We start from the raw sequence: 57671 nt of genomic DNA on the forward strand, positions 1-57671 counted from the left end.
CACTCTTCGTCCGATACGTCCGTTGGGTAGGGTCTGCGTTTTTTCATCCCGCCAGGGTACCAGGTCTGGCCGAAAGTTCATAACACCTTCTAGCGAAGCGACACGAAAACATTTTGAAGTCGGCGAAGACGCGCGCACGCGAGCGGTCCGGGCATTCCGGGCAAAACGGCTTCGACATGCTGGAAATGAAGCCCACACGTCCGCCGCCATTGGCAAAACGGTAATTGACGGAGGTTTCGTCCGCGGTCGTGGGGGCGCTCGGGTGTCAAGCGGTAGCGGCTCTGCAGCGTGCGCAGGATGTGTTCCGACGGCACCACCTTGTCGTTGCGCCATGCTTCGGCGCTGCCCACGTCCATGTACTCAATGAAGCGCAGATCGACCCGCAGGCAGCGGAAGCATTCCGCGATCGGCAGGATCTGGTCGTCGATCGCATCCAGGCTGACGGTCTCGCGCCCGAGGGCGGCCTCGCGCAGTGCGCGCGCCTTGGCGCCGAGCAGCGAGCCGCTGGTGGTCGTGAATAAGTTGCCATGCCTTGTCTGTGCCCGTTCGATCGTGTTCACCGTAACTCTGTCTAGGGCTTTGTGAAGGAGGCCCCGGTCGCGATGCCGGCGGGTGGATTCCCAAGGCGGCACCGGCGGGTGGAACGCCGATGCGTCGCGACCTCACAGTAAAAGAAACGACCCCAGCGCGCCATCCTGCATCGGACTCAGTCGGGCAGCCCGATGAATGCCGGCGTCATACCTAGGTGTGATAGTGCGAAGGCCATCACGCCGCCTAACATCACATTGGCGCAATGGGAGTATCCGCGGCGATGAGCTTTGTACGCATCGCTAAGACGACGTGTCGGGATGCGGCGGCCTGGACAATCTTCTCAATTCATTGGTTATGCGACGGTGACGTTCGCGTCGGGCCTTTCCTGCTTCGCCGATCGCCGACACACGTCATGTGTGTGTTGCTCGACTTTAGAGTGCATGGAATGCAAGGTGCCGAAGCGCAGTGTCAACTGGTCGAAGATCAGAGACACATTCCCGTCGTGCTCATGTCGGCGCACGGAGAAGAAAACACGTTTCGGCTAGCCATGCGGCACGGCGCAGGCAGTTTTCCGCGCAAGCCTTTCGCGCAAGACGCGCTGTTCGATCTGATTCTTGCTGCCGTCGAAAAAAGGAGAGGTGAAGTGAGCACCGAGGCATTTGTCGAGGGTCTTGGCGGGTCATCCCCGGACGCCGCCGCCACTGTGCATTTCGATCAGGTCTGGTTCGATCAGCTTTCGCTCGAGGCGCTGCTGCTGGACGGCAATATCGTGCGCTATCGCGCGAGCTCGCCAGGCGGCGCGCAGTCGTGGCTGATCGCAATGCCGACCGATGTGCCAACGGAAGCCGTATTCCGGCGCCTGCAGCAGGAGTTCGCACCGGCCGACAAACTCGATTCCGCATGGGCGGTGCGGCCGCTCGCACTTGTACGCCTCTCGCGCGGCCCGGTTCTCGTGTACGAAGACAATGGCGGCGCGCCAATGCTGCCAGCCTTGGAGGGCGCGCTCCCGGTTGGCCGTTTTTTGCGCGTCGCGGTGGGTGCCGCGCGCGCGCTGCGGCTCGCGCATGCGCGCGGCGTCCTGCATCGCGACATCAAACCCTCCAATCTGCTGAAAGAGATCGGTGGCACGATCCGGTTGTTGGGCTTCCGCGATGCGATCAAACTGGCAGGCGACCCGTCGGCCGAGTCGCCCGACACGTTGTACGGCACGCTGGCTTATATGTCGCCGGAACAGGCCCGGCGCGCCGAAGGTGCGGCTGACGTGCGCAGCGATCTCTATTCGCTGGGTGTGACGTTGTATGAGCTGCTCACCGGGCGTCTGCCTTTCGAGGCGGTGGATGCGGTGGAATGGGTTTATAACCACGTCGCCCGCCAGCCCGCCGATCCGCGCCAATACCATCCGGGTTTGCCCGCTGTACTGGGCTCGATCGTTCTGAAGCTGCTCGCCAAGAGCCCTGCCGAGCGTTATCAATGCGCCTCGAGTCTCGAAGCCGATCTACGGCGTTGTCTGGCCGACTGGAACGAATTGCAACATATCGTTCCGTTCGAACCGGCCGCGGAAGACAACGTCAAAAACCTCGCTGTCACGCACCGTCTGTTTGGCCGCGCCGATGAATACAAGGCGCTGCTCGGCGCGTTCGAACGTAATGCGCAGCAGGGCGTGGCGGAATTGATCTTCGTGTCCGGCTACTCGGGCGTGGGGAAGTCCGAACTTGTGCGCAGTGTGCACCGTGCAACCGCGCAAACGCCGACGCTGTTTGCCTCCGGTAAGCTCGAGCAATACGGCCAGAACCCGCCCTACGCGCCTTTGATGCAGGCAACACGTTCGCTGTTCCAGCGTATTCTGGGCGAGAGCGATAGCGAACTGGACGGCTGGCGCGACGTTCTACGCGATGCACTCGGCCTGCAAGGCAAGCTGCTCGTGAGTTTCATCCCGGAACTCGAGCTGGTGCTCGGCCCGCAGCCCGACGTGGCGGATCTGCCGCCGGTGGAAGCGCAGCTACGCTTCCGGGCGCTGATCACCCGGCTGCTCTCCGTTTTCGCGACACAAGCGCACCCGCTGATCCTCTTCTTCGACGACGTGCACTGGTTCGACGACGCCACGCTGAATTTCATCGCGAACTTCGTGGCAAACGTCGAAATCAGGCATGTGCTGCTGATCTGCGCGTATCGCGACAATGAAGTCGACCGTTCGCCCAAGTTCAAGGCGTTCCTGAAGTCGCTGCCGAGCGCGGGTGCGCGCGTCACCACGCTGGCCGTCTCGCCGCTCGACACCGCGAACGTCGCCGCCTTGCTGGCCGACGCGCTGCATGGCGATGCCGACCACGTTTATCCGCTGGCCGCCGTCGTCCACGAGAAGACGGGCGGCAACCCGTTCTTCGTAAAGCAACTGCTGCTGGCGCTGGCCGAGCATCAGTTGATCTCCTATGACGGCTTCGCGGGCCGCTGGACATGGGATCTCGCGCGGATCAGCGAGTACGAATCGTCCGACAACGTGGTCGATCTGATGGTGGCGCGTCTGGAGAGATTACCGCGTGAGGTGCAGGCCGTGCTTAAGCTGCTTGCCTTCATGGGGCGCCGGCTCGACAAATCCACGCTGGTGCGGATCGATCATGCCGGCGGCACGGAGTTGGAGCAGCGTCTGCGTCCGGCAATGGAAGCAGGTCTGATCGTGTCGGATCGGACGGGTTTTGCCTTCGGCCACGACCGGGTTCAGGAGGCCGCATACGAGTTGACGCCGGCTGCCGACCGTGGAGTCGAACATGCTCGCATTGCCCGTCTCCTGATCGCGGATTTCGATGTGCGGGCCGTTCAGAAGTCGGCGTTCGACATTGCTCACCATATCGAACGGGCGCAGGCAGCCGACGCATTGCGCGATCTGGACGGCAACGAGACGAACGTCTTCGCGCGGATCTGCCTGCAGGCCGCACGTCAAGCGAAAGAAGCGATTGCCATCGAGTCCGCACTGAATCATCTCGACGTCGCGCAAAAGTTGCTGGACGCGAGCGGCGAAGACTATGGCCAATCTCTTGGCTATGAGATAGGCGTTCTGCGGGTGAAGTGCCACCTTTTGAATGCAGATTTCGATGCAGCCGGCACACAGATCGCGCAGATGCTGCGCCAGAACCTGTCGATCGTTGCACGGGCCTCGGTCTACAAGCTTAAAGTCGACATGCAGCAGCATCTGTCCGACTACGAAGCCGCGGTCGAGACCGCGCTGGAAGGTGTCAAGCTGTTCGGCACGTATTTGCCACGTTATCCGGAAGCATCGGACGTCCAGGCCGCGTATGACCGACTCAACGAATCGTTGCGAACGCGAACGATTGCTTCGCTGGCCGATCTGCCGACCTTGCACGATGCGGCGATTGAGTCGGAAATGAATCTGCTGGCGAGTGTCTACGCGCCCGCTTCGTTCGTGAACGAACGGCTTGGCTTCCTGCATCTGTGCCATATGGCGCAGCTCACCATCGACCACGGTATCACCGCGGCTTCGGCGCACTGTCTGGCGTGGTTCGGCGTGTATGTGGCGGAGTTTTTCGGCCGCTATGAGGAGGGTTTCGAGTTTTCGAGTCTGGCGCGCGCGCTGGTTGAACGGCGGGGCTTCAACACGGTGGCCACGAGCACGCTGGTCGCACTCGATACGGTCGCCGTCTGGACTCAACCGCTGCCTTACGCCCTGCAGTGCGCGCGCGATGCTTTCGAGTCGGCGCGCCCGAGCGGCGATCTGACCATGAGCTGTTACTCATGCAATCACATTGTGTCGGATCTGCTGACGATCGGCGCGCCGCTGGAGCAGGTCGATCGCGAAATCGACCTGGGTCTGTCATTCGCGAGGCGGGTGCGTTTTAAGGACGTCGAAGACATCCTTGAGTTGCAGAAGCGCTTCGTTCATAGCTTGACGGGAGGCCCGGGTTTGCCGGGCAACTTCGGCATGGTGGTCGAGGGATGTATGACATTCGACGCCGAACTGCTCGACACCCAGATGACGACGCTGCGCTTCTGGATCTGGCTGCTCAAAGGCGTCTCCTGCTATTTTCACGGCGCGTATCAGGACGCGTTGTACTGTCTCGTCGAAGCTGGTGAGCTGAAGTGGGCGACTCCGGCGCACATTCATCTGCTGGACTATCACTTCTATACGGCGCTCACGCTCGCGAAGGTGTATTCCGGTGAGGAGGATGCTGCCAGCGCAGTAGCGCGCATCGAGCCGCATCTGACGAGACTAAGGACCTGGACGAAGCTCAATCCGGTTACGTTCAGAGACAAGCAGCTATTGGTCGAAGCCGAAGTGGCGCGGCTCAACGGAACGCCGCTCGTGGCTATGGCACTCTACGAACAGGGCGCGGCCGCCGCGTCGGGAAGCGGCTTCAATCAGAGTAACGCGTTGGCGCATGAACTGGCGGCAGTGTGCTGCGAGGCCAACAGCCTCTTCAGTGCGGCACGCCACCATCGCCGGCGTGCGGTTGAGAGCTATATGCGTTGGGGCGCGCTCGCCAAGGTCGAGCAGCTCGAGCGCACCGAACGTCCCGCGCCGTTATCGATCGAGCAGGCGGTGGCATCGCGACCTTCGATCGAAATCGCCGATGCCCAGCGGCAGTTCGACCTCGTGTCGGCCCTGAAGTCGTCGCAGGCGTTGTCCGAGGAGATCGTGCTCGACAAGCTGATCCGGACACTTGTCACGCTGGCGATTGTTCATGCCGGCGCGCAGCGCGGCATGTTGATCCTGTTGAAGGGGAATCTGCCCGTCGTCGAGGCAAGTGGGCACGGGTCGCCCGATGGCGTTCAGGTGACGATCGGCGGCGACAAGGTGACCCGCGAAGCTGTGCCGAGCTCGGTGTTCTACACGGCATTGCGCACGCGCAGGCCGGTCGTGGTCGACGATGCGCAACGCGATCCGCGCTTCTCATTCGACGCGTCGTATTCACACCGCGCGGTGCGCTCAGTGTTCTGCTTGCCGCTTGTCAAACAGGGCAATGCCGTTGGCGCACTCTATCTGGAGAACAATCTGACCGCGGGCGTGTTTACGGAAAGTCGCACGTCAGTGCTTGAACTACTGGCTTCGCAAGCCGCCATTTCGCTCGAAACGGCGCGTCTCTATGCCGAGCTGCTGGAAGAGAACAAGCGGCGCCAGGAAACCGAGGTGGCCTTGCGCATGAGTGAAGAGGCGCTCGCGCTGGGGCAACGGATCAGCCGCTCGGGAAGCTATATCTGGAATAGTATGACGGGCGAGCGCTATTGGTCGAAAGAGTTGTATAGCGTGTTCAGCTTGCCAATGGAAGAAGGGAGCCCGGGCACCCAGGCGATTCTCGAGCGGATTCATCCGGAAGATGTAACCAGCTACCAGGAGACCATCGAGCAGGCCGCGCACAATCGCACATCGTTCCGGCAAAAGTTCCGGATCGTGACGCAGGGCGGCACGGTCAAACATCTTGAAGTACTGGGCGAACCATCGGGCGTGAGCAGCTTTGTGGGCGTTGTGACGGACATTACGGATCGGCATACAACGGAGCTAGCATTGCAGAATGCCAAGCTCGACCTCGCGAAGGCGTCACGTGCGACCACGATGGGCGAACTTGCCGCATCGATTGCGCATGAGATCAATCAGCCATTGGCGTCGGTTGTCTCGAACGCGAGCGCGAGTGTGCGTTGGCTAAACCGCCCCGTGCCGGACATTCCCGAAGCGTTGAACGGCTTGCGCGATATCGTGAAAGACGGCAAGCGGGCGGGCGCAATCATCCGCGCCTTGCAGTCTCTCGCGAAGGAGACCAAGCCGAGCTTCACGCCCATCTCTATCGATAGCGTCGTGCGTGAAGTGTTCGAACTGGCCTCCGCTGAGGTCGAACAGAGAAGTCTGGTTGTCCGGCTCGATCTGGCCGCTAACCGCTCGGTAATGGCCGACCGGGTGCAATTGCAGCAGGTGCTGTTCAACCTCGTCATGAACGCCGGGGACGCCATGAGTCATCTCGACGTAAAGCAGCGTTTGTTGAGCGTCACCTCGGGCGTCAACGATCAGGGCGCGGTGTTCGTCTCTGTGCAGGATAACGGTAGCGGGATCAGCGAGGAGAATGCGTCGCGTATTTTCGATGCATTCTTCACGACCAAGGAAACCGGCATGGGCATGGGGCTCGCCATCTGCCGATCCATCATGGAAGCGCATGGCGGGACGCTCACGGCCGGGCCGGGCTACCCTCACGGGACGATTTTCGTCTTCACTCTGCCGGCTGCCGCCTAGTTTGGTCACTTAGCGTCGCTGCGCGTGTGTATAGCGTGCTCGACTCAGCCTCTCTTCACACCTTCGTATAGCCATTGCACGAACTGCGCCCACGTCTGCCGGGGGGCGCGGTTCGTTCACGTCTCCAGACGCAATGGCTCTGTCTGCTTCACACCTGGATATGAGTTTTTAAAACCAGGCGCAGCGTGCGTGAAACCGATGTAGGGATGGTTGCACCGACGCCGTTCGGATAACGTTCAGGCGTGTTTCGTCAGTGCTCGCCCAATCGGTTGCATGGGGTAAAAGCGGCGACGAGGCGAGGTGCGAATTTTCAATTGACCGGCAAAAGCCGGTACTACGGAGAATGACAGATGAAGAAGCTAGTTTCGTTGATGGCTGTCGGTTCGGCACTGATCGCCGGTTCGCTTTCGGGTGCTGCATCGGCGCAGACCGTCCCGCAGCTCGAGCCCACGACCCAGGCGTTTATCGACAAGCTGACCGCCGCCGGCGGCCCGCCGCTGTACGAGATGACCCCGCATGCCGCGCGCAAGGTACTCGACGATATTCAGGCTGACCCGAACGGCAAACTCGCGCCGGCGCAAGAAAAGGAAGTCACGCTGCCCGTCGGTCCGACGGGCAAGACAGAGGTCCGCGTGATCCGTCCTGCGGATGTCAAAGGCACGACACCGGTCATCATGTACTTCCACGGCGGCGGCTGGATTCTCGGCAACGCCGCCACGCACGACCGGCTGGTACGTGACCTCGCGAACCGCGCGCACGCCACCATCGTGTTCGTGGAATACGAACCGTCGCCGGAAGCACAGTTTCCTGTGGCAATCGAACAGGACTACGCCGCTACGAAATATGTCGCTGAACATCCGAAGGAGTTCGATGTCGATGCGAGCCGCCTGGCGATCGCCGGCGACAGCGTAGGCGGCAATATGGTGGCCGTCGTCGCGCAGATGGCAAAGGAGCGTCACGGCCCGGCGATCCGCTTCCAGGCGATGTTCTATCCGGTGACCGATTACACGGTCGACGATTCGACCTACGAAGATTTCCCGAATGGTCCATGGCTGACGAAGAAGGCGATGCAATGGTTCTGGCACGCCTATCTGCCGAACGCCACCGAGACCCAGGCCAACGACCCGCACGTCTCGCCGCTGCGTGCTTCGCTTGACGCGCTCAAGGACTTGCCGCCAGCGCTCGTCATCACCGACGAGAACGATGTGCTGCGGCATGAAGGCGAGGCCTATGCGCACAAGCTCGCGCAGGCAGGCGTCAACGTAACGGCGGTGCGTTTCCTCGGCACGCAGCATGACTTCATGATGCTGAACCCGCTGCGCGACACTCCGGCTGCCTTGGGCGCGACGGCGCTGGCAGGAAGCATGCTGAACCAGGCACTCGCGAAATAGGATATCAGCACCATGGCGCCCCGATCCGAACCGCTCGCAGTCAGCCATGCCATACGTTGGGGCGCCGTCGTTACGCTGACGGGGCTCTGCGGCGGGCTATCGGGACTCGGACTCGCGGCGTTGCTGCACGCCATTCAGCATCTCGCGTACGGCTACAGTCCGGCGACGCTATTCAATGGCGAAAGCTTTCTGGACGGCGTAGGCTCGGCAAGCGCAGCGCGCAGAGTGGGCGTGCTTGCCGGTTGCGGGGTGGTTGCCGGGGTGGGCTGGCTGGCGGTGTATCGGTGGTGCAAGCCGCTCATCAGCATTTCCCGCGCGGTCAAGAGCGCCGATCCACGCATGCCTGTTGTAGCCACTACCTGTCATGCATTGCTGCAGATCATCACAGTGGCGCTGGGATCGCCGCTCGGGCGCGAAGTCGCACCTCGCGAAATCGGCGCGATGATTGCGGCGCGGCTATCCTCCTATGCGCGGCTCACACTCGATGAATCGACAGTGATGGTGGCATGTGGCGCTGGCGCCGGATTGGCCGCGGTGTATAACGTGCCGCTTGCCGGGACGTTGTACGTGCTGGAAGGATTATTGGTGAGCTACAACTGGCGGGCTCTTGTGCCCGCCATTATCACGTCAATGATTGCCGCACTCATTGCACGCATGGGTCTCGGCAATCTCCCGCAATACGCGGTGCCGCAGTATGCGTCCACGCCCTCGCTGATGATCTGGTCGGCGATCGCGGGGCCGCTGTTCGGACTCGCCGCGGTTCAGTTCACGCGGCTGATGAGTTCGGCGCGCGCGCAGGCGCCTCGCGGTGCAGCGTTGCCGGCGCTCTGCCTGCTGAACTTCGTCTTTATCGGCTTACTTGCGACGCAACTCCCGATCTTGCTGGGCAATGGCAAGGGCCCCGCGCAGGTCGGCTTCGATGGCTCGATCAACCTGGAGCTCGCAGCGATTTTGCTGGTACTGCGTGTCCTGATCACATGGACCAGCCTTCGGGCGGGGGCCGCGGGCGGCCTGCTGACACCGGGCTTGTGCAATGGCGCGTTGTTCGCAATCCTGCTGGGCGGCGTCTGGTCGACGCTGTGGCCGGGCACGCCCTTGGGCGCGTTCGCGGTGATCGGCTCGGCTGCTTTTCTGGCTTCGTCGATGCGTGTGCCGTTGACGGCGCTTGCGCTGATCTTCGAGTTCGCGCGTCCGTCACAGGAGTTCCTGATTCCGATGCTGATTGCCGTGTCCGGTTCCGTTCTCACGGCCGAATATGTGCGCAGCGCTATGGCTGCATCCGCAAGCCGCCGCGTGATGCAAGGCGAAGTTGAGCAAACCGGCGCTTGAGTTCACGCGCGCGATATTCTCTTAGGCCTGCTTGGTGAAAGTCGCAAACGTCGAGATCGCGCCGTTCTCCGTCCTGCAGCACGGTGACGCGTACCGAAGCGGCTCGTGCGCCGCAGATCTCACACAAAGTCTGAGGTATGTCGATAGTCCCTTTGATGGGGCGGTTCGACAGAATCCTCTGGGGGAGGATCCGCAAACGAAAACGGCCGACGCTACCTCATGGGCGACGCCTGCCGTGAATGACCTTCGCAAAGCGGTGCGCTTAGGAGTTAGCTTCGCTTCCCGCTGCGGTGACGAGTCCAAGCTGGCTAAGGATGGAGCGGGCCTGCTCGACTTCTTCCGGCGTGCCGTGAACGATCAGCAGAAAGCCGTTGGCTTTGAGCGCCGTTTCGTATTTCACGGCGTCGTTCTTCGGCACGCCCAGTTCCGCGAGCGCCGCTCCGATCGCGGTCACGCCGCCGCCAAGCACGGCGCCCTCAAGCGCGGACACCACTGTCGCCACGATCGGACCGGCCAGGCCGACCACACCGAGGCCGGGCACGAGGAACAGCGCCGGCGACAATAACAGGCCCCAGATGCCTCCCCAGAAGGCGCCGGTAGCGCCCCACGATTTGATGCGGTCGCCCGCGGTGTAAAAGCCGACAGCGTGTTCCTCGGAGTGAAAGCCCTTGCCGACGATAGACAGCCTGGTCAAATCGAAGCCGTTCTGGCTCAGTTCCTTGACGGCTTCGTCAGCGGCGGCGTGGTTGGAAAATACTGAAACGACGGCGTTGTCCTGATTCATTGCTCGACTCCTGGTAGATCATCACGATGATGTCGTCACGTGGGATGCGGCGCTGCCACGAAAGACGTTGTCATAGCTGGCCGCGTCGCGGGATTCAATTCGCGTTCGCGTGAATCGCGTGAATCGCGTGAATCGAGTGTCGCAAATGCGCATCGGCTGCTCTTTCCGATTCGCACGGTGATCGTCGTACGAGCATTACTCCGTGCGCTGCGACGACAAGGCTAGCGCCGTACGGTCCCATCCGCCGCCAAGTGCTTTGAGCAACTGCACGCTCGCCTCCACGCGTCTCGCCTGAATCCGCGCCTCGGTGCGCTCGTTGGTCAACGCAATGGTTTGTTCCGTGACGACGTCGAGGTAACTGACGGCGCCAGCCTGATAGCGGTTCTGGGTGAGCTTGAGCGAGAGCTCGGCGGCGGCGGTGGCGCGCCGTTGGCTTTGCGCTTCGCTCGCGAGCGCGTCGAGCGCCGAGAGGTTGTCCTCGACCTGCTGGAACGCGACCAGCACCGTTTGCCGGTAGTCGGCCACCGAACCGTCGTATTGAGACGTGGCGCCCTTCAACGCCGCTTCGCGTTTGCCGCCGTCGAACAGCGTGCCCACCAGTTGCGGGCCGATCGACCAGAACAAGCCAGGTGCCGTCAACCACGGAGAGAAAAAGGTGCTTTCGAGCCCGACGCTGGCGCTCAACGTCAGGTCCGGATAGAACGCCGCCTTCGCCTGGCCGATCTGTGCATTGTCTGCGGCCACGCGCCGCTCCGCCGCCGCGATGTCCGGGCGGCGCTCAAGCAGTTGTGACGGCACGCCCACTGGAATCTGCGGGACCGGAATCATTTCGATCTTAGGCGACAGCGAAAAGGACGAAGCGGGCACGCCGATCAGTGTCGCGATGGCATGCGTCAACTGGGCGCGCTGCACATCAATGTCGGTGGCTTGCGAACGCGTGCTTTCGAGCTGGGTTTCGGCTTGCGCAGTCGCTGAGGCGTCGATGGCGCCGTCGACCAGTTGCTGGTTGAGAATCTTCAGCGCCGCGGCGTACGCGCTCACGCTGTCATCGAGCAGCTTTCTCTGGATATCGAGCGCACGCAGTGCGAAGTAGTCGCTCGCCAGATCGGTGCTCATCGAAAGGCGAACTGCCTCAAGATCGGCTTCGCTCGCCTGGGCTGCGTCGCGTGCATTCACCACACCGTTGCGTACGCGTCCGAACAGGTCCGGCTCCCACGAGGCGGCCACGCCCATGGAATAATCGGGCACCGTCTTGCCGGCGAGGGAATGACCTTCTACGTTTTGCGAGAGACGCGTACGCGATTGCGCGGCGCCGGCCGTCACGGTCGGCAGAAAGCCCGAGTGCTGGTAGTCGATCAGTGCGCGCGCCTGCTGTAACTGCGCGACCGCCTTCTTCACGCTCTGATTCGACACGGATAACCGGTCTTCGAGCTGATTCAGTTCGGGATCCTTGAAGACCGTCCACCAGTCGCCGCGCGGCTGCGTATCGAACGGCATTGCGACGGCCCAGCCCGTCGCGGCCTTTGCGGGGCTGCCGGGTGCAGCGTATCGATCCGGCACGACCGCCTCAGGCACCGTGTAGTGGGGCATGGTCGAGCACGCCGTCAGCGCGCATGCGAGGCCGGTCGTCAGCGTCTTGCGCAGGGATGTCAGGGGCAGGGCACGCATGGTCGGCTTCCTCGGGATGAACGGTATCAGCCGTGTGCAGCGGGCGCGGCGGAGGCCGGTTGTGCGGCCGCACCTGCAGGCGCCATCACCTGGACGGCCTCGCCTGCCGTGATCGCATCGCCTGGGTTGTCGATCACGCGATCGGTTGCGGTGAGACCCGTGGCGATCTCGACATAGGTGCCGAAATCGCGGCCGATCGTTACCGTCTTCAGCGCAACCTTGTTACTGTCGTCGACTACCGCGACGGTCACCCCGTTCGGGCGGAACAGCAATGTGCTCACCGGCAATTCGAGCGCGGGATGCGCGGTGTCGAGTGCGAGATGTACCTGCACGTAAGCGCCGGGGCGCAACGCACCGTCCTTGTTGTCCACGTCGACTTCCACCCGCATGGTACGGCTCGACGGATCGATCACGTCCGAGCTGCGCGCGACCCGCGCCGGGAAATGCCGGTCGGGATACTGCTGGGTCGTCAGATAAACCTGCGTGCCCACACTGACGAAATTCGCGTCGTTTTGCGGGATGTCGGTGAAGGTGCGCAACACATCCGTCTGCGAGATGTGGAACAACTCATTGGCGGGCGCGGCAAGCCCTGGCGTTCCACCTGCCGTGACCAGCGCTCCGACGTCCACGTTGCGCACAGTGATCACGCCGTCGAATGGCGCGGTAACTTTCTCGTACGACACCATCTCCGTAAGCCGCGCGACATTCGCCTGCGCCGAAGCCAGCATTGCGCGTTTGGCCTGCATGTCGGCCGTTTTGCTATCCGCATCCTGCTGCGAAACGGACTGCGTTTGCAGCATTTGCTGCCAGCGTTGCGAGGTGGTGTTGGCGTAGTTGTAGTTGGCTTGCGCGGTGGTGGCGTCGGCGCGCGCCTGATGCAATTGCGCATCGAGCTCCGGCGTTTCGATCGTGGCGAGCAGCTGGCCGGCTTTCACCTTCGCGCCGATATCGCTGGTCCAGCGTTGGATATAGCCACTGGTTCGCGCATACACAGACGCATCCGCATAGGGCATGACGGCGCCAGGCAGCAGCAGTTCTTGCGAAACCGGTGCGTGGCCCGGCGATACTACGCTGACCGTCAGCGCGCTTTGGACAGCGACCTGTTCGTTCAGAGCCGAACTGGCCCGCAAGCGCGGCACGATGCCGACGATCAGCAGCACAGCGGCGACGCCCGCGAGTATCAGCGGCAGACGGTAGCGGCGCAGCGCGCCAGAGAGTACGCCCTCGCGTTGCGGCGCCGCGCGCAGGACAGGCAAGCCTGCGTTCGTGACGGCGCCGTCGTGTTCCGGAGTGGCGTCAGGCCTATTCATGATGGAGTCCTATCGTGGGCGTTGTTTATTGAGCCAAGGGCGTGGTGGCTGCGGTGGCTTGTCGGGCGCGGCGCCTCGCGAGCAGGGTGTGAACCAGCGCGAAGACCACCGGCACGAACAGCAGCGTTGAAACGGTGCCGATGCCGAGACCACCGATCACGGCCCGGCCCAGCGGTGCGTTCTGTTCGCCACCGTCGCCGAGACCGAGCGCCATCGGCATCATGCCGATCAGCATGGCAAGCGCGGTCATCAGGACAGGACGGAAGCGGCTGAAGCCGGCCTCAAGTGCGGCGACGAGCGGATCGGTGCCTTGCTGCAGCAACTCTCGGGCGGTGTTGATCACGAGAATGCTGTTCGCCGTAGCGATGCCGATGCAGAGAATCGTGCCAGTCAAGGCCGGTACGCTGAGCGTGGTGTGCGTCGTGAACAGCATCCACGAGATACCGGCCAGCGAGCCGGGCAGGCCGCTCACGATGATGAGCGGATCGAGCCACGACTGGAAGTTCACCACCATCAGCAGATAAACGAGCGCGATTGCGCAGACGAGGCCGGTTTCGAGGCCGCCGAACGATTCATTCATCGATTGAACCTGGCCGCGGATCACGATCGACGAACCAGCCGGCAACTCTGCGCGCGCCGCATCGACGAGATGCGACACGTCCGTTGCAACGCCGCCCAGATCGCGCCCTTGCGTGGACGCGAAAATGTCGAGCACCGGCTGGACGTTGTAGTGAGAGACGACGGCTTGCTGCGTGCTGCGCGACATCGTGCCGAGCGTGCCGAGCAGATTCTGGGCGCCCGTGATGAGGCCGAAGGTCGTGATTGGAATGTTGGCGAGCGTTTGCAGCGAGTGAATGTCGTACTGCGGCACTTCGGCCATTAGCGGATAGCTCACGCCATTCTTCGGATCCAGCCAGAAGTTCGGTGTGGTTTGCGAACTGCCGGACAGCGCGATCAGCAGGTTCTGCGCGACGTCGCGTTGCGTGAGGCCGGCCTGAATGATCTTCGTGCGATCCACGTCCACGTCGATGGCGGGCTCGTCGCCCGGTTGCTGGATGCGGGCATCGACGAGACCGCGCACGCCGCGCAGTTTTGCCAGCAGGCGATCCGCCACGACGCGATTTTCCGCGAGCTTGTTGCCGACGATCTGGATATCGATCGGCGCGGGCAGGCCAAAGTTGAGAATCTGGCTGACGATATCGGCCGGCAGGAACGAAAATGTCACGCCGGGAAACGACGCGTTCAGCACGTTGCGCAGCTTCGCCACATAGTCCGCGGTCGAGCCGGCGCCAGGCTTGAGCGTCAGCATGATGTCGGCATCTTCCGGGCCTACCGGATCGGAAGAGTCGTAGGTCAGGTTGATACCGCTGACGGGCACGCCGATATTGTCGAGCACAGCCGCCTGATCCTGTCTGGGAATTACGCTGCTGATTTTCGCTTCGACTTCGTCGGTGATGCGTGCTGTCTGTTCGATTCGGGTTCCGGTGGGCGCGCGCAGATGCAGACGGATTTCGCCGGTGTCGACGGCGGGGAAGAAGTCGCGCCCCGCGAACGGAATCAGCGCGAGCGAACTGAAACACAGCACAAGGAAGATCGGAATGAAGCGGCCACGATGAGCAATCGCGCCTTGCAGAACGTTGCGATAGCCACCGCGGAATGCCTCGAAGCGGTGTTCGAAACGCGCCTGAAACCGGACCAGCGCGCCGAACCGTCCTTGCGCGGCCGTGCCGGTTTTCGAAGGCGCGCGCATCAGATACATCGCGAGCGTCGGAATCAATGTGCGCGAGAAGAAATACGACGCGCACATGGCGAACACCACGGCTTGCGCGAGCGGCACAAACAGATAGCGCGCCACACCCGAGAGCAGAAACATCGGGACGAACACGATGCAGATCGACAGCGTGGACACGAAGGTCGGCGCGGCAATCTCGCCCGAGCCGTTCAGAATCGCATCGTGTAAGGGCTCGGCGTTTTCCAGATGATGCGTGATGTTCTCGATCGCGACGGTGGCGTCGTCGACCAGAATTCCAACCGCGAGGGCGAGTCCACCTAGCGTCATGATGTTGATGGTCTCGCCAAGAGCTGACAGCGCGATTAGCGATGTCAGCACGGCGAGCGGTATTGAAACGGCGATGATCAGCGTGGCGCGCCAACTGCCCAGAAACAGCAGGATCATGACGGCAGTCAGGCAGGCCGCGATCAGCGCTTCACGCACCACGCCCGTGATCGCCGACTTCACGAATAGCGACTGATCCGAAAGCGGCGTGATGACCAGTGCCTTCGGCAAACCTGCGGCGATCTTCGGCAGCATGTCCTTGACCTGCTGGATGATCGTGAGCGTCGAGGCGCTGCCGGTTTTTTCCACTTGCAGCAACGCCGCGCGCTTGCCGTCGCTTCGCACGATATTGGTTTGCGGCGCATAGCCGTCGATCACGTGCGCCACGTCACGCACGTATACCACCGCGCCGTTAATCGTCTTGATCGGCAGATTGTTCAGCGCGGCGACCGTGTCGGTGCTGCCGTTCATTTGCACGTTGTATTCGCGGGTGCCGATCTTCGCGGTGCCACCAGGCAAGATGAGGTTCTGCGCATTCACGGCGTTGACCACGTCAGCCGGCGCGAGGCCTTTTGCCTGTAAGGCCTGCGGATTGAGCTCGACCATGATCTGGCGGATCTTGCCGCCGAACGGCAGCGGCACGGCCGCGCCTTGCACGGTGGCAAGCTGGGTTCGGATGAAGCTGTTACCGAGGTCGTACAGCGTCTGTTCGGGAAGCGTATTGCTCGACAGGCCGAGCTGAAGTACCGGTACCGTGGAGGCGTTGTAGGTGATGATATTCGGCGGCAGCGTGCCTGGCGGCAGCACGCGCAGAATCGACGCAGAGTTCGAGGCGGCTTCGGCAATGGCGCGGTTGATGTCGGCGCCGGGGTGAAAAAATACCTTCACCACCGACACGCCGTTGAGCGATTGCGATTCGATATGTTCGATATCGTCGACATCGGTGGTCAGCGCGCGTTCGTAGTTCGATGTGATCCGATGCGCCATGTCTTCAGCGGAAAAGCCGTTGTACGACCAGACAATGCTAACCACCGGGATGTTGATATTCGGAAAGATGTCCGTCGGAGTGCGGATGATCGCCAGCGGACCGAGGATGAATAGCAGCACGGCCAGCACGATGAACGTATACGGTCGTTGCAAGGCAAGTCTGACGATCCACATAACGGATTCCTGATGGACGGATTCCTGATGACGGAAGCCTGATGAGTTCGCGCAGATGTTGCACGGGGAACGGATGTTGTTATCGAGTGATCTGGAGCGGTCACTGGTTATGGCTGGAGATTAGCGTTTTTCGAACTGCGACTATTCGCTGCGAGGCACTGTCTTTGCGAATTCGCACGACAGCTGTACGCAAACGATGCGGCGGTGAAAGAAATCAGAGCGTCAACGGTGAGACCGAAGGCGAGCGGTCGGTATTGCCGTGCGAATACGACAATTACGGGCGATCAGAAAGATCGCGCTCGCCAGCTATCGCCAATACTGCTCTGACGTTCGGCACACCGGCAAACACCGGTCAATCACCTCCAAAGGAGCAAAAGCAATGGCATATTTCACTACCAGAGACGGCACGAAAATCTATTACAAGGATTGGGGTACAGGCCAGGCGATTACGTTCTCCCACGGCTGGCCGCTCGATGCGGACGCGTGGGACGCGCAGATGATGTTCCTCGCGCAACGCGGCTATCGCGTGATTGCGCATGACCGTCGCGGTCACGGCCGTTCGTCGCAGCCGTGGGACGGCAACGAAATGGACACCTATGCAGACGATCTCGCCGAACTGATCGAAGCGCTCGACCTGAAGAACATCGTGATGGTCGGTCACTCGACCGGTGGTGGTGAAGTCGTGCGCTATATCGGGCGCCACGGTACGAAGCGTGTCGCGAAGGCCGTGCTGATCGCGGCCGTGCCGCCGATCATGCTGAAGACGCAAGCGAATCCAGGCGGACTTCCAATGTCGGTTTTCGACGGTATCCGCGAGGGCGTGCAGAATAACCGCTCGCAGTTCTTCCAGGATCTGGCCGTTCCGTTCTATGGCTTCAACCGTCCTGATGCGAAGGTCTCGCAAGGCACGATCGACTCATTCTGGAACATTGGCATGATGGGTTCGATCAAGGGTCTGTACGACTGCGTCAAGGCCTTCTCGGAAACCGACTTCACCGAAGACTTGAAGAAGGTGACGGTGCCGTCACTCGTGCTGCAAGGTGACGCCGATCAGATCGTGCCGCTCGACGATTCCGGCAAGCTGTCGTCGGAGATCATGCCGAACGCGAAACTGAAGATCTATGAAGGTGCGCCTCACGGTATGTGTACGACGCACGCAGACCGCGTGAATGCGGACCTGCTGGAGTTCATCAAGTCGTGATGGAGCACGCCGACGACGCCGCTGAGGCGCTCGTCGGTGCTTTGGCGTGTCTTGAAACGGGCTCGCGAACCGGCGGCAATGCCGTGGCCCACGCGTGCGCAGGCGCGTTTCGCTAAGTGCATCCACTGATCCGGCGGGCTGTTTCTCTAATGCTTCAAGGGACCGCGCGGCGCTCATGCAAAACTCTTCGAGCATGCGGGCATCGAGTGACGCGTCCACCAGGTGCGACGCCAGTTCTACCCCAAATCGCAGGTCGCCTTGGTCGGAAAGCGCCCAGTTGAAAGCGGTACGCGCGTCGTCGACTATTTGTTGAAGATCCGGCGAGTTTGCGGCATCGTTATGCACGCGTTGCCTTTCGCCAGCATGTTGGTGTCGGTCACACCGGGTGGAGGCACATCAAGCGGGTCGACCCGAAACACGGTCTCGGCCATGATGCGTCGCGGTTCACGGCTTGCGACGATCACGTGCAGCGTATCGTTGTCGGCTACGAGCGCATCGACAATTTGCGCGACCGCGCCGACATCATGCTCCGCGTTATCAAGCGATGGCGATCTCCGACAGCGATCAATCGGAGTTGCGCAACTGATCGCGCGCTCGCTTCGCTGCGGCGATCCACGGTGAACGCGAGTGCTTGCGCGAGGTGGCCGAACACAGCGTCTTTGCGGCACTGCAGCGCTGAAGAACCGGTGACGGATTGGCCGTTGCGCTCGTAGGTGGTGTTCATGATGAACGCGCGCGAGAACTTTACCAGCACAAAGTCGAACGCGCCGTGCAGATCGGCACGGTAGTCTTCTTCGAAATTGCGAATGTGGACCGAGTACTGTTCGAAGTCATGCAGCGCCAACCGGCTTCCGATGGCCGGCACTCAGGGATACGCCGACCAGAAAGCCGCGATCCGACGCGGGCATGGCCCCTGCGCTGGCCTTCTCATGGAGCCGGCATTTGCGATGAAACGTGAAGTCGCCTGGCTGTAACTCAAGGTCTTTGTTCAACTGATTCGAAAGACATCCGGGCAAATCTCTCTGACGGATTGCCGGTGCGATGGAAGTTCCTGTCTGGTTGAACATGTTCCGTCACCTCTGTTCTGGCGGTTTTACACAGACAGACTTTATCAAGTCTGAAGTAACGCGTAAGTGTGTTCGGTCCGGTCTGCGACTGCCAGATTTGTAATCCGCAAATCAAGTTCCTGTTTGAGCGACACAAACAGGAATTCGACGAAGGTTTTTATCTTGGCGTCGACGAATTGACGCGACGGATAAACGACAAAAACGTTAGTGGTTTGAAGGGGAAATTCCGGAAAAAGCTGAACCAGTTTGCCTTCCTTGAGTTCGTCCACGACCGAATAAGTCGGCACGGCGCCCACCCCGGCATCCGCCAGCAGGGCAACGCGCAGCGCCTGCATGTTGTTTACGACGAACTGTCCGGCCGCCGCCGACCCGGTTGCGGCCTGCCCGGCGAGCTCGGATGACCACTCGGAAGACGGATCGAATGACGAACTGGTGTGCATGAGCGTGTGATTCGGCAGGTCGTTCACGCTGCGGACCGGATGCCGGGCGAGATAGTCGGGCGACGCGACCAGAATGCGTTCGCAACGACCGAGGAGCCGGCTTACATTGCGGGAGTCGGGTAACGACGACGCGGACACGATTGACACGTCGAATTCGTCTTCAATGAGATTCGCCATGCGGGGCAGCAGTTTCAGATCGACCGAGACGGCCGGAAAAGCTCGCCGGTATTCGACGATGGTCGACGTCAACTGTTTCAGCCCGATGTCAGGGACGGCGTGTACGCGCAACCGGCCGCGCGGGAGCCTGTGCGCGTCGCTGGCTTCGGCGTCGGCGTCGTCAATGTCGGCGAGGATCTTCTTGCAGCGCTGGTAGTAGCGCTCGCCGCACTCGGTGAGCGAGACGCTACGGGTCGTTCGCTGTAGTAACCGCGTGTGAAGATGTTCTTCGAGCGACACGACCGCGCGCGAGATATTGCCCGCGCTGCATTCCATGTGTTTGGCAACTGCACTGAAGTTGCCGGTTTCCGCGACCCGCGAAAACACGCGCATGCTGAAAATTCTGTCCATAGCCGCTGTGACCTCTCTATCCGCTTACATCCGAGAACACGTCTTGCCTGATGTGTGAACAATACGATCTGTGGCGAGGTCGCGCCATCCTACATTCGGGTGGCGCGTTCATCACAGCATTCACGCATCTAATCCGCTCGTATAGGGACATTCAGCAGTTGGGAGGGGATCGTCTGAAAAGGCGCCGCGTGGTGGCCCAGCCGGCGAGTGCGTGCAGGCCGTCGACGCAGGCCAGCGTCTGCGCGATGATTCTGGCCTGCGTGTCGAACGCCTGCCCGCCACGGCAATGGCCGGCGATTTGTGTTAGATCTTCAGCAGTTTGGCCGCGTTGCCGCCAAGAATCAGATTATTTTGCTCCGGGGGGAGTTCAAGACGCTCCAGAAACGTGACCGGCTGCTCATAGCCCATATCGAAGCAATAGTCGCTGCCGAGCACCAGCCGATCGACGCCGATGTTCTGGATCAGGAAGTCCAGTACCGGCCCCGAATGTGAAACCGTGTCGTAGTTGAAACGGCGCAGGTAGCTGCTGGGTTTCTGCGCCAGCCGTCGCGTTTCAGGACGCACGGTCCAGCCTGCGTCGATGCGGCCCATCAGGATCGGCAGCGCGCCACCGGCGTGCGGCAACGTGATGTTCAACGTGGGATGCCGGTCCATCACGCCGCCGAGGATCAGATGCGACCCGGCAATGGCGGTGTCGAAAGGATTGCCCAGCAGGTTGCTCAGGTAGTAGTCGCCCAGACGCGAACCGCCCACTGTCTGCTGTGGATGCAGGAACACCGGCAAATCCAGTTGTTCGATGCGCGCAAAGACCGGTTCGAACAGCGGGTCGTCGAGATCCCGGTTATTGATGTTGGTTCCCATATAAACGCCGCGCACGCCCGGCAACTCGGACGCACGTTCGAGTTCGTCGATGGCGTCGTGCGCGTTCAGCATCGGCAGCGTTGCCAGCACCACGAAGCGGCTTGGATGCTGCTGATGTACCGCCGATGCCGCGGCATTCCACGTTGTTGCGAGTTTCGCGTTGAAGGCGCGGTCGGCCCAATAGGCCATCGGGACGCTCAACGACAGCGCTTGCATGTCGACCCCGGACGCATCCATATCCGCGAGCCGTTCGTCGATACGGATGAACTTGAGCGGCAGCGGCCCGAGGCCGCCCGCCGGCGTCTGGAAGCTGAAACTGGTGGCGTCGCAGGTGAATTTGCCGCCGAACTTCGCGCCCTCGTTACCCACCAGTTCGCAGTAGCTTTCGGGGTAGTAGTGCGCGTGAATGTCGATTGAGCGGCCCTTGCCCTGGGTGGATGCGATACTGGCGGCGCCCACGGCTTGCGGCGTGGCGGCGCCGGGCGACACACCCGAGGCGAGGCCGCCGGCGAGTGCCGCCATCGTGCCGAGTAAGCGGCGGCGCTTCGGTGAAATGCAGCAACTGCAATCCATGAGTCAGTCTCCGTTATTGATTTTGAGTGTCGGGTATCAGCCGTGCTTCGCCATGCCGAGTTCGCTGTCGATGAGCTGGTTGCCATACAGCGCCCGTTCGCGTGCGCCGCGCGCCGAGGTGTCGGTCACCGAGAAGAACACCACGCCGGAAAAAGCGACGATCATCGAGAAGAGCGCCGGGTATTCGTACGGATAGATCGCATGCGCATGGCCGAGTACCCGCACCCAGACGGTTGGGCTAAGAATCGTCAGTGTCACGGCCGAGATCAGCCCGAGCGAGCCCCCGACTACCGCGCCGCGTGTGGTCAGACCACGCCAGTAGATCGACAGCAGCAGCACCGGGAAATTCGAGCTGGCCGCAATCGAGAAAGTCAGGCTCACGATGAACGCGATGTTCTGCCTCTCGAAGGCGATGCCCAGCAGAATCGCGAGTACGCCGAGTACGAGCGTGGTGATCCGCGAAACCTTCATCTCGTCGCGATCCGAAGCGGTGCCGCGGCGAATCACGTTCGCGTACAGATCATGCGAGACCGCGGAAGAGCCGGCAAGCGTCAGACCCGCAACCACCGCGAGAATCGTCGAGAACGCCACCGCGCAGATGAAGCCGAGAAACACGTTGCCGCCCACGGCATGCGCCAGATGGATCGCCACCATATTCACGCCGCCGATCACAGCGCCGGATGCTGTGTGATATTGCGGATCGGTCGCCACCAGTGCAATCGTGCCGAAGCCGATGATGATGATCAGCGCATAGCCGATGCCCACGATCCCGGTCGCATACAGAATACTTTTGCGGGCCGCTTTGGCATCCCCCACCGTGAAGAAGCGCATCAGTATGTGCGGCAGTCCGGCCGTGCCGAAGATCAATGCCAGACCGAGCGATACCGCGGAAACCGGATCGGACACGAGGCCGCCAGGACTCATGATCGCCGCATGTTTCGGATGCGCGAGGATTGCGTGCGAGAAGAGGGTGTTCGTGCTGAAGCCGAATCGCTGGAGCACCATGAACGCCATGAAGGCGGCGCCCGCCAGCAACAGTGCTGCCTTGATGATCTGGATCCATGTGGTGGCCAGCATGCCGCCGAAGAACACGTACACCACCATCAACACGCCGACCATCACGACTGCGATCGTGTAGTTGAAACCGAATAGCAGCTCGACGAGCTTGCCGGCGCCGACCATCTGCGAGACGAGATAGAGCAGCACGATGACGATTGAGCTCGAAGCGGCGAACGCGCGAATCGGGCGCTGTTGCAAGCGGTATGACACCACATCAGCCAGCGTATAGCGGCCGAGATTGCGCAGTGGCTCCGCAATCAGAAAGAGAATGATCGGCCAGCTCGCGAGGAAGCCGATCGAATAGATCAGGCCGTCATAGCCGCTCGTGAAGACCAGCGCCGAAATGCCTAGTAAAGACGCGGCCGACATATAGTCGCCAGCGATCGCCCAGCCGTTCTGGAAGGCTGTGATCTTGCCGCCCGCCGCGTAATGGTCGGACACGCTGTTGTTCTTTCTCGCGGCCCAGCGTGTGATAAACAAGGTCGACGTGACGAACAGGAGGAACATGCCGATCGCGATCGGATTGTGCGCGCTCGAGGGCGCGGCGGTTTCGGCGGCAGCGGCAGGCAGGGCGCTTAAAGCGCCGACAACACCGGAAGCGCCCGACAACATCGCGTTGAGCAGCGGGCCGCGCGAGAAAAAAATCCGTATCATTGCCGTGCTCCTTGCCGAATTTCGTTCACGGCGTGGTCATGGATGGTGTTGGCGCGCGCAACGTACACCGCGACCAGCGCGAACGTAAAGACGAACATGCCGAAGCCGACTGGAATACCCCACGTCGCGGGGTACCCTTCGGCGATTGGCCGGCCGAGGAGCGCCGGCGCGAAGGCGAGTGTGAGGATGAAGGCGAAATACACGGCCAGCATCAGGATCGTGAGGACCCACGAGAAGGTGCGGCGCTTGCGCACGAGCGCGTGAAAGCGCGGATCGTCGAGCAGCGGATTCGCCGCGGGCGGCGGCGGGTCGGTGACGGCGTGCTGCGCGCTCATCGAGTAGGTTGGGGCGCCATGTTCCACTTTGTCTCCTTTCGAAACGGCTTCTTTTCGGTGCTGCAACGGCTGATTGGGCGCGCTGCGATTGCAACGGACATTAAAAACGTGCGGGCACGGCAGTCTCGCGCATCACGGCATCGGGCGTGCGATAGCGCTCGGCCATTTCACGGTCGGTTTCGTTTTTCAACTGTGCCTGCATGTAGGCACCGAGGTGGCGTGCGTGCTGAACGATCGCCGCACCGACCTGGGTGCGCTCCCGGCTGTAGTCGGCGAGTGCATCCTGAACGCCGTTGTGGGCTGCCAGCGCTTTGACGAGCGCCATGGCGTCGCTTGCCGCCTTCGTCACGCCCATGCCGCAATGCGGACGCGCGACGAATGCCGCGTCGCCCAGCAAGGCGATCCGGCCGAACGCCATCTGCGGGACTTCGAGATCGAAGATGGGCTGAAACAGCGGCTGCGTCGCCTTCGTCACGACTTCGCCGAATTGCGGGGCGAGCAGCGTGAGCGCCGCGTCTTCCATGTCGGCGAGCACTTCGCGGCGGATCAGGGTCGGCGGAATTCCGCCTTCCCAGCGCTTGCCGGATTGGTCGGTCAACAGGCACGGCAATTGAACGTCTTCGCTGGTCGCGCGATACCAGACGAAGTTGTAGCGACGCTCACCCGGCGTTGTGCTGTTGCCCTGGCCGGCAACGGGATAGCCGAGAATCTGCTCGCGCGGCGGCAGGCAGAACGCAAACTTTTCGAACAGCGCCGCGTGCGTTTCGCGCGAGAGCGCGGCTTCGTCGACGAGGCCGCGCCAGGCGACATAACCGGCATATTGAAGCTTGACATCAGGCAGGAACTGCGCACGGATCGACGATTTGAAACCGTCCGCCGCGATCACGAGATCGGCGTGCAGCACCGTGCCGTCGCCGAGCGTCACCATCGCCTTATTGGGACCGTCCTGCACCAAAGCGACTGTGCCGCCGGCATGGTAATGAACGTTGGGCAGCGCGGCGCGCAGGACGTGGTACATCTTGCCCCACGCGGTGAGTGTCTGCGGCAAATCGCGCTCGGATAGCACCGCGCCGTTTTGAGCGAAGGTGACGCGCGATTGCACCTTGACACCGAGGGAGTCGTCGTAGTCAATACCGGCCGCCGCAAGTGCGTCGAATAGTTCGGGATGCGTGACGATGCCGGCACCACGCCCGGCCAGTTCATCCGGAACACGTTCGAACACGTCGACGTCCCAGCCGTTGCGGACCAGCAGATTGGCTGCGAACAGGCCGCCCAGCGAGCCGCCCACGATGATCGCCCTGCGGCGTGCGGAAATTGGGCTCATAGTCATTTTCCTGCGCTGATAGCGTTGTGTGCGACGGCCGGAGTTGCTTCGGCCAGACCGCTGACTTCTTCAGCGGGGAAATTCAGTTCGATGGTGACGCCGGACGGGTCTTCAATGAATACCTGATGCAGGCCGAGGCTCGGCACCGTGCGATCACGCCAGGCGATACCTTCCGCCTTCAGCGTCTGCCACATTTCTTCGACCCCCGTGGCGAGAAACGCGATGTGGTCGACCGTGCCGGTTCCGCTTGTGGGCAGAGCCTTGTCGCCGAGATACGCGGTGAGCCCAGCGGGATTGTGCGGATCGATGGCGATGATATGGACCGTGCCGAAGTCGGCTTCATCGCCGCCTTTGTAGAGCCAAACGCCCGGAAAATCGAAGGGCGGCCGGTAGCCCGGCTTCAAACCAAGGATCCGCTCGTAAAAGCGGCAGGATTGCTCGAGATCGGCGGTGCGAATCGAGTAGTGGGCAAGTTTTGAAACGGGCATCTTCGACTCCTGCTATATTATTTATCGATCGATTAGTGATCGGTAGATAAATTGTAGGTGAGTGAGCAGGTAGGAGAAAGTGGCGTATCGCAGGTGTTTACCCTGAACTGCGCGGGACGTGGAGAGTGATGCGATGTCGATGAAACAAGCGGCCGGTGGGGTTGACCGCCTTGCCAGGAGCCTTTGTGCGGGGCTGGGTCAGGCTTTGGACGCGGATTTAGAGGCGACTTTGGCACCGGCTTTCGCGCGGGCGGATTCTTTGGACGCATGCTCGAGCGCCGCGGGCACACCATTGAGGAATGCGTCGACCTGGCGCGCGATGTGATCGTCGATATCGTCCGTCACCGGCAGGCCGTAGATCCACTTCCGCACGCCGAGATAGAAGATGCTGGCGTGCAGACTCCAGATCAGTTCAAGGTCGATCTCACGCTGCCTCGCGCCTGCTGGCGCCGGCAGGTCGTAAGCCGAGCGGATTTCCGCCATGACGGGCAAAAACACGCGTTCGCGCAGCCGGGCCAGATATTTGGAGTTGATGCCTTCGCGCGTCAAACCGGCGAAGATGAAAATCCGGATCCACTCACGCCTCAAGATCACCACGGAGTACGACGAGTAAAACTTGACCATGCGCTCCTGGATCGGCACGGAGCGATCCTTGATCAGGTTTTCCCAACTGCTGTCCCATTCGTAGACTTCTTCGTATACGCGATCGATCAATGCTTCCTTGCTGGGAAAGTAGCGGTAAAGGAGCGGCTGCGTCACGCCGAGCTGGCGCGCGAGTTCGCGCGTGCTGCCGGAGAATCCATGCGTGGCGAAATGGTCGACGGCTTTGAGCACGATCTGGCGCTCGCGTACTTCGGGGGCAAGACGGCGCGTGACGGACTTTTCGCTGTCATGCGCCTTGATCTTCAACGCGGCGTCGACCGTTGGAACTTTTCTTGGCATGGCTGGTTCGCTACCCTGTATGTTGGGACGCATCATACAAACATTTACCCTTGTCTGGCTAGGCGCGGCCAAACCGCCCGCAGCGCGCCATCGAAGTATTCGGGTCGTTCGGGCAGTGTGCGCTTAATGTAAAAATGTTGAACAACAGGATCAGTTTTTTCCGCGCGCGTTGAATCCCTCTTGCTCCAGGCTTCGGGGACGCAACGCTGAGCAGTTATTCTGCGGTTCTTCCACGTCTGTTTGGTTGTTTAGTCGCTGCGTTCTGGATAACTCGCATGATTCGTATTGGCCCGCTTCAGGTAAACATCGACCGTCGGGAGGTCTCACTCGATGGCGAGCGTGTGCGCCTGGGCAGCCGGGCATTCGACATGCTCGCCGTGCTGATTGCCGCGAACGGCGGGCTGGTGTCGAAGAAGGACATGCTCAGGCAGGTCTGGCCGAATGCGGTCGTCGGGGACAATAATCTGCAAGTGCATATGTCCGCATTGCGCAAGATGCTGGGCGAAAACCGCGGACTGATACAGACAGTGTCCGGACGAGGTTACCGACTGGTGCCGAGCGCGGCGGCGGATGCCGCAGGCGAGTCCGGCTACGGCAACGAACTCGAAGACCTCACGCAACGCCGAAGCGTTCGCAACAATCTGCCGGCCCATTTTTCCGCGCTGATCGGACGCGACAAGGCGATCGACGACATCTCTATGGCGCTCGACTCGGCGCGGCAGGTGACACTCCTCGGCGCAGGCGGAATCGGCAAGACCCGCCTTGCGGTGGAAGTCGCGCGTGGGTTGCTGCCGCGCTATCCTGATGGCGTTTATCTGGTGTCGCTCGCCTCCACCTGCGACGCGAGCAGTGTCCTTGCGGCGTTCGCGGCTAGCATTGGCGTCAATCCGGCCATGGGTCCGCTCACGCTCGCGCGTGCCCGCCAGGAAGTCAGCGAGCGGCGCGTGCTGTTCGTGCTCGACAATTGCGAGCAGGTGCTCGGACCCGCGGCGGAGCTCGCCGAAACGCTCCTCGGCGTCGGCTCCGCGGTCGGCGTGCTAGCGACCAGCCGTGAGCCGCTACGCGTCGCCAACGAGCATCGCTACTGGGTCGCTTCGCTGCAGGTGCCCGGGCAGCACGATCAAAGCCACGATGTCCTGCAATGCAGCGCTGTCGAGTTGTTCCTGTCGCGCGCCCGTGCGATCGACGCGCGCTTTTCGTTCGATGAAAGAAGCATCCAGCTGGCCGGCATGGTGTGCCGACGCCTCGACGGCATTCCGCTCGCGATCGAACTCGCGGCGGCGCGCGCGGCGATCCTTGGTATCAAAACGCTGGCGGGTCATCTGGACGATCGCTTCAACATGCTGACGGGGGGCAACCGCACGGCGTTGCCGCGGCATCAAACCTTGAAGGCCACGCTCGACTGGAGCCACGCGATGCTCGACGACACCGAGCGCACCACGCTACGCCGGCTCGGCATTTTCGTCAGCAGCTTCACAATGGACGCGGCGATTGCCGTTGCCGGCGATGGCGCGTTGCGTGAGCTCGACGTGATCTCGGCCATATCGGGGCTGGTGGAAAAATCGCTGGTGGCGACTCGCGTGGAGCGCGGCAGCACCACCTATCGGCTGCTGGAAACCACGCGTGCCTACGCGATGCAAAAGCTCGAGGACGAAGGCGAGCGGCGCTTCGTCACGCTCAATCACGCGCGCTACTTCCTGAGCTTACTGGAGGGCGATGCGCTGTGCGGCGCCGAGCCCTTCAAAGCGTTATCCGACGGCTGGCATTACCGGATGCGCGAGCTACTCGACGACTTGCGCGCGGCGCTGAGTTGGGCCCTATCGTCGAAGGGTGATGAAGCGCTCGGCGAAACGCTGGCCGTGAAGGTCGTGTTTCTTCTTTATGAGCTGTCGCTCGTCGACGAGTGCTGCGCGTGGGCGCGGCGCGCGCTCGATATCATGGCGAGTACCCACCGGGACTCAGGCTCGACCCGCCATCTGCGCGTGCGCACGCAATTGCAGGTCGCACTCGCCTCGGCGCTCGTCTATGTCAACGGGCCCAATCGGGAAACGCTCGGCCTCTGGTCGGAGATTCTGGTGTCGGCGATCGCGCTGGGAGATCACGCGTTCGAAGCCTGCGCGTTGTGGGGCATGTGGAACGCGAGTCAATCGTCCGGGGCGGCGCGCAATGCGCTCGCGTTCGCACGCCGCTTCGCGTTGCTTGCCTCCGAGCGGGGCGATGCGAGCGGCGCTATCGTGGCCTGCCAGCTGCTGGGGATCGCGTCGCATTACACCGGCGATCAGGCGCGGGCGCGTGCGTCGCTCGAACAACTGCTGCAACACAGCGAAGATTTGCAGCATGGGCTGCCGCTCGGGCAGTCGGTCGATCAGCGCATCGTCGGTAACGCAACCCTTGCACGCGTGCTCTGGCTCCAGGGCTTGCGCGACCAGGCGCTCAAGCTCGCGGAAGACAGCCTGATCGCCGCGTGCGATCAGCAGCAGGCCATTGTCACGTGTTATGTGCTGGTGCAGGCGATGGTGCCGCTTATGCTGCTGTCGGGCAAACGGGCGCGCGCGGCCCAGGCGATCGCGTTACTGCAGGACGTGTCCGCCCGCGCCGGTTTGAGCGTGTCGCAAGCGTGCGCCCGTTGTTTCGACGAATATCTGCACTCGCTCGAAGACGTCGGGCCGCTGCGGCTGAGCGCTTTTCGTACGGCGCTGGACGATCTGGAGTCGCTTGAATTCGCCGCGCCTCGCGCCATGGTCGTCGGACAGTATGGCCTCGCTCTCGGTCTCGCGGGCAGGCGGGAAGAGGGCATCGCCACCGTCGTGCGCGCGCTGGCGCAGTGCGACGAAACCGGCGATCACTGGTATGCGGCGGAACTCCGGCGCATCCATGGCGAACTGCTGTGCAGGCAGGCGCAGTCAGGTACGCCGCAGTCGGAAATGGTCGCGCGAGATGCAGAGGCCTGTTTCGTGGCGGCGTTGGAGGAATCGTTGGGACAAGGCTGCCGGTCACTACAGTTGCGTGCCGCGACAAGTCTCGGTCGGCTCTTGTACGCCCAGGGCCGAAGCGCGGAGGCTGCACGGCTCCTGCATTCCGCCTGCACGAGAGTCACTGAGGGTCTTGACTGGGACGACTACCAGGCCGCCACCCGTCTGCTGCAGATCACGGCTCAAGCGTGCGGGCAGAACGTCACGGCAGCGGCGATCATTCGATCCGCCGCCGAACCCGCGTCCGGCCATGTCGCGCAAGCGCTGTCAGGCAAAGGCAGCGAACGCGGCTAGGTGGGCTTACCCGTGCAACATTCACTGTCGCGCGACTTTGTCGATCAGAACGGGGCGGTCCAGCTGGTCGACCCACCAGTGCAACGCTTCGCCGGTCTCATCGCCGCGCCATGCGGGATAGAAATGCGTGACGTCGCGCATACCGAGTACTTCCTGTGGCACCAGTTCACCTTTGCTCAACGGTCCGCTGACCAGACATTCGGGAATCGTGCCGGCAGCGAGTCCCCGGACTGGCGGCGAACTTCGCTTCGAGCGTGGGGACTGTCATGACTTTCGCAACGGCGGCGCGCCAACCGTGCGTTCAACGACCCGCCCCGTACGTCATTAAGTTGTTTTCAGGTGTATTTCAGGACATTTTGCCTTGCACTGGGCTAGCTTTAGATGATTGGCAGAGAAGAGCAGCGCCACGCCGCTCTCCCGCGACAGTTTCTTTCGGGCTGCGCGGGTGCAGCCCCGATTTTTCCGCGCCCGGTCAATCTTCATCTACAGTGAAAAGGAGTCAAGCATGGCCAGCAATACCATTGCCGATTACCTCGCAGGAACGCTCGCCGCAGCGGGTGTCGAACGGATCTGGGGTGTGACGGGCGACAGCCTGAACGGGCTCGCGTACAGCCTGAACCAGATCGGCTCGATCCGCTGGATGCACACCCGTCACGAAGAAGCGGCCGCCTTCGCGGCCGGCGCGGACGCGGCGACGAGCGGGAGACTCGCCGTATGCGCCGGTAGTTGCGGTCCGGGCAACCTGCATCTGATCAACGGTCTCTTCGATTGCCATCGCAATCATCAGCCGGTGCTGGCTATCGCCGCGCACATTCCGTCGACCGAAATCGGACTGGGGTACTTTCAGGAAACGCATCCGCAGGAGCTCTTCAAGGAGTGTAGCCACTACGTCGAGGTGGTGTCTTCCGCTGAGCAGTTTCCGCGCGTGCTGGCGCGCGCGATGCGCACGGCAATCGAGGAGCGGGGCGTTGCCGTGATCGTGTTGCCTGGCGACGTGGCCTTGAGCGAAGGGCCTAAGGAAGCGCCTTCCTGGACGGAAAGCGCGCCACCGAGAATCCTGCCCGCCGAAGCGGATCTCGATCGTCTGGCGGCGCAGCTGAACGCGTCCGATGCGGTCACGATCATGTGCGGCAGCGGCACGCAAGGCGCGCACGATGAGGTGGTCGCGCTCGCCGACATGCTTGGCGCGCCGGTAGTCCACGCGTTGCGGGGCAAGCAGTTCGTCGAGTACGACAATCCGTACGACGTGGGTATGACGGGACTGATCGGTTTCAGTTCGGGCTATCACGCGATGATGTCGTGCGACACGCTGCTGCTGCTCGGCTGCGATTTTCCCTATCGGCCGTTCTATCCGGCAGACGCGAAGATCATCCAGATCGACTGGAAAGGCTCGCAACTCGGCCACCGTGCGCCACTCTCGCTCGGGCTCGTCGGTACGGTGAAGGAAACCATCACGGCAACGCTGCCCAAGCTGCAGCGCAAAGCGGACCGTGGTTTCATCGACAACGCCCGCAAGCACTATGTGTCGGCTCGCAAAGGTCTGGACGATCTCGCCACGCCGTCCGGTCCGGGGCGCCCGATCCACCCACAGTATCTGGCGAAGATGATCGACGAAGCCGCGAGCGACGACGCGATCTTTACCGCCGATGTCGGCACCCCAACCGTCTGGGCTGCACGTTATCTGACCATGAACGGCAAGCGCCAACTGCACGGCTCGTTCAATCACGGCTCAATGGCCAACGCGATGCCGCAGGCGCTCGGCGCACAAGGCGCGCATCCGGGACGGCAGGTCGTGTCGCTGTCGGGCGACGGCGGCCTGTCGATGCTGCTCGGCGATCTGCTCACCGCGCGGCAACTCGACTTGCCGATCAAAGTCGTGGTTTTCAACAACAGCCTGCTTGGCTTCGTCTCGATGGAGTTGAAAGCGGGCGGTTACCTCGATACCAACGTCGACCTCGCTAAAACCGACTTCGCGGCAATCGCGAAGGGGGCGGGCATTTTCAGCATTCGTGTCGAAGAGTCGGAGGACGTCGCGGCCGCGCTGAAACAGGCGTTCGACCATCCGGGCCCGGCGCTCGTGGACGTCGTCACGTCGAAGCACGAACTCTCCATGCCGCCGACAATCGAACTCGCCCAGGCGAAGGGCTTTAGCCTCTACATGATGCGTGCGATCCTCAACGGACGCGGCGACGAGATCGTCGAACTGGCGCGCACGAATTTGCGCTAGCCGCACGAGGAAGGTGGTCAAGTATAACGGCGCCCGGGATCCCGGGCGCCGCTTCAACTGGCATTTGTTCACTTCTCGCGCATCTGCCACGTTTTGCGCAGTTCGCCACGCGCCATATGAACCGTATGCATTTCATCCAGCCTATGTGAAAAAACGTGCGATTTCGCAAATGCGCCGGTCGCGCCTGTCACAGACTACGCCCTATCAACACAGCGGCGTTCGCATGGCTCGATGCCCTGCGGCCCGAGCCACAATTGAAACTTGAGCGATTGACGAGAGCCTTATGGACCTGCAGCCGGATGCCAGCAGCACGGACCTGCCTCGATGGCGGGAGGAGCTGAAGACCTACTGGAAGGACGACGGTCCGCGCTTCCTGCATATCGCCAAGGTTGCTATTGCGATGACGATGGCGATGGGCATCTGCATGCGCCTCGAACTGCGCACGCCCGGCACCGCGATGGTGTCGTGCGTCATCGTGATGATGCATCAGCAAAGCGGCATGGTGATCGCGCGTGGTTTCTATCGCGGCCTGGGCATGGTGTGCGGCAGCTTCGCGGGCCTCCTGCTCATTGCGTTCTTTCCGCAGCAGCCGCTGCTGTTCCTCACCGTGCTGGCCGCATGGATCGGTGTGTGTGTATTCGGTGCTTCGTACTACCGCAATTTCCAGTCGTACGGCTTTGTGCTGACCGGATACGGCACCGCGATCACGGCGGTTCCGGCCTGGTCCAATCCCTATGGTGTGTTCGACAACGTCGTGTTCACCGTCAGCGAAGTGGTGATCGGCGTGGCCTGCGCCAGCGTGATCAGCGCGGTGGTGTTTCCGCGTTCGGTTGTGCCCGAACTGTACGCATCGAGCCGCAGGAATTTCACGGACCTCCTGAGCGCGATGCACACCCTGCTCGACCGCGCGTCGACGGCTGCCGGATTCGACAAGTTTCTCGCGCTGATCCGCGAGCGCGCCGGGGTGGAAAGTCTGCGCAGCGGCGCAGTATTCGAGGATCCCTCGGTCCGTCTGCATAACCATATTTATCTCGACCTCGACCGCAGCTTTCTCGACACCGTCGCGTGGATTCATGCGCTGCATCAGTTGCGGGTGCGGGTCGTCGCCGAAGCCGATCCGCGCGCGCTCGCGGCTGTCGAGGAGCTAATCGGCGGCCTGCTTGCGATCGTGCCGAACGAGGCGCAGCCGGAGCTGATCACGCTGGAACAGGTCGAGACCTTGTTGGGCCGACTCGACGCTTTCGAGCAGGCCTTGCCCGCCTGTCTGGGCCGGCTGCTGCAGTCGCTCGTGGACTTGTCGCCGCATCAGCGCCAGTTCGTGGCGACCACGGGCTCGGCGTTGTTCTTTTCGATCGACGATCTGCGCGTGATGTGCAGAAGTTATGTCGACGTGCGCAGGGTCGGACCGCTACCGTGGTCGCAGTCGGTGATTCAGGCGATCGGCCGCATCGGCAGAACCCGCGCCACGGCGAACCGCACGGCGGCGATGATTGCCGGCGCGCGTGCGGCCGTGGCTGTACTCGTGGTCGGCGCGGCCTGGATTGCGTCAGGGTGGGTCGGCGGCGCGACCGCTATCGTCGCGGTGGCGATCACGAGTGCGCTGTTCGCGCTCGCGCCCAATCCCACGGTCGCGAGCTGGCAGATATTCGCGGTTGCCTGGGCGGCTGGCTTACCGGCTTCGCGTTCAACTTCTTTGTGCTGCCGCGGGTCGATACCTTCGCGTTGCTGGCCACGTCGCTGTCGATTGTCGTGATGGTGGGCAGCTATCTGAATGCGTTTGCGAAGACGGCCATACTCGGCCTCGGCTTCAGCCTCTACTTCTGTTTCATCGTCGCCATAACCAACCCGACCGTCTACAACCCGAGCGCTTACCTCGATACCGGCTTTGCGTTGCTGTGCGGAATCGCGGTGGCTGCGGTAGCGTTTTCGGTTCTTATGCCGCGCGCAGGCGACTGGATCTCCGCGCAGTACATGAAGCAGATTCGCGGTTTGATTGCACACGGCGCTCGGGAGGGCGATCTCGACGATCTGCTTTACACGTTCGAACTGAGCCTGCGCGATTTCATCCTGATGATCGCGTCGGCACCGGTCGATGCGCGCGTGGACCGCGATCATCTGATCGGCTGGGCGTTCGCGGCGCTGGAGATCGGCCGCTCGATGATCCAGGTGCGCCTCGACACCGAACGGCTCGGCAACGCCTTGCCGACCGGCTGGGCCGCGGAACAGGATGCCTGGCTAGCCGCGCTTGCCGAAGTCTTCGAAGCTGTCACGCCGCAGGCCGCCGAAGGCGCGTTGATGGCGACACGACGGGCGCTGGACAGGCTGCCGCTCGGACCGAACATCGCCGTCGACGCAGAGACGCTGACGCGTTATCGGATGCGTGCCCTGCTGCATTTCACCGAGTTGACGCTGCGCGACGACACTTTTGCCTTGTGGCAAACCAGACAGGTGCAGGCATGAAACCGCCCCGCATGGCTTTGCGTTTGCGCTTAAGCCCAGCCTGCCGGCCGATAGCGGCCGCGCTCGCCGGTACGTTGCTGCTGAGCGCCTGTATCACGAGCGGGGGCATCCACACGCAGGAGTCGATGGTCGATCTCGCGACGCTCGATCCCGGGGCCGCGCTGCGCGCGACGCAAGCCGACGCAAAGTGGCCGACGGACGACTGGTGGCGGCAATGGAGCGACCCGCAGCTCGACAAGCTGGTGCAGGACGCCACTGACGGCAACCCAGGCTTGCGCGCGGTCGAGGCGCGGATCGAGGCGGCACGTTTTCAGGCGCAGATTGCCGGCGCGGACGAGTTCCCGCAACTCAATGCGAGCGGCAGTTTCGAGCGCAGGCGTTACGCGCGCTACAACACCCCGGCGCCTCCGGGAGGCACGACGGTATGGAGCAACAGTATCCAGGCGGACCTGTCCTATGATCTCGATCTGTGGGGCAAATCGCGCGCGATTCGCGAAGGCGCGCTGGATAATTTGCATGCGACGGCCGCGGACGCGCGCTTTGCGGAAGTCGAATTGCAGACCGCCATGGTGCGCACCTACGTCCAGCTGGCGCTCCAATATTCTCTGCTCGACGTCTATAACGCGGTGCAGCACGAACAGCAGCGCACCCTCGACATCGCAACACGCCGCTGGCATGCGGGCGTCGGTAGCGGTCTCGAGGTTAGCCAGGCGCAGACCCAGCTCGCGATAAGCACGACGCGGGTGCAGCAGGCGCAGCAACAGCTTGCGCTTTCGCGCATCGCAATCGCCGGGCTGGCGGGCAAGGGCCCCGGCTACGGCGATTCGCTGCGTCGCCCGAGCCTCGCGCTTAGCGTGCCGGTGGCCTTGCCGGCCTCGCTGCCGGCTGAACTGATCGGCCATCGTGCGGATGTGGTTGCGAACCGCTGGCGCGTGCTTGAAGCCGATGAGGGCATCGCTGCGGCACACGCGGATTTCTATCCGGACATCAACCTGCTGGCCACCGCGTCGCTAGGGTCGGCTGCCACCTTCGGCGGCTTCTTCAACTTCATCAATAGCGACGGCGTGGGCCACGGCGTCGGCGCGGCGATTTCACTGCCGATCCTGGACGGCGGTCGGCGGCGCGGCAACTACGGTGTGGCTGTGACATCCCGCGATGCCGCAGTGGATCAGTACAACCAGAGCGTCGTGAATGCGATGCGGGCCGTCGCGGAACAGGTCGTTTCGCTGCGTGCGCTCGACCAGCAGCAGGCATCGGTTGAAAACACACTCAATTCGGCGCGCAAATCGTTCCAGCTCGCCGACACCGGTTATCGCAGCGGCATTACCGAATTTCTCAACGTGCTGGCGGCGCAGAACGAAGAGTTGCACCAGGAGGAAAGCCTTGCGTCGATCCAGGCGAGACGGCTTGATGCATGGGCGCTCCTGATGAAGGAGCTGGGCGGCGGTTTCGCGGCGACGCAGTCTGACCGTGTTCTGGAAGGAGTGGCTAATGCCGGGCCAAATTGACCTGTTTTCGCTGCTCGTACCCGGCCTGCTGCCGATCCTCGCAGGCTGTGTGCTGCTGTTCGTTCTCCTCGATCTGGTATTGGCGAGGCTCGGCTTCTATCGCTATACGTGGCATCCGAGCCTGTTCCGGGTCGCCTTGTTTGCGGCACTGTTCAGCGGCGCGTCGCTGCTGCTGTGGCAATGATGAACGCTGAACGATACCCGCTCCCATGAACCCCCTGACAGCTCACGCCCGATTACCAAGATGAAAACCCAATCCATCCTGCGCGCAGTTTTTACGCTCACGCTTCTGGTGGTGGCGATCGCGCTGGTCCGCATGCTGTGGCTCGACTACATGTTCTCGCCCTGGACGCGTGACGGCCGGGTCCGCGCGGAGGTCGTCCAGGTCTCCACCGACGTGTCCGGGCTGGTCAGCGAAGTGCATGTGAAGGACAACCAGCAGGTGCACAAAGGCGACATCCTGTTCGTCCTCGATCCGGCTCGCTTTCATTTTGCGGTCGCGCAAGCCGACGCGGATCTTCAGCGAGCCCAGGCACAGATGGCGCAGGCGAAAGCGCGTATGGCGGCCAGCGAATCCGGTTTCGCGATGAAGCGGGCCCAGGCGGCGCGGCGTGCCACCCTGGCCGGCGATGTGATCTCGGATGAGACCCGGCTGGATTCGGCTTCGCTCGCCAAACAATCCGCGGCGGACTATGCCGCCGACGTCGCCGCCTATAGCGCGGCGGAAGCCGCGGTCAAGGCCGCCGTGGTGGAGCAGCAGACGGCGGAGTTGAACCTGGCGCGCAGCGTGGTGCACGCGCCGTCTGACGGTTTCATCACCAATCTGAATCTGTATCCCGGCGATTTCGTGACCGCCGGCACGGCGCGTATGGCGCTGATCGACTCGCGCTCGTTCTGGGTCTACGGCTATTTCGAAGAGACGAAGCTGCCGCAGGTGCAAGTCGGCGATCATGCGGTGGTACGGCTGATGTCTGGCGGCAAGGAAATTCAGGGACACGTCGACAGCGTGGCGAGCGGCATTGCCGATCGCGACAATCCGACCAGCGGTGGCGATCTGCTGGCGGACGTCAATCCGATTTTCACCTGGGTGCGGCTCGCCCAACGCGTGCCGGTGCGGATCCACCTCGATCAGATTCCCGCAGGCGTCAAGCTCGCGATGGGCATGACCTGTACGGTCACGCTGCGGCCGCACGCCGGCCATTGAGCGTGCCTCGGAAGGGTCGCGGAGCAGGGCCTCGGCGCGCTCATGGCGCGGCATCTTTCAGCCCGTGGATGCATGCCGCCGTGCGAATTTAAAAACGCCGAGCGAGCAACGGGCTCAAAGTGGCGTTGAGCGCGACATAGGCAGGCAGCATCCTGGATGCCCTCACCGTGTTGTGATTTATCGCTTTTAACCAACGCATCTCGTGGAGAAATCATCATGAAGTCAAAGTGGGCACTCGCATTTCTGGCCGCATCGACATTCGGCGCGGTATGCCAGCAGGCAAATGCACAGGTTGCGGGCGCGCAGCCCATTGGCATCAGCGTGGAGCAGGCGCAACTCGTCGTGGAAGGCTGGAGCGTCAAGAAGAGCCTGCTGGGTAAGACCATTTACAACGACAGCGGCGAGAAAGTCGGGGTGCTGCACGACATCATCATTGCGCCGGATAACGCAGTTTCGTTCGCAATCGTGGCGGCTCACCAGTTCCTCGGCGTGTCCGAGCACGACGTAGCGATTCCGATGGCGCAACTCGACTATGTGAACGACAAACTTGTCTGGGCCGGCGCTACGCGCGACGTGGTCAAGGCGATTCCGGCGTTTCACTATTCGAAGGTGCGCACGGTTCCTGTCGCCCGCAAGGATTACGGTCACCACTGATCGACACGCCTGTGTGACGGCCACGGGCGGCTGTCGCACAGGCGGCGGGGTGCCTTCCGGCTCCCGGGGCCGGGCTCCGGACAACCTCCTTACATTCCCGCCAACCCGCGTGGGATGGGCTTCCCGGGACGAAAATGCAGGCTCGGCGCCGCATCGGTTTTGGAAGGATTAAGGAAAAATAAGTACGCCATTGACGCGGTATCGCGCATGATTGCATTCAGATTGAAAGCTATCGCTCGCCGGTAGGTCTGAATGTCACGTGCCTTGACAGCCGCGCTGGCTGTCATCCTGACGGACGGGCTGCCGGTTTTCGTCAACGAATGCCCGATTCGAACGCCATGTCCACGCTCAAGCATTCTGCTGTGTCCAGTTGCCATGCAGTGGCCCGTTGATCCGGCCGCCATGAAGACCGGCCGCGGTGCCCTTCTCACAGTGCCTTTCGACGGCCATGTTGCGTCGTTGCTGGCTGCTGTCATAGCCCTCGTCGTATTCGCGATCGACGCGCTGACGCCCCTGGATATCGCCATCGCCGTGTTCTACGTGGTGGTAGTGCTGCTGGTCGCATCGACCGGCAGCCGCTCGTCCACGATCAAAGCCGCGTGGGGCTGCGTCGTGCTGACGCTGCTCGGCTTCGTGCTGTCTCACGACAACGCCTACTCGAGCGGCGCAATTGCACGATGCGCGGTGAGCCTTCTAGCGGTCGCTACCACCTCGATACTCGCGTTGAGAAATCAGGCAGCCACGACGACCTTGCAGGAGCAGGTCGAACTGCTCAACCTCGCGCACGATGCGATCGTCGTGCATGACATGGACGACCGCATCACCTTCTGGAATCACGGTGCCGAGGCTTTGTACGGCTGGACTGCCCAGCAGGCGATCGGGCAGCCGCTTCAGGACATGACGCGGACGTCCTTCCCCGTTCCGTACGAGCAGGTTCGCGCCGAACTGCTGCGCTCTGACCGCTGGCATGGCGAACTGCAGCGCGTGCAGCCTGACGGCAGCGTCCTCCTGATTTCGAGCCGCGCGGCCTTGTGGCGCGACGCGACGGGCAATCCACGAGCCGTGCTTTCCACCAACAACGACATCACCGGGCGCCGGCACGCGGAGCAGGCGCTCGAGCGCAGTGAGGCTTTCCTGCGCGACGCCCAACGGCTGAGCCGCACCGGAAGCATCGCCGTCAGCTTGCCGGACGGGGAGATGTGGTGGTCCGACGAGGCTTACCGCATTTTCGACTATCCGCGGGAGACCGTGCCGTCGGCCGAGGCGATTCTCGCGCGCACGCACGCCGACGATCTGGCGCTTGTGCGTGGCGGCTTCGAACAGGCCGCGGGTGGCGCGCCGCTGGTCGATATCGAACACCGGCTCGTCATGCCCGAAGGTGGCGTCAAGTACGTGCGCTACGTCGCCCATCTCACGAAGACGCCGTCGGGCAGCATGGAGTATGTCGGCGCGTTTATGGATATCACCGAGACCAGGCACGCTCTGGAAGCGCTTGCGCGCTCCAACGACGAACTCGCTCACGTGACGCGGATCACGATGCTCGGTGAACTCGCCACTTCGATCGCGCACGAGGTCACCCAGCCTATCGCCGCGATTCTGGCGTGTGGTGGCGCGGCGTTGCGCTGGCTGAACCGTCCTACGCCCGACTTGAATGAAGCGCAGCAATCGATCGTCCAGATGATCCGCGACGCGAAACGCGCGGACGAGGTGATCCAGCGAATCCGCGCGATGGCAAAAAAGCGCGACCGTCTTCCGGCGACGGTAGATCTGAATGCGGTCGTCGGCGAGTCGATCGAACTGGTGCGGCGCGAACTCGAGCGTCACCGTATCGAATTGCAGGTCGACCTTGCGGAGCCTGCGCTCACCGCGTGCTGCGATCGAGTGCAGCTCCAGCAGGTACTGATCAATCTGATGATGAACAGCGTACAGGCCATGGCCGATGTCGCCGGTTCGCGCAAGCTCACGATCGCCACTCGACGGGTCGGCGACGGGCAGGTGCAGGTGATCGTGCAGGATTCAGGCACGGGTATCAGCGAAGACAACGTAGGGTGCCTGTTCAACACGTTTTTCTCGACCAAGGCAGATGGCATCGGGATGGGATTGTCGATCTGCCGTTCGATCGTCGAAGCGCACGGCGGCCGCATCTGGGCCGAATCGCCGGAAGGTGGCGGCGCGGTGCTGCAATTCATTCTGCCCGTTGGCGAAGGAAGATGTCATGAGCAGTAATTCGAACAGCAATGAGTGTGTGGACAGCGGCGGCAATGCCGGCAACACCATGGTGTATGTCGTGGACGACGACGAGTCGATGCGCAATGCCGTCAGCAACTTGTTGCGCTCGGTCGGCCTGAGCGTCGAAACCTTCGGCTCCGCGCAGGAGTTCCTCGCTTTCGACATGCCGGACGTGCCGAGCTGTCTGATCCTCGATGTCCGCCTCAAAGGACAAAGCGGGCTTGCAGTGCAGGAGCAGATGTCGGCGAGCGAGTTAGGTCTGCCGATTGTTTTCATGACCGCGCACGGCGATATCGCGATGACAGTCAAAGCGATGAAGGCCGGCGCCAAGGACTTTCTGGCCAAGCCGTTTCGCGATCAGGACATGCTGGACGCTGTCGCGAATGCGTTGGCGAGCGACGAGGCGCGCCGCGAGGCCAGCCGTTCGGTCGCGGACCTGCGCCGTTGCTACGACTCGTTAACGGCGCGCGAGCGCGAAGTCATGGCCTTTGTCGCTGCCGGTCTGATGAACAAGCAGATTGCGGCTGAAATGAACCTGAGCGAAATCACCGTCAAGATTCATCGTGGTCAGGCGATGCGCAAGATGGGCGCTCGCTCGCTTGCCGATTTCGTCTTGAAGGCGGAAGCATTGGGCATCAAGCCGCCGCGAGGCATGACGATGCAGGCGCGTAATTCGCGCACCTGAACGCACGGTAGTGCAGGTCTGCGACTGCGCGCGGTTTGCGCGTTGCGCTCGCAGACCAGACGGCTATCGGACTCATACGCAGGTATAGGCCACTCATCGCTTCTGTCCAAAGAAGCGCAGTTGCACCCACCCATTCCGACACGCTCCGGCACTCGCTCAGGCCAGGCGGGGCGCAGCGCTGCCCGGAAGCTTCGCAGCAGCACTAAACCTGGATATGAAACGATCCAACCATTGGTCATTTCAGGCAACCGTATGTAGGGCTAGCTGGACGAAGGCCCGTGCGATACCTTGGAGTCATGGCCGCACGGCTCTCAACGGCACTGTTTCAACAATTAACCGGATGACCAGATCATGATCAGTTCGTCGATGTTGTATCCCGAACCCGCGGTGGAAGTCGTCCGGAAAGGCCGGGTGAGCCGGATCGCTATGGAGCATCAATGGCGCAGTCCCGTTGACGAAGATGCCGATGCGCGGCAGCGCGGCGACATCCTTGTGTCGCGCTGGACCCGTAACGACACGCAGTCGCTCGAGGTCGTCAGTCCGGTAAGCACCACGCACCATTGCATTGCCATGAATCTCAAGTGCACGTCGCTGACGTTTTCCCATGCCGGCAAGACGCTCGTGCGCGGAAGAGTGACGGCGGGCGCCGTGCAGATCACCGCGCCGGATGTGCGTTGCAGAGCGGTGTTCGAGTCGCCGGGCGACGTGCTGCATCTGTTCGTTTCGCCGCAAGTGCTGGGCGAATGTTTCGAGGACACGTTCGACCGTCCGCATCCAGGCGAGATCCGGATCGACGATCCCAGGCTCGTACGTGACCCCGCGCTCGAACGCCTTGGTCAAGCGCTCGCCGTCTCGCAGTCGAACGATGCCGCGCTCGGCAAGGTATTCACCGACAGCGTCAGTCTCGCGATCGTGTCGCGCGTGATCGCCCGGCATTTCACGGTAACGGAACGGCAGACCCGCGAGGCGAGCGCATTGCCGTCGTGGCGCCTCAGCCGCGCAATCGAATACATCGATGCGCACCTGGCCGAGTCGATCGGACTCGCGGATATCGCCACCAGCACGGGCCTGACCCGGATGCATTTCGCGTCGCAGTTTCGTCGTGCAACCGGGATGCGTCCGCATGAATATCTGTTGCGTCGCCGGATCGACCATGCGCAGCGCCTTTTACTCGAGTCGAAGCACAACGTGCTCGACGTTGCATTGAGCTGTGGCTTCCGTTCGCAGGCTCACTTTACGACGGTGTTCAAACGTCTGGTCGGAGAGACACCGTATTGTTGGAGGATGAAAGCAAATGTCGATCGTCAAGCAGATTCACGCATTTCTGGAAGTGAGCGGAAAATTTCTCCAGCAGGCCAGGGTTGATCTGGTGAATGACGGGTGGGACACGCTGGAAGAAGTGGGTACCAAGCGGGGTGTCCGGGAAGTTGACGGCATTGCACCACTTGTTCACCCCTTCATTGGGAATGAAAGTGCGGGAGGGGGGCACTAATCCATTGCGTCATTGATATGGCACCTGACGAATTCGCCGCGATGGATCGTCGTACTTCCATTTAATCGGCTTCGGATTCTTGTTGTGCTCGCGGATATAGCGCATCAGCTTGCGGTCCAAATCTTTCACAGTGGTGAAGATGCCTGGCGCGATCACCGTCTATGCAGAATACCACCGCCTGCGCGGGCGGCCTCAGATACAGATCGATCATGTCTGCCGCCTTGGTCTCGAAGTCAGGATCATTCGAAACCATCTGCGTATCGAGTCGATGGGGGCGCACACTGTGCTTGTGCCAGATGCGCTGCATCGTCGAGGCGCCCACATCGCGCGGAGCCGCCGCAAGCTTATAGCTGCTCCGATTGGCGTGCATACAGGCCTGCAAGCCGCTCGGCAAAAAACCGACTCGACCAACAGGTAATGAAGCGGGAATCACATCGCAGTCGCTGCATGACCGCCTCAGGTGCTTCTCCTTCGTCGAGCATCAAGATCAGCCGGGTACGCCGCGCGTCCGCTGTGCGCACCGTTTGGCTACGAGTCGCCGACAGCAATTGTTTGCGCTCAAGCGTGGTCAAGTTCGTCTTTCCATGCGCTCCATTGAATACCAGGCCAGGTGCTTTTTCAATGACGCAATGGACTAGCGTTATTGGCATTCAAAACGCCAGCGTGATGCCGGCGTATGGACAGGACGGCGCCTGAGCGCGACCGCCCCGGTTATTAAAGGGCAAAACTGACACAGGAGTGCAATCATGCTGACGAAAGCGCGTGTTACCGATCCGTGGCTGCAGACCCTTGGATTATTGTCTGTGCTGTCGGGTGATATGAGCACGGGTTCCGACGGAGTAGCCGCTGCTGCAGCTCGCTGTGGGCGCAAAGTGTCCCACCTGCCGGTGATGGGGGAGCGCTTCGATGTGCTGGTGCATGTGATCGACCGCCCGACGCAGTCGACCGCAACAGTCGTCTGGCGGGACTCGACGCTCTGCTCATATGGCGATCAGGTTTGGCACTTCAGCCGCGCGCGGGCGGCCGGCGTTTGCGCGATGAGTGGGCGAGCGATTCAGCCCGGGGACGCGATTTATAAGCCGAGACCTTGCTGGCCGGCGCCGCTTAATGCGGGGGCGATGATCTTGAGGAGTGTGCTTCATGAGGCGCTTCGGGTTTGAGGTCCTGGGGTCCTGCGGTTTTGCTGTGATGTGTGGAAAAGATAAAGGCGCGAATATTTTCGCGCCTTTTTGTGTGGCACAGAATGCCCTCACTCATTGCGCCTTTGAGGACGCGTCCGGTGGGGCCCGCGTAACGCCGATGTATTACTTGATGCTCGTCTGGCGCAGCGCAATCGAGTATCAGGCATACCGATTCCAGGCTCTCCGGCAAACGCCTCATCGAGTTTGAAATCGTGTTCATCAGCCAGTACCACAGCCATGCGATTAGCCAGAAGCCGGGTTAGCGTGTCTGGCGCAACGGTGTACTCGATCATCTGTTGCAGATCCGCGTCGTAGGTCGGAACCATGCAATACGGCAGATGTCTGGCGATTCATGCCCCAATGGACATAGCGAGAACGCAGAGACGGCGGGCCGCGAGAGAAGTGCGGTCCCGCCAAGAAACAGCAAACTTCCCTCACCAGGTGAAGAAGAAAAGCTCACTCACCAGCGTGCACCCCGCCCACCACCTTCCCGCGAAAAATATAATACTGGTACAGGTTATAACCAATCATCACCGGGAAAATCAGCCCAATCCCGATCAACATGAACACCAGCGTCGAGGTATCAGACGCGGCCTCAACAATACCAAGCTTGCCCGGCACAAAATCCGGAAAGAGGCTAATTGCAAGTCCAGCAAACGACATCACAAACAACGCCACCGAGGCGCGAAACGGCCCTGCCGAACTGCCCAGATACAGCGACGCCATGATGTACGCAAAAGCGAGGGCCGACGCCAACCCCAGCGCGATCAGCACGTGAAACACGCCTGGCTGGGTCCAGCGATCATGTCCCACCTCGCTGATAAACCATGTTGCGGCGGTCAGCACGAGAGCCGCAGCCACAGTGATCAATGCGCTCAGCAATGAGAGGCGCCGTGACCATTGCTCGAGCGAGCCCTCGGTCTTCTTCACGAGATAGGTCGAGCCGAGCAGCGAATAGCCGGCTACCACGCCGATCGCGGACACAGCGATGAACACGCTGCTTAGCTCGCCCGGAATCAACCCCGTGATCACCTTGCCGAGTATCACGCCTTGAGCGATCGCGGCGGCAAGGCTTCCGATGCCGAACACCTTGTCCCACACCGGGCCATGCGGCACGCTATGACGGAATTCGATCGCGGCGCCACGCATGATCAATCCTGCAATCAGAAGCATCACCGGCAAATAGAGATCCTGAAGCAGCAAGGCATACGCTGCGGGAAACGCGCCGAACAGGGCGCCGCCGAGCACGACGAGCCAGGTTTCGTTCGCGTCCCAGACGTGGCCGATGGTCTGCACCATCACGTCGTGATCCTCGCGACGTTTGCGCAGCAGGCTGAGTATGCCGATGCCGAGATCGAAGCCATCAGTGACGACGTAGAACACCAGCATCAGTCCAATCAGACCGAACCAGGTGATGGCGAGCATCGTGTGAGTGGAGCTGTCCATGGGATTTCCTCGCAACGGGAATGATTTAGTACTCGGTGACGGTAGCGGCTGCCTCCGCTTTGACGGCCGCGGGCGGATTCAGCTTGAGGTCGGGACCGGTGCGCAACCAGTTACGCGCGAGCACGAAGAACGTAGCGAGCAGCACGGCATAGAAAGCAAAGAACATAGCCATGCTCAAACTGACCGATGAAGCCGCCACGGTCGACACCGCGTCCTTCGTGCGCAGCAAGCCGTAGACAACCCAGGGTTGGCGTCCTACTTCCCGCACGATCCAGCCGGCTTCCACTGCGACATAGGGCAGTGGAATCCACAGCACCCAGGCGAGCAGCAGTTTGCGCTGCTCGAGAAGTCGTTCGAGATTGCCACGCGTTTTGCGCAACACGTAGGCGGTCCAGAACGCCAGCGCCATCAACGCAAAGCCGATTCCGGCCATCACGCGGAACGCGTAGTAGAGCAGGGGAAGCATCGGCGGCTGGTCGGCCGGCGCGAAGTCGTGGAGACCTTTGACCTCGCCGTCCAGCGTGTGAGTGGCGAGAATGCTCAGCATGCCTGGCACTTCGAGCGACCAGTCGTTGCGCTGTTCCTTTTGGTTCGGCCACGCCAGCAGCGACCATGAAGCGGCGGTGCCCGCCTTGTTGGTGGTCCAGTGTCCTTCGATTGCGGCGCCTTTGGCCGGCTGCGTCGCGAACACGCTGCCGCCGCTCGAATCGCCAAGCCAGATCTGGATCGGCGCTACGAACACGAGCACCAGCAAAGCGATCTTGAACGAACGTTCAAAGAACTCAGGGTTGCGCCGTTTGAACAGATTCCACGCGGAAATGCCGGCGATCACAAACATGCCTGTTTCGATCGCCCCGACCCACATGTGCGTCACACCCCAGACCATATCCGGATTGAAGATCGCGGCGGCATATTCGGTCACGATGATCTTGCCGTTCTCGACCGTCACGCCAGCCGGTGTCTGCATCCACGAATTGGCGACCATGATCCAAAATGCTGAGATGCTGGAGCCGAGCGCGACCATCGAGGTGGCGAACAGATGCACGCCGCGCGGCACGCGCCCCCAGCCGAGCAGCATTACGCCGATGAAACCTGCCTCGAGCATGAAGGCCATCGCGCCTTCAAAGCCGAGAATATTGCCGAAGAACTGTCCGCTGTAACGCGAGAAGTCTGCCCAGTTAGTGCCGAACTGAAATTCCATCGGGATACCGCTGACCACGCCCACCGCGAAGTTCAGCACCAGTAGCTTGCTCCAGAAGCGCGCGTGCCGGTAATAACCAACGTTGCCGGTGCGCAGCCACAAGACTTCGATCAGGACCAGGAATGCCGAGAGACTGATTGTCAGAATCGGCCACAGGATGTGAAAAATAGCCGTCATCGCGAACTGCGCGCGTGACAGGTCGAGTACATCACTGAGATGCATGATGAGCTCCCGTGGCGCCGATGATGGCGGCCTGATGAGTGGAATCGGGGCCGACCGCCGCGGCGCGCGCGATCTTCACTGGCACGGATTTGTAGGAAGGGGTACGGCTTTTCGGATCAAACGCGTAGAGCGCCACGAGTGGATTCGCTTCCGGGTAATAGGCGCCGCAGCACCCGTCGGGCAGCGAATATTCGACCACCTTGAAACTGCGGATCACGCGCTCGATCCCGTCGGTGGACACCGCGAACACATCGACCCGTTCGCCCGGATGCAAATCGCGCTTCTTCAATTCACGCGGGTTCATGAAGATGACGTCGCGCTGGCCAAACACGCCACGATAACGGTCCGAATGCGAGTACAGGGTCGTGTTGTACTGGTCGTGGCTGCGCATGGTGGTGAGCCACAGCGCATCGTGATCGCTTTGAACCGGGTCTTCGTCGAGTCCTTTGAAGACGAGGAAATTTGCGCGGCCGGTCGGAGTGGCCCAGACGCGTTCGCGAGCGCTCGAGGCGAGATGGAAGCCACCCGGCACACGAATGCGCTCGTTGTACGCCTGAAAGATCGGATAGACGATTTCGATCTTGTCGCGAATGCGGTCATAGCTCGCAACGAGATGCTCCCAGTCGACGTGTGAGTGGGGTCCCAGCGTCGCGCGCGCAATGCCGGCAACGATCGCCGGTTCGCTCTTGAGATGCGGCGATGCAGGTTCGTTGCGGCCGCTGGAGGCATGCACCATCGACATCGAATCTTCGACCGTAATCGACTGTGGACCGTCGGCCTGAATGTCGATCTCGGTTCGCCCGAGGCACGGCAGAATCAACGCCTCCTTGCCGTGTACCAGGTGACTGCGATTCAGTTTGGTGGCGATGTGAACGGTCAGGTCGAGCTTGCGAATCGCTGCCTGCACCCGAATCCAGTCTGGTACGGCGGCCGCGAAATTACCGCCGAGCGCCATGAAGACTTTAGCTTCGCCTCGCATCATCGATTCGATCGTGGCGATCACGTCATGGCCGTGTGCCGCGGGCGCCTGGAAGCCGAAGGCTCGTTCGATCCCGTCGATCAAGGCCGCCGAGGGCTTCTCCGTGATGCCAACGGTGCGGTTGCCCTGCACGTTCGAATGTCCGCGCACAGGGCACACGCCGGCGCCCGGGCGGCCGATATTGCCGCGCAGCAGCGCCAGATTGGCGACTTGCTGAACATTCTCGGTGCCACGATGATGCTGCGTGAGTCCCATGCCGTACACGAGGATCACGTTCCTGGCCTTCATGTAGATGTCGGCGGCGTTGTGAATATCGGCGCTCGACAGGCCGCTTTGCTGCAGGATCGCGTCCCAGCTGGTCGCGCGCAGGTCGGCGAGCAGATCGTCGATGCCGTGCGTATGGCTCTCGATGAAATCGATATCGAGCACACGCGGCGCGTCGTCGGCGAGCGCTGCATCGTCGGCTTCGATGACAGCTTTCATCATGCCCTTGAGCACGGCGACATCCCCGCCCACTCGAACCTGATAGAGAAACGAGCTGATCTGCGTGAAGCCGAGCGTGGCCATTTCCATCGGATTTTGCGGCGAGGCGAAGCGTTCCAGCGCTCGTTCGCGAAACGGATTGAACGACACGATCTTCGCGCCGCGCCGCGAGGCGCTATGCAGATCGCTCATCATGCGCGGGCTGTTGGTGCCGGGATTCTGGCCGAAGATGAAAATCGCGTCGGCTTCTTCGAAGTCATCAAGCAGCACGGTGCCTTTGCCGACGCCGATCGACTCGGGCAGGCCGACGCTGGTCGCCTCGTGACACATGTTCGAGCAGTCGGGAAAGTTGTTCGTGCCGAACTCGCGCACGAATATCTGGTAGAGAAACGCGGCTTCGTTCGACGCCCGTCCCGAGGTATAGAAGTCCGCCTGATCGGGGCTGTCGAGACCGTTCAGGTGCTTCGCGATCAGCGCGAAGGCGTCTTCCCATTCAATCGCCCGATAGCGGTCGGAGGCTTCGTCGTAGGCCATCGGGTGGGTCAGACGGCCGGCCATTTCGAGGTCGTAGTCGTCCCAGGCCGTCAACTCCGAGACGCTGTGCGCGTCGAAGAAGTCTGGCGTACAGCGAAAGGCGGTGGCTTCCCACGCCACGGCCTTGGCCCCGTTCTCACAGAATTCGAATGACGACGTGTGCTTCGCATCCGGCCACGCGCAACCCGGACAGTCGAAACCTTCCGGCTGGTTCATGCGAAGAAGCGTTTTGGCGCCGGAGACGGCTACGCCCTGCAGCGCGAGCGCCTCGCCGGTCGCCTTCAGCGCACCCCAGCCGCCGGCGGGGTCGCTGTAGATGCGTATGGACTTTCGTTTGGGCATAGCTCTTTCCCTAGTGTTTCGTTGAGGAACATGAGGTGGAAGCATCGGGCGTCGTAGAGAAAGGCTCTTGTTCAAATGCCCTTCCATTTCAGATTCGCACGCCGGATTCGACGCGCTTCATTGACATGGCGACGGTACATCGACGGTCCACGGGAGATACATCGCCTCACGCCGTGCATTTTCGAAACGTCGCAGGCGATTTCAGAAGTTCGGTGGTTCATGCCGGCAAATAATGGCTTCGCCCGGCGAGATCACGTGAAGTTGGCGCGGCGCCGCCGGGTTCCTCGCGATCCATAGCACGCCAACACCTGAGGCTCACTGGAGTACCACCATGCGATACCTGGACGATTCACACCGCGACTTCAATGGCAGCGATCTCGGGTTTGTGCCGGGCACCGAGCGGGCCGACGCAACCGACTGGCGTATCCACGCCCCAGCGCCCGCCGAACCTGCCGACACGCCTGCGTTGGGACGGTGGACGCGCCGCGTCGTCATCGCGACCGCGATCTGGTCAGTCTTCGAGTTGCCGTTTGAAATGTGGGTCAGCCCCTCCACGCGCGAGGCGGTGGCCTGTGTTACGGCGAAGCTGCTATGGGTCGCTCTGGTGGGCTTTGTTCTCGCAGGTAGTCGCGTGGCGCGCATCGCCTACGCTTTTCTGTGCACGATCGGTCTGATGGCGGTGGCGTTCGGACTCCCCGCGGAATATCGGGTGTTTCCGCTGGGGTTCGTGCTGTCTTCAACGGAATGCGTGTTGAAAGCGACAGCGTTCGTATGCCTCATGTCAGCAGGTATCTACCCGGACGAGGACTGATTGGCAAGCCGCTGCGGCAGCGCTGCTGTTTCTCCTTCGACGAGCGGCTCAGGCCGCTCGTGCCCTGTCTAATGCCATCAGCGCGCGCGTCATCGCATAGGCGCGGTGAACCGCGGCTTCGAACGCGCGTTCTTCGCCAAGACGTCTTCCGTCAACTTCGACCACCCAGCGTATCCCGTCGTGCGCACAGACGAGACGCCGATCGTGCATCAAATCCGCATACCAGCGCCAGACCTTCGGGTCCGCGATGGCTACCGTCGGCGCGGCCCGTTTCAGCATTGCCTGTCCCTGCGATTCGTTGATCATGGAATACCTCCGGTGACTGACGTGTGGGCGGTTGAAGTTGAGAGACGGTTCACGTCCAGTTCTTCCAGTCTTGAATCTTCCTGTAGTAGCCGAACGTGCCCCTATCCCGATGCGGCATGCCCAGCCTGACGAAGCCGATCTGTGCCTGTCCCGGCCCCTTGTGCGCAGAGGTTCCGACGCATTGAAGCGGCCACGAAGATTGCGTTGCCTGCTGAGATTGACGGTGAGATCCAGGCTGCGACTGAGGCGACGCAACAGCCGCATTGCCTGCCTCAATCGCAAACCGTTCGAGTGGCAACTGGGTGTCGCGGTCCACTCGGTTGAGCGCCTGCACGAAGCCAAGAGTGGGCGGCGGCCGCGACGCACCCCACACGGCGATTGCGACGCAGACAGCGGCGGCCACAGAGCCGCAGGCGGGTGGAAGCCAGATTACTTTTTTGGCCCGCATGATGTGTTCTCCTGGCGCCGACCGCAATGGGCTGCGCAAGTTAATCGGTAGGTGACGGGTTTCCATGCCCAGTATCGTGTCGAGTCCTGGCACGATCTTTCACGGCAGCACGGTGGCTTGTCGATTCGCACGCAGGAAGCAGCCTCGGCGCAAACCCGCAGTTCAAGGGGGAAAGTCATGCCTGGCGGGCGATTCAGCCCGACGCATGAGAGCGTTATACATTGGTGTGATGCCGCGATGGCGGCTGAACGCAGCGAAGGCCGCCCTGGCGTGGGTTCGGCCCGCCATGGTCGCTATCGGGGGCGCCTTGAGGGTGGCCATCGTATCCCTATGGATAATAGTTTCGGATGACTTTCCCAACTAATATGCCTTCAACGACGCGAAGCCCGCACCCTCCGCGTCGATGCAATAGATTAAGTCTCACGATGTGGCCGTCCCGCTAATTAACCAGGCGCGAGTGCAGCATGATAAAGATCGGTCGAGTAACAGTGTCGCTGGAACAGCGTGAGGTGTATGTGGAGGACCGGCTGCTTCAGGTCGGATCCCGCGCCTTCGATATCCTCGAACTGCTGATCCGGGCAGAGGGACAAACGGTCACGAAAGACGAGATCCTTCGGCATGTGTGGCCTAAGTCGGTGGTGGAGGAAAACAATATCCACGTGCAGCTATCGGCGGTCAGGAAGATTTTTGGTGCCGACAGCCAGGTGATTCGCACCATTTCCGGGCGAGGCTACCGATTGACAATTCCAGTCGTGACGCATGAGCCGGTGGGCTCGTGCGCAACTGCTCCGGCCGAACAGACGGTCGCCGCAAGTCTGAACGGCTTGCCGGTCTGCCACGCACCGTTGATCGGGCGCGATGAGGCAATTGCCGACATCACCCGCGCGCTGAAGGGCGCGCCGATCGTCACGCTGCTCGGCCCGGGCGGCATCGGCAAGACGCAACTCGGCATTGCGGTGGCTCGCTCTATCGCGGCTGCGGCGGGCATGGACGTGTGCTTTATCACGCTGGCCTCGGTGGACAACGCGCAGAGCGTGGTCGGCACCGTCGCCGCAGCGCTAGGGGTAGGGCGCGCGGATGGCGACATCCCGCTTCAATCGCTGGTTGCCGCGATACGGGGTCGCAAGCTGCTGGTCTTGCTGGACAATTGTGAGCACGTGATCGAGTCGGCGGCAACCGTTTGCGAAACGCTCGTTCAGGCGAGCGCAGATCTCCGCATTCTGGCGACGAGCCGTGAACCGCTGCGCACGCGGGATGAAAAGTTCTACTGGGTCGCGCCGCTCGAGACGCCCGAGGTCCACGCGAGCGCACAGGAGATTCTCGCCTGCAGTTCGGTCAGGATGTTCCTGGCGCAGATGAACGCGCTCAACACAGTGGTCGAGCACGACCGCGGCAGTCTCGAGATGGTTGCGACGATCTGCCGCCGGCTCGACGGCGTGCCGCTAGCCCTCGAACTGGCGGCGGCGCGGGCGGCTGTCTTTGGTATTCGCAAGCTGGTCTCCGAACTCGACGACCGCTTCCAGTGCCTGACGGGCGGTCGCCGGACCGCGCCTGCGCGGCAGCAGAGCCTGGAGGCTGCGCTAGACTGGAGCTATCAGCTTCTCAGCGTGACGGAGCGTGTGGTGCTGCAGCGGCTCGGCGTTTTCGCGGTGAGATTTTCACTGGAGGCCGCGTGTGCCGTTGCCGCCTGCGGAAAGCTGTCGCGTAACGAAGTGACGGAAGCGATTGTAGGCCTCGCCTCTAAGTGTTTCCTCATGACGACCTTCGACAGCAAAACCAAGGAATACTTTTTGCTGGAAACAGCGCGCGAATATGCGTTGCGCAAGTTGTACGAATCGGACGAGGCGGACGAGGTGCTGGCGCGACAAGCGACCTGTCTGGCACCGGATTATGAGCAGCCGTATGGGCGGGTTTTCGGGGTTGCAGCGCTTGGCGTCGAGCCTTTGATAGAGGCCGTCGCGGGGCGATGAGAGCGGGTTTGAACGCAGTCTGGAAGGGCACTTCCGGCATTGGGGCTCGTGTACCATGACGGCACTCGAATCGCATTTTTAGTGGAATCTGGAATGCCTGTTCCTTCGGAACTCGAACCGATGGTATACGTGATTGACGACGAAGAAATGGTGCGTGATGCGCTCGTGCGCCTGTTGCGTTCGGCGGGCATCAACGCGAGAGGGTTTGCGTCGGCCACCGAGGTGTTGTCGCAAGAATGGCCGAGCGTGCCAATGTCCGTCGTGCTGGATATGAACCTGAAATCCGCCAGTGGCTTCGACGTGCAAAGCCAGCTCGCGCAGAAGGGCGTGCAGGTGCCCATCATATTTCTGACCGGCCATGGGTCGATTCCGATGTCGGTGCGGGCGATCAAGGCGGGGGCGCATGAGTTTCTCACCAAGCCGATCGACGATGAAGAACTGCTCGGGGCAGTCAGGCGAGCACTGGCTCAGGACGAGGCCAACCTCGCCGAGCGTGCGTTCAACGCGGACGTGCTGCAGCGAGCCGCATTGCTCACTCCGCGTGAAATGGAAGTGTTTGAACTCGCGGTGGAAGGCAGGATGATCAAGCACATGGCGCACGAACTTGGCACGCAGGAGGTGACGGTGAAGGTTCACAAAGGGAGGGTGATGAGCAAGATGCAGGCAAAGACGCTCATCGATCTCGCCAGGATGTGGGAAGTGATACGCCGGACGCGATGAGTATCCTGAAGCAGTAAGATATCGCTCCGGATATCTTTCTCTGTTGCTACGTCGGCGCAATTGGAGTATTGGCAGCTATGAGTTTTGTTTGCATCGTCGACGATGACGCCTCGGTCCGCAGTGGTGTCGGGAATCTCCTTAAGTCCGTGGGTTATACGACTGTGACGTTTTCATCGGGCGAGGACTTCCTCGCTTCCTCGATGGTTGACGATGCGCTGTGCGTTTTGCTCGATATGCGAATGCAAGGCATGCAGGGCCTTGAAGTACAACGTCAACTGAACGCGGAACATAGAAATATTCCTGTGGTATTCATGTCGGCGCATGGCGACGACGACACAATACAGCGGGCCATGCAGCACGGTGCGGTCAGTTTTCTGCGCAAACCCTTTGCGGAAGAGGTGCTGCTTGATTCAATCGAACTTGCTATTGAACGCAAGACCGCGGCGGACTGAGCACGCAATCGGCCGCTCCCAGCCATCCTTCCGGTTTTGGAGCATTCGGTGCGGTGCAGCAGGCGGCTGCAATTGCGCCGGTTGTAGCCAGGGCATTGTCAAACCATTGCTGGGGATCGGCACCCTGATCCAATTTTCTCGGAGTGCCGTTGTTAGGACGCGGCCTTGAAAAATAGGCGAGATAGCTCGTATGGCGCACTGCGATCGGCGCGTGCTCGCCTTCCGCGTTCAACTTCTCGAACGCATTGGCGCGCGTTGTCTGCGAAAGTCGATACTTCCTTGCCGGCCCGTCTGGCTCAAAGTTGACGAGCGACTTCGCCACCAGATCGGTAATGCCGTTGATCGCATCCACTACGGCGTAACTCTCGTCGCAAACCACTGCGCACATTGCATCGAAAGTAAAGGTGCCTCTGAACATTGCGAGACGCCGAAACAGTAACCGATTGCACGGACTCAGCGTGGAGAAGCTCCAGTCGAATACGGCGCGCAGGATTGATGGCCCGGTAAAGCGGTCCGGTAACCTCCCGTTAGTAAAGCAAAACGGCCGCGCAAACAGTGATGGACGCCAGCTACGCGGAGGGCTGCGACTCGTGCCGCAGCCAGTTGATCTCGCCGACGAGATGCACGTCCTCTCCGACAGCGTCCAGATCTCCTCGAAATCTCTTGCTGCGCTGTAAGAAAGCGTGACCGCTGAACAACGCAAAATCTCCGTAACTGTCGAACCCGGAGGCGGGACATCGAGTGGCTCGACCCTGTAGATCGTTTCCGGCATAACGCGAAGTGATACGCGGCTCGTCACAAGCACATACAGAGGCCCGATTTTTGTCACGAGCGTTTCGACAATCGGCGCAACAGCGTCGACCACGTGCCCGGCGTTATCAAGCACAACCAGGATGCATTTGCCGGAGAGCGCTGCAACGGACGTGGCCATAGTGCCTCGGCCTGTGCCGCTATGAAACCTTATAGCGAGCTTCACAAGTTCGTCATGAAGTGAGCCGGCATTATGGTGACGGCGGTCCCCGGTGCATGCGTTTCGCGCGGCATGGTGGATCGCTGGCGGACAGCGTTTTCCGGCTGCTTCGCGAGCGGCTCAATCAGTTCGGGCAAGACCGCAGTCACGGCAGCGCGCAGACGTAGCTCGCTAGTTTTGTCCACTGTGCCGGGGGGCTGTTTCTGTAGCGCCGTAATAGCTTGCGCGGCGCGTGTACGGCATTCGTCGACGAGTCCCGCGTCGAGCAGCGCGCCAGTCAATTCCAGCGCCAGTTCGAGCCCAGCCTGCGGATCACCTTCGGCACAATACGCCCAGTCGAAGGCGCTACGGGCGTCGTCGAGTATCTGTTGCAAGTGCGGCAGACTACTCGATCCTGTCTCCACGCATTCCTTTGCGCTCCAGGCATGCGTCTGAAGGCACCGCGACAGATAACGCGAATTCCGCGTGATGATTTCGCGCAACTCTCCTTCGGCTTTGAGCCTTTCGAGCGCATAGGCGCGGGTCGATTCCGAGAGTCGGTATCTCGCCGCGGCACCTTCGAACTCGACGTTGACGAGTGATTTAGCCACCAGATCGGTAATGGCGCCGATCGCATTGGCTGTCGTAATCTGCTGGTCGCAAACTGCCGCACACATCGATTTGAAAGAAAACGCGTTGCCAAATAGCGCGAGACGTCGAAATACCGCTTGCGTGGCGGGGTCGAGCAGCGCAAAGCTCCAGTCGAACGTGGCGCGTAGGGTTTGATGGCGCGGCAGTGCGGTCCGGTAACCACCATCCAGAATCGCCATGCGGTCGTCGAGTCGGCGGAATACGCCTTCAACGCCGAGCGCGACGACGCGTGCGGCCGCCAATTCGATCGCAAGCGGGATGCCGTCCAGCCGCCTGCAAATCTCGCCGACGAGTCTGATCTCCGAGGCATCGGTCCCGACGGTTTCCCGTAAAGAATTGGCTCGCTGCAAAAATAGCCTGACGGATGAGCACCGCCGAATGTCAGCCTCCACGGAATTGGGTGGCGGTACATCGAGCGGATCTACCCGAAAGACGTTTTCTGCCATGATCCTGAGAGGCTCCCGGCTCGTGACGAGCACACGAAGTCTGGCGTTGCAGACAACGAGGGCGTCAACGATTTGCGCGAGCACGCCAACTACATGTTCAGCGTTATCGAGCAGCAGCAGTTTGGGTTTGCCTGCGAGCATTGTCGCGAGATGCGTCACGTCGATCTGCGCGCAGGGCGCGGTGAGTCCGCAACTCTCTGCAATGGCCGACAGCACGGCTTCTTGCGTGGTCAACGCGGCGAGTTCGACAAAGCAGACCGGCTCCGTGAACTCCGACGCGCTCCGGTGGGCCGCTTCGATCGCGAGGCGCGTCTTGCCGATTCCGCCCGCGCCCACGAGCGTGACGACGTGCGCCTGCATCAGCATGGAGCGGATCATGGTCACTTCAGCGTCACGTCCCAGCAGACCCGGTCTGAGCGGCGGCAAGTGCCGTCCGCCAGTGCCGTGTGCACTCGCCACGTCAGGCCGATCAGCTTTTTTTCGGTGCACCAGTTGATAGCCGCGGCCAGGCACAGTAAGGATCAGGTCCCGGTCCGCGCCCAGCGCTTTGCGCAGCGCCGACAGATGTACCTGGATATTGTTTTCTTCGACGATCGTATCGGGCCATACTGCAGTCATCAACTCGTCTTTCGTTACCAAGCGACCGTCAGCTGAAACAATGACGGCGAGGATATCGAAGGCGCGTGAACTAAGGCGCACGACTTCGCCGGCCCGCCGCAAAGTGCGCATCTGCAAATCAATCTGAATGTTGCCTAATTCCATGATGACGTCTGCGAGGTAAGGAATTGAGCGGATAGTTGCGGATGCGGGCCAGCCGGTATGGAAGGGGGTGTTGAACGTGTCGGGCCCGCATGATGAATATAGCGAAGGCCCGGCAGTGCGTCTTGCACGAAAGTGCGATGTTTTGTAGGAAAGTCTATAGGTGCGTTGAGAGTGGGAGTCGGTCATACCAGGCGCGCTGCTCGAACTTCGTTCATGCAACCGATTCTTTTCCGTGGCTTCAACGTACAGCTTGGTTGCCGCGGCCCTGCCGTCGCCAGTTGCCGGGCGACGTGCCGACTAGTCGTGAGAATGTACGGGTGAAGTGGCTTTGATCGGCAAAGCCGCAAGCGACGGCGATTTCCGATAACGGCGAATCGGAAGTGCGCAGCAGATGGCGCGCGCGCTCGATGCGCTGTTCGAGCACCCATTGATGCGGCGTGCGACGCGTCGTTTCGCGGAACGCGCGAATGAAATAACTGCGCGACAGATTGCACGAACTCGCGATCTCGTCGAGCGAATTACTGCCGGGCGTTTTTGCGAGCAGCATGTCTTTTGCACGCGCTTCATGAAGACTCGATAACCGCCGTCGCGGGCTGACCGATTGAGTCGGCGCGCCACCGTATCGTTCGACCAGATGGGTACCGATGGTCACGCCGAGTTGTTCGATCAAGAGCGGGCTCGCGTCGTGCTGGCGATCGAGAGTGAATGCGAGTACTTGCGCCAGATAGCCGAAAATCACGTCCTTTTCGCACCGTCGTGTGGAAAAGCCACTCAATGTCGTACCGTGCTGCTCGTAGGCTATGTTTGCGATGAAAGCTTGCGAGAACTCCACTAGCACGAAATCGAAAAGTCCGTGCAGATCGGCACGGTAGTCCTCTTCGAAATTGCGAACGTAGATCGAGTCTTTCTCGAAGTCGTGCATCACCGAGCGGCCGCCCCGCATTATTCGCCGACGATGGCCATTGGTGAGCGACACGCCGATCAGAAAGCCGCGATCGGAAGCAGGCGTGACCACCTCGCTTGTTATTTCCTCACGGCGGCACTTGCGATAAAACGTGAAGTCGCCTGCCTCGAGTTCGAGGTCTTTATGCAACTGGTTGGAAAAACATCCGAGCGAGTCTTTCTTTCGTGCGGACGGCCCGGTTGAAATTCCATTAAGGTTGGACATGATCCGCCCCCTCTGATCGTCGTGCTGCATTTGACTGCCATTCGCATCGCAAAATCCAAAGACAGGTGTAGCCAGCGGGGTATCGCAATTATCTCGGAAATCCTTTACAAAAGGATATCAAATTTAGGTAAGGTGTGCATGACCTGTTTCTCGGAACACAGGCCTTTTGCTTCCAGTGAATTTCAGCGTTGAGAATTTTTCGGGACGTTGATCGCCCGACTTTTGCGTCGTGCGAGGCGACGCTTGCTCCTGCCGGGAGATTCAACTCCCAGATGTTTCTGGCTTTCTGCAAAGCTCTTCGCGCCATTCACAGATTGTTCAGAGCAAACAGTGTCATGATCTGGCTGTTTCTTCTTTCATCAAGCCACGATATCGGGTCTTTATGTAACCAAACTGCCGCTTGAGGATTCGAAATGGGTGTTCGACCTTCGCGCGGATGCCGGCTTGCAGGCGTTCAATCCGATCGTATCTCGCGTCCAGACGATCCCGTAGGTCCAACTGCCTGCGCCTGCCCGGTTTCGTCGCAACATGCCAGCGTGCCGAAGCGGACGCACATCGCTATTCTATGCCCTGATATCTCGCGTCGGCATACACATTGGATTCCTGTCCGTGCAGCAACGCTTTGGCTGCGCTGATGTCGTGAAAATTGGCCGCTGTGCCGATGACCGTGTGAACCAGACCCGACTCCGCATCAACGCCGATATGCGCTTTCATCCCGAAGTACCATTGATTGCACTTCTTCGGCTGATGTATTCCGCGTCCCGTGTTCCGGAGTCGTTCCTCGTCGAATCGGCCGCCGAAATCAGCGTGGCGTCAACGACCGAACCTGCCATGGACATCAGGCCTTTCTCGCCTGAATCTAGTTGACTAGCGCCAGACTCCGGGCGGCCAGATCGCTCGTTTCG

43 protein-coding genes and 4 pseudogenes (1 of these 47 running past the window's edge) are annotated in these 57671 nt (G+C 61.4%); 21 read left to right on the forward strand and 26 right to left on the reverse strand.

The window, feature by feature from the left end; translation table 11 throughout:
• Nucleotides 1–43 precede the first annotated feature (43 nt).
• A complete protein-coding gene (locus F4827_RS36070; RefSeq protein ID WP_409258881.1) occupies nucleotides 44–196 on the reverse strand; it encodes a hypothetical protein in 153 nt (50 codons plus the stop codon).
• Nucleotides 197–299: 103 nt separating this feature from the next.
• Between F4827_RS36070 and F4827_RS36075 the strand changes: the two genes are divergently transcribed.
• The 5 genes and pseudogenes from F4827_RS36075 to F4827_RS32000 all read left to right on the forward strand — a co-directional run bounded on the left by F4827_RS36075 (nucleotide 300) and on the right by F4827_RS32000 (nucleotide 9480).
• The gene (locus F4827_RS36075; protein ID WP_409258882.1) at nucleotides 300–521 is read left to right on the forward strand and encodes a hypothetical protein; all 222 of its coding nucleotides are present in this window, start codon (nucleotides 300–302) and stop codon (nucleotides 519–521) included.
• A gap of 422 nt (nucleotides 522–943) precedes the next feature.
• Nucleotides 944–1132: pseudogene (locus F4827_RS36080) on the forward strand (response regulator); the annotation flags it as partial.
• Between the two features lie 42 nt (nucleotides 1133–1174).
• The gene (locus tag F4827_RS31990) at nucleotides 1175–6760 is read left to right on the forward strand and encodes an AAA family ATPase (RefSeq protein ID WP_311675056.1); all 5586 of its coding nucleotides are present in this window, start codon (nucleotides 1175–1177) and stop codon (nucleotides 6758–6760) included.
• 350 nt (nucleotides 6761–7110) lie between these two features.
• Nucleotides 7111–8151, forward strand: a complete 1041-nt coding sequence (locus tag F4827_RS31995) for an alpha/beta hydrolase (protein ID WP_183732409.1) — start codon at nucleotides 7111–7113, stop codon at nucleotides 8149–8151.
• Between the two features lie 12 nt (nucleotides 8152–8163).
• Entirely contained in the window at nucleotides 8164–9480 is a 1317-nt protein-coding gene (locus F4827_RS32000; protein ID WP_183732406.1) for a chloride channel protein, read from the forward strand.
• A gap of 262 nt (nucleotides 9481–9742) precedes the next feature.
• On the opposite strand, the gene F4827_RS32005 is transcribed toward F4827_RS32000, so the two are convergent.
• From F4827_RS32005 to F4827_RS32020, 4 genes are all read right to left on the reverse strand, one after another.
• Nucleotides 9743–10264 carry a general stress protein gene (locus tag F4827_RS32005; RefSeq protein ID WP_183732403.1) on the reverse strand — a complete coding sequence of 174 codons (522 nt, stop codon included), beginning with the start codon at nucleotides 10262–10264 and terminating at the stop codon, nucleotides 9743–9745.
• A 195-nt stretch (nucleotides 10265–10459) separates the two neighbouring features.
• Complete coding sequence (locus F4827_RS32010; protein ID WP_183732400.1) at nucleotides 10460–11932, reverse strand: efflux transporter outer membrane subunit; 1473 nt, start codon at nucleotides 11930–11932, stop codon at nucleotides 10460–10462.
• Nucleotides 11933–11958: 26 nt separating this feature from the next.
• Nucleotides 11959–13242 carry an efflux RND transporter periplasmic adaptor subunit gene (locus F4827_RS32015; protein ID WP_183732397.1) on the reverse strand — a complete coding sequence of 428 codons (1284 nt, stop codon included), beginning with the start codon at nucleotides 13240–13242 and terminating at the stop codon, nucleotides 11959–11961.
• Between the two features lie 25 nt (nucleotides 13243–13267).
• Nucleotides 13268–16459 (reverse strand): efflux RND transporter permease subunit, encoded by a 3192-nt coding sequence (locus F4827_RS32020; protein WP_183732394.1) that lies wholly within the window; start codon nucleotides 16457–16459, stop codon nucleotides 13268–13270.
• Between the two features lie 379 nt (nucleotides 16460–16838).
• Between F4827_RS32020 and F4827_RS32025 the strand changes: the two genes are divergently transcribed.
• Nucleotides 16839–17660 carry an alpha/beta fold hydrolase gene (locus F4827_RS32025; RefSeq protein WP_183732391.1) on the forward strand — a complete coding sequence of 274 codons (822 nt, stop codon included), beginning with the start codon at nucleotides 16839–16841 and terminating at the stop codon, nucleotides 17658–17660.
• 302 nt (nucleotides 17661–17962) lie between these two features.
• On the opposite strand, the gene F4827_RS35675 is transcribed toward F4827_RS32025, so the two are convergent.
• From F4827_RS35675 to F4827_RS32070, 10 genes are all read right to left on the reverse strand, one after another.
• A complete protein-coding gene (locus F4827_RS35675; protein WP_260175521.1) occupies nucleotides 17963–18091 on the reverse strand; it encodes a hypothetical protein in 129 nt (42 codons plus the stop codon).
• A gap of 53 nt (nucleotides 18092–18144) precedes the next feature.
• A complete protein-coding gene (locus F4827_RS32030; RefSeq protein WP_221303899.1) occupies nucleotides 18145–18384 on the reverse strand; it encodes a hypothetical protein in 240 nt (79 codons plus the stop codon).
• A gap of 106 nt (nucleotides 18385–18490) precedes the next feature.
• On the reverse strand, nucleotides 18491–18727 hold the full coding sequence (locus tag F4827_RS32035; RefSeq protein WP_183732385.1) for a hypothetical protein: 237 nt from the start codon (nucleotides 18725–18727) through the stop codon (nucleotides 18491–18493).
• A 44-nt stretch (nucleotides 18728–18771) separates the two neighbouring features.
• Entirely contained in the window at nucleotides 18772–19734 is a 963-nt protein-coding gene (locus F4827_RS32040) for a LysR family transcriptional regulator (protein WP_183732382.1), read from the reverse strand.
• 303 nt (nucleotides 19735–20037) lie between these two features.
• Nucleotides 20038–21168, reverse strand: coding sequence for an amidohydrolase family protein (locus tag F4827_RS32045; RefSeq protein ID WP_183732380.1), 1131 nt, complete (start codon nucleotides 21166–21168; stop codon nucleotides 20038–20040).
• A gap of 36 nt (nucleotides 21169–21204) precedes the next feature.
• A complete protein-coding gene (actP, locus tag F4827_RS32050; RefSeq protein ID WP_183732442.1) occupies nucleotides 21205–22839 on the reverse strand; it encodes a cation/acetate symporter ActP in 1635 nt (544 codons plus the stop codon).
• 38 nt (nucleotides 22840–22877) lie between these two features.
• Nucleotides 22878–23243, reverse strand: coding sequence for a DUF485 domain-containing protein (locus F4827_RS32055; protein WP_409258883.1), 366 nt, complete (start codon nucleotides 23241–23243; stop codon nucleotides 22878–22880).
• Nucleotides 23244–23316: 73 nt separating this feature from the next.
• Complete coding sequence (locus tag F4827_RS32060; protein ID WP_183732377.1) at nucleotides 23317–24540, reverse strand: FAD binding domain-containing protein; 1224 nt, start codon at nucleotides 24538–24540, stop codon at nucleotides 23317–23319.
• A gap of 2 nt (nucleotides 24541–24542) precedes the next feature.
• Nucleotides 24543–25028 carry a VOC family protein gene (locus F4827_RS32065; protein ID WP_183732374.1) on the reverse strand — a complete coding sequence of 162 codons (486 nt, stop codon included), beginning with the start codon at nucleotides 25026–25028 and terminating at the stop codon, nucleotides 24543–24545.
• Nucleotides 25029–25226: 198 nt separating this feature from the next.
• The gene (locus tag F4827_RS32070) at nucleotides 25227–25970 is read right to left on the reverse strand and encodes a TetR/AcrR family transcriptional regulator (RefSeq protein WP_183732436.1); all 744 of its coding nucleotides are present in this window, start codon (nucleotides 25968–25970) and stop codon (nucleotides 25227–25229) included.
• Between the two features lie 275 nt (nucleotides 25971–26245).
• Here F4827_RS32070 and F4827_RS32075 point away from each other — a divergent pair, with 275 nt between their 5' ends.
• The gene (locus tag F4827_RS32075) at nucleotides 26246–29236 is read left to right on the forward strand and encodes a winged helix-turn-helix domain-containing protein (RefSeq protein WP_183732371.1); all 2991 of its coding nucleotides are present in this window, start codon (nucleotides 26246–26248) and stop codon (nucleotides 29234–29236) included.
• Between the two features lie 21 nt (nucleotides 29237–29257).
• Here the strand turns inward: F4827_RS32075 and F4827_RS32080 are convergent.
• Nucleotides 29258–29510 (reverse strand): annotated as a pseudogene (locus F4827_RS32080) (LysR family transcriptional regulator); the annotation flags it as partial.
• Between the two features lie 231 nt (nucleotides 29511–29741).
• On the opposite strand from F4827_RS32080, the gene poxB reads away from it, so the two are divergent.
• The 9 genes and pseudogenes from poxB to F4827_RS32125 all read left to right on the forward strand — a co-directional run bounded on the left by poxB (nucleotide 29742) and on the right by F4827_RS32125 (nucleotide 41568).
• On the forward strand, nucleotides 29742–31463 hold the full coding sequence (gene poxB / locus F4827_RS32085; RefSeq protein ID WP_183732368.1) for a ubiquinone-dependent pyruvate dehydrogenase: 1722 nt from the start codon (nucleotides 29742–29744) through the stop codon (nucleotides 31461–31463).
• A 424-nt stretch (nucleotides 31464–31887) separates the two neighbouring features.
• Nucleotides 31888–33923, forward strand: a pseudogene (locus F4827_RS32090) (FUSC family protein).
• Nucleotides 33920–35431 (forward strand): efflux transporter outer membrane subunit, encoded by a 1512-nt coding sequence (locus F4827_RS32095; protein ID WP_183732365.1) that lies wholly within the window; start codon nucleotides 33920–33922, stop codon nucleotides 35429–35431. The pseudogene F4827_RS32090 and the gene F4827_RS32095 overlap by 4 nt, the downstream one beginning before the upstream one ends.
• Nucleotides 35415–35615 (forward strand): DUF1656 domain-containing protein, encoded by a 201-nt coding sequence (locus F4827_RS32100; protein WP_183732361.1) that lies wholly within the window; start codon nucleotides 35415–35417, stop codon nucleotides 35613–35615. The genes F4827_RS32095 and F4827_RS32100 overlap by 17 nt, the downstream gene beginning before the upstream one ends.
• A gap of 60 nt (nucleotides 35616–35675) precedes the next feature.
• Nucleotides 35676–36635, forward strand: coding sequence for an HlyD family secretion protein (locus F4827_RS32105; RefSeq protein WP_183732357.1), 960 nt, complete (start codon nucleotides 35676–35678; stop codon nucleotides 36633–36635).
• Nucleotides 36636–36851: 216 nt separating this feature from the next.
• Nucleotides 36852–37289, forward strand: coding sequence for a PRC-barrel domain-containing protein (locus F4827_RS32110; RefSeq protein WP_183732354.1), 438 nt, complete (start codon nucleotides 36852–36854; stop codon nucleotides 37287–37289).
• A 402-nt stretch (nucleotides 37290–37691) separates the two neighbouring features.
• Nucleotides 37692–39515, forward strand: coding sequence for a PAS domain-containing sensor histidine kinase (locus F4827_RS32115; protein ID WP_260175519.1), 1824 nt, complete (start codon nucleotides 37692–37694; stop codon nucleotides 39513–39515).
• Nucleotides 39505–40203, forward strand: a complete 699-nt coding sequence (locus tag F4827_RS32120; RefSeq protein ID WP_183732433.1) for a response regulator transcription factor — start codon at nucleotides 39505–39507, stop codon at nucleotides 40201–40203. Before F4827_RS32115 ends, F4827_RS32120 begins: the two co-directional genes overlap by 11 nt.
• A 351-nt stretch (nucleotides 40204–40554) precedes the next feature.
• Nucleotides 40555–41568, forward strand: coding sequence for a helix-turn-helix domain-containing protein (locus F4827_RS32125; protein ID WP_183732351.1), 1014 nt, complete (start codon nucleotides 40555–40557; stop codon nucleotides 41566–41568).
• 188 nt (nucleotides 41569–41756) lie between these two features.
• Here F4827_RS32125 and F4827_RS35920 read toward each other — a convergent pair whose 3' ends face one another.
• The gene (locus F4827_RS35920) at nucleotides 41757–42128 is read right to left on the reverse strand and encodes a hypothetical protein (RefSeq protein ID WP_311735612.1); all 372 of its coding nucleotides are present in this window, start codon (nucleotides 42126–42128) and stop codon (nucleotides 41757–41759) included.
• Between the two features lie 313 nt (nucleotides 42129–42441).
• On the opposite strand from F4827_RS35920, the gene F4827_RS32135 reads away from it, so the two are divergent.
• Nucleotides 42442–42855, forward strand: coding sequence for a DUF3331 domain-containing protein (locus F4827_RS32135; RefSeq protein ID WP_183732348.1), 414 nt, complete (start codon nucleotides 42442–42444; stop codon nucleotides 42853–42855).
• A gap of 477 nt (nucleotides 42856–43332) precedes the next feature.
• On the opposite strand, the gene F4827_RS32140 is transcribed toward F4827_RS32135, so the two are convergent.
• Genes F4827_RS32140 through F4827_RS32150 form a run of 3 tightly spaced genes read right to left on the reverse strand, consistent with a single transcriptional unit; the run spans nucleotide 43333 to nucleotide 48083 of the window.
• Nucleotides 43333–44322, reverse strand: coding sequence for a cytochrome d ubiquinol oxidase subunit II (locus F4827_RS32140; RefSeq protein ID WP_183732345.1), 990 nt, complete (start codon nucleotides 44320–44322; stop codon nucleotides 43333–43335).
• Nucleotides 44323–44347: 25 nt separating this feature from the next.
• Entirely contained in the window at nucleotides 44348–45745 is a 1398-nt protein-coding gene (locus F4827_RS32145) for a cytochrome ubiquinol oxidase subunit I (RefSeq protein WP_183732342.1), read from the reverse strand.
• Entirely contained in the window at nucleotides 45732–48083 is a 2352-nt protein-coding gene (locus F4827_RS32150; protein WP_183732427.1) for an FdhF/YdeP family oxidoreductase, read from the reverse strand. Before F4827_RS32150 ends, F4827_RS32145 begins: the two co-directional genes overlap by 14 nt.
• A gap of 331 nt (nucleotides 48084–48414) precedes the next feature.
• Between F4827_RS32150 and F4827_RS32155 the strand changes: the two genes are divergently transcribed.
• Complete coding sequence (locus F4827_RS32155) at nucleotides 48415–48894, forward strand: hypothetical protein (protein WP_183732339.1); 480 nt, start codon at nucleotides 48415–48417, stop codon at nucleotides 48892–48894.
• A gap of 48 nt (nucleotides 48895–48942) precedes the next feature.
• Here F4827_RS32155 and F4827_RS32160 read toward each other — a convergent pair whose 3' ends face one another.
• Entirely contained in the window at nucleotides 48943–49200 is a 258-nt protein-coding gene (locus F4827_RS32160) for a hypothetical protein (protein ID WP_183732336.1), read from the reverse strand.
• A 49-nt stretch (nucleotides 49201–49249) separates the two neighbouring features.
• Nucleotides 49250–49714, reverse strand: a complete 465-nt coding sequence (locus F4827_RS32165; protein ID WP_183732333.1) for a hypothetical protein — start codon at nucleotides 49712–49714, stop codon at nucleotides 49250–49252.
• A 398-nt stretch (nucleotides 49715–50112) separates the two neighbouring features.
• Here F4827_RS32165 and F4827_RS32170 point away from each other — a divergent pair, with 398 nt between their 5' ends.
• From F4827_RS32170 to F4827_RS32180, 3 genes are all read left to right on the forward strand, one after another.
• Nucleotides 50113–51618, forward strand: coding sequence for a winged helix-turn-helix domain-containing protein (locus F4827_RS32170; protein ID WP_183732330.1), 1506 nt, complete (start codon nucleotides 50113–50115; stop codon nucleotides 51616–51618).
• A gap of 93 nt (nucleotides 51619–51711) precedes the next feature.
• On the forward strand, nucleotides 51712–52338 hold the full coding sequence (locus F4827_RS32175) for a response regulator transcription factor (RefSeq protein WP_183732327.1): 627 nt from the start codon (nucleotides 51712–51714) through the stop codon (nucleotides 52336–52338).
• Nucleotides 52339–52415: 77 nt separating this feature from the next.
• On the forward strand, nucleotides 52416–52790 hold the full coding sequence (locus tag F4827_RS32180) for a response regulator transcription factor (RefSeq protein WP_183732324.1): 375 nt from the start codon (nucleotides 52416–52418) through the stop codon (nucleotides 52788–52790).
• On the opposite strand, the gene F4827_RS32185 is transcribed toward F4827_RS32180, so the two are convergent.
• The 4 genes and pseudogenes from F4827_RS32185 to F4827_RS32200 all read right to left on the reverse strand — a co-directional run.
• A complete protein-coding gene (locus F4827_RS32185; protein WP_183732321.1) occupies nucleotides 52762–53721 on the reverse strand; it encodes a hypothetical protein in 960 nt (319 codons plus the stop codon). The two genes, F4827_RS32180 and F4827_RS32185, sit on opposite strands and share 29 nt — an antisense overlap.
• Nucleotides 53722–53762: 41 nt before the next feature.
• Nucleotides 53763–55598, reverse strand: a complete 1836-nt coding sequence (locus tag F4827_RS32190) for a winged helix-turn-helix domain-containing protein (protein WP_221303900.1) — start codon at nucleotides 55596–55598, stop codon at nucleotides 53763–53765.
• A gap of 238 nt (nucleotides 55599–55836) precedes the next feature.
• The gene (locus F4827_RS32195; RefSeq protein WP_183732422.1) at nucleotides 55837–56766 is read right to left on the reverse strand and encodes a helix-turn-helix domain-containing protein; all 930 of its coding nucleotides are present in this window, start codon (nucleotides 56764–56766) and stop codon (nucleotides 55837–55839) included.
• 307 nt (nucleotides 56767–57073) lie between these two features.
• A pseudogene (locus tag F4827_RS32200) lies at nucleotides 57074–57671 on the reverse strand (IS5 family transposase); it runs 321 nt beyond the window's last position.

The organism is Paraburkholderia bannensis (assembly GCF_014200455.1).
Lineage (GTDB): Bacteria > Pseudomonadota > Gammaproteobacteria > Burkholderiales > Burkholderiaceae > Paraburkholderia > Paraburkholderia bannensis_A.

What these genes read in the sequence shown, in the direction of transcription:
- F4827_RS32020 (WP_183732394.1), bottom strand. Translation starts at nt 16,459, where the DNA reads ATGTGGATCGTCAGACTTGCCTTGCAACGACCGTATACGTTCATCGTG.
- F4827_RS32065 (WP_183732374.1), bottom strand. Translation starts at nt 25,028, where the DNA reads ATGCCCGTTTCAAAACTTGCCCACTACTCGATTCGCACCGCCGATCTC.
- actP (WP_183732442.1), bottom strand. Translation starts at nt 22,839, where the DNA reads ATGTTGTCGGGCGCTTCCGGTGTTGTCGGCGCTTTAAGCGCCCTGCCT.
- F4827_RS32145 (WP_183732342.1), bottom strand. Translation starts at nt 45,745, where the DNA reads ATGCATCTCAGTGATGTACTCGACCTGTCACGCGCGCAGTTCGCGATG.
- F4827_RS32175 (WP_183732327.1), top strand. Translation starts at nt 51,712, where the DNA reads ATGCCTGTTCCTTCGGAACTCGAACCGATGGTATACGTGATTGACGAC.
- F4827_RS32035 (WP_183732385.1), bottom strand. Translation starts at nt 18,727, where the DNA reads ATGTTCAACCAGACAGGAACTTCCATCGCACCGGCAATCCGTCAGAGA.
- F4827_RS32120 (WP_183732433.1), top strand. Translation starts at nt 39,505, where the DNA reads ATGAGCAGTAATTCGAACAGCAATGAGTGTGTGGACAGCGGCGGCAAT.
- F4827_RS32180 (WP_183732324.1), top strand. Translation starts at nt 52,416, where the DNA reads ATGAGTTTTGTTTGCATCGTCGACGATGACGCCTCGGTCCGCAGTGGT.
- F4827_RS32115 (WP_260175519.1), top strand. Translation starts at nt 37,692, where the DNA reads ATGAAGACCGGCCGCGGTGCCCTTCTCACAGTGCCTTTCGACGGCCAT.
- F4827_RS32195 (WP_183732422.1), bottom strand. Translation starts at nt 56,766, where the DNA reads ATGTCCAACCTTAATGGAATTTCAACCGGGCCGTCCGCACGAAAGAAA.
- F4827_RS32070 (WP_183732436.1), bottom strand. Translation starts at nt 25,970, where the DNA reads ATGCCAAGAAAAGTTCCAACGGTCGACGCCGCGTTGAAGATCAAGGCG.
- F4827_RS32125 (WP_183732351.1), top strand. Translation starts at nt 40,555, where the DNA reads ATGATCAGTTCGTCGATGTTGTATCCCGAACCCGCGGTGGAAGTCGTC.
- F4827_RS32105 (WP_183732357.1), top strand. Translation starts at nt 35,676, where the DNA reads ATGAAAACCCAATCCATCCTGCGCGCAGTTTTTACGCTCACGCTTCTG.
- F4827_RS32045 (WP_183732380.1), bottom strand. Translation starts at nt 21,168, where the DNA reads ATGGATTGCAGTTGCTGCATTTCACCGAAGCGCCGCCGCTTACTCGGC.
- F4827_RS32015 (WP_183732397.1), bottom strand. Translation starts at nt 13,242, where the DNA reads ATGAATAGGCCTGACGCCACTCCGGAACACGACGGCGCCGTCACGAAC.
- F4827_RS32095 (WP_183732365.1), top strand. Translation starts at nt 33,920, where the DNA reads ATGAAACCGCCCCGCATGGCTTTGCGTTTGCGCTTAAGCCCAGCCTGC.
- F4827_RS32135 (WP_183732348.1), top strand. Translation starts at nt 42,442, where the DNA reads ATGCTGACGAAAGCGCGTGTTACCGATCCGTGGCTGCAGACCCTTGGA.
- F4827_RS32155 (WP_183732339.1), top strand. Translation starts at nt 48,415, where the DNA reads ATGCGATACCTGGACGATTCACACCGCGACTTCAATGGCAGCGATCTC.
- F4827_RS32025 (WP_183732391.1), top strand. Translation starts at nt 16,839, where the DNA reads ATGGCATATTTCACTACCAGAGACGGCACGAAAATCTATTACAAGGAT.
- F4827_RS32040 (WP_183732382.1), bottom strand. Translation starts at nt 19,734, where the DNA reads ATGGACAGAATTTTCAGCATGCGCGTGTTTTCGCGGGTCGCGGAAACC.
- F4827_RS32075 (WP_183732371.1), top strand. Translation starts at nt 26,246, where the DNA reads ATGATTCGTATTGGCCCGCTTCAGGTAAACATCGACCGTCGGGAGGTC.
- F4827_RS32100 (WP_183732361.1), top strand. Translation starts at nt 35,415, where the DNA reads ATGCCGGGCCAAATTGACCTGTTTTCGCTGCTCGTACCCGGCCTGCTG.
- F4827_RS32170 (WP_183732330.1), top strand. Translation starts at nt 50,113, where the DNA reads ATGATAAAGATCGGTCGAGTAACAGTGTCGCTGGAACAGCGTGAGGTG.
- F4827_RS32185 (WP_183732321.1), bottom strand. Translation starts at nt 53,721, where the DNA reads ATGGCCACGTCCGTTGCAGCGCTCTCCGGCAAATGCATCCTGGTTGTG.
- F4827_RS32030 (WP_221303899.1), bottom strand. Translation starts at nt 18,384, where the DNA reads ATGAACACCACCTACGAGCGCAACGGCCAATCCGTCACCGGTTCTTCA.
- F4827_RS32150 (WP_183732427.1), bottom strand. Translation starts at nt 48,083, where the DNA reads ATGCCCAAACGAAAGTCCATACGCATCTACAGCGACCCCGCCGGCGGC.
- F4827_RS32190 (WP_221303900.1), bottom strand. Translation starts at nt 55,598, where the DNA reads ATGGAATTAGGCAACATTCAGATTGATTTGCAGATGCGCACTTTGCGG.
- F4827_RS31995 (WP_183732409.1), top strand. Translation starts at nt 7,111, where the DNA reads ATGAAGAAGCTAGTTTCGTTGATGGCTGTCGGTTCGGCACTGATCGCC.
- F4827_RS35675 (WP_260175521.1), bottom strand. Translation starts at nt 18,091, where the DNA reads ATGGCCGAGACCGTGTTTCGGGTCGACCCGCTTGATGTGCCTCCACCC.
- F4827_RS32140 (WP_183732345.1), bottom strand. Translation starts at nt 44,322, where the DNA reads ATGGACAGCTCCACTCACACGATGCTCGCCATCACCTGGTTCGGTCTG.
- F4827_RS32110 (WP_183732354.1), top strand. Translation starts at nt 36,852, where the DNA reads ATGAAGTCAAAGTGGGCACTCGCATTTCTGGCCGCATCGACATTCGGC.
- poxB (WP_183732368.1), top strand. Translation starts at nt 29,742, where the DNA reads ATGGCCAGCAATACCATTGCCGATTACCTCGCAGGAACGCTCGCCGCA.
- F4827_RS32165 (WP_183732333.1), bottom strand. Translation starts at nt 49,714, where the DNA reads ATGGAAACCCGTCACCTACCGATTAACTTGCGCAGCCCATTGCGGTCG.
- F4827_RS32010 (WP_183732400.1), bottom strand. Translation starts at nt 11,932, where the DNA reads ATGCGTGCCCTGCCCCTGACATCCCTGCGCAAGACGCTGACGACCGGC.
- F4827_RS32000 (WP_183732406.1), top strand. Translation starts at nt 8,164, where the DNA reads ATGGCGCCCCGATCCGAACCGCTCGCAGTCAGCCATGCCATACGTTGG.
- F4827_RS32005 (WP_183732403.1), bottom strand. Translation starts at nt 10,264, where the DNA reads ATGAATCAGGACAACGCCGTCGTTTCAGTATTTTCCAACCACGCCGCC.
- F4827_RS32160 (WP_183732336.1), bottom strand. Translation starts at nt 49,200, where the DNA reads ATGATCAACGAATCGCAGGGACAGGCAATGCTGAAACGGGCCGCGCCG.
- F4827_RS32060 (WP_183732377.1), bottom strand. Translation starts at nt 24,540, where the DNA reads ATGAGCCCAATTTCCGCACGCCGCAGGGCGATCATCGTGGGCGGCTCG.